The 57,671-nt window shown below is 64.0% G+C and carries 47 protein-coding genes (2 of these 47 only partly in view); 11 read left to right on the forward strand and 36 right to left on the reverse strand.

Annotated features, from left to right (window positions below):
- The 9 genes from HALKA_RS0116050 to HALKA_RS0116090 form a co-directional block, all read right to left on the reverse strand.
- On the reverse strand, positions 1 to 179 hold the 5' portion of the coding sequence (locus HALKA_RS0116050; protein ID WP_015762997.1) for a hypothetical protein. It extends 82 nt beyond the left edge of the window; the window shows 179 of its 261 coding nt (coding positions 1-179); its start codon is at positions 177 to 179; the stop codon falls past the left edge of the window.
- A 379-nt stretch (positions 180 to 558) separates the two neighbouring features.
- Positions 559 to 1,542 (reverse strand): glycosyltransferase family 2 protein, encoded by a 984-nt coding sequence (locus tag HALKA_RS0116055; RefSeq protein WP_018258958.1) that lies wholly within the window; start codon positions 1,540 to 1,542, stop codon positions 559 to 561.
- A 69-nt stretch (positions 1,543 to 1,611) separates the two neighbouring features.
- Positions 1,612 to 2,562 carry an NAD-dependent epimerase/dehydratase family protein gene (locus tag HALKA_RS0116060; RefSeq protein WP_044956819.1) on the reverse strand — a complete coding sequence of 317 codons (951 nt, stop codon included), beginning with the start codon at positions 2,560 to 2,562 and terminating at the stop codon, positions 1,612 to 1,614.
- Positions 2,563 to 2,619: 57 nt separating this feature from the next.
- Positions 2,620 to 3,549 (reverse strand): polysaccharide deacetylase family protein, encoded by a 930-nt coding sequence (locus HALKA_RS0116065; protein WP_018258960.1) that lies wholly within the window; start codon positions 3,547 to 3,549, stop codon positions 2,620 to 2,622.
- Positions 3,550 to 3,630: 81 nt separating this feature from the next.
- Positions 3,631 to 4,614, reverse strand: coding sequence for a Gfo/Idh/MocA family protein (locus HALKA_RS0116070; protein ID WP_018258961.1), 984 nt, complete (start codon positions 4,612 to 4,614; stop codon positions 3,631 to 3,633).
- A complete protein-coding gene (locus HALKA_RS0116075) occupies positions 4,607 to 5,722 on the reverse strand; it encodes a DegT/DnrJ/EryC1/StrS family aminotransferase (protein WP_018258962.1) in 1,116 nt (371 codons plus the stop codon). Before HALKA_RS0116075 ends, HALKA_RS0116070 begins: the two co-directional genes overlap by 8 nt.
- Entirely contained in the window at positions 5,719 to 6,300 is a 582-nt protein-coding gene (locus HALKA_RS0116080) for an acyltransferase (RefSeq protein WP_026190367.1), read from the reverse strand. The genes HALKA_RS0116075 and HALKA_RS0116080 overlap by 4 nt, the downstream gene beginning before the upstream one ends.
- A 291-nt stretch (positions 6,301 to 6,591) precedes the next feature.
- The gene (locus HALKA_RS0116085; RefSeq protein WP_018258964.1) at positions 6,592 to 7,005 is read right to left on the reverse strand and encodes a DUF7344 domain-containing protein; all 414 of its coding nucleotides are present in this window, start codon (positions 7,003 to 7,005) and stop codon (positions 6,592 to 6,594) included.
- Between the two features lie 96 nt (positions 7,006 to 7,101).
- Complete coding sequence (locus HALKA_RS0116090) at positions 7,102 to 7,653, reverse strand: metal-dependent hydrolase (RefSeq protein ID WP_018258965.1); 552 nt, start codon at positions 7,651 to 7,653, stop codon at positions 7,102 to 7,104.
- A 380-nt stretch (positions 7,654 to 8,033) separates the two neighbouring features.
- Here HALKA_RS0116090 and HALKA_RS0116095 point away from each other — a divergent pair, with 380 nt between their 5' ends.
- On the forward strand, positions 8,034 to 8,312 hold the full coding sequence (locus HALKA_RS0116095) for a winged helix-turn-helix domain-containing protein (RefSeq protein ID WP_026190368.1): 279 nt from the start codon (positions 8,034 to 8,036) through the stop codon (positions 8,310 to 8,312).
- A 589-nt stretch (positions 8,313 to 8,901) separates the two neighbouring features.
- Here the strand turns inward: HALKA_RS0116095 and HALKA_RS0116105 are convergent.
- Positions 8,902 to 9,411, reverse strand: a complete 510-nt coding sequence (locus HALKA_RS0116105; protein WP_018258968.1) for a DUF7344 domain-containing protein — start codon at positions 9,409 to 9,411, stop codon at positions 8,902 to 8,904.
- A gap of 404 nt (positions 9,412 to 9,815) precedes the next feature.
- Between HALKA_RS0116105 and HALKA_RS0116115 the strand changes: the two genes are divergently transcribed.
- Positions 9,816 to 11,183 carry a nucleotide sugar dehydrogenase gene (locus HALKA_RS0116115; RefSeq protein WP_018258970.1) on the forward strand — a complete coding sequence of 456 codons (1,368 nt, stop codon included), beginning with the start codon at positions 9,816 to 9,818 and terminating at the stop codon, positions 11,181 to 11,183.
- Between the two features lie 506 nt (positions 11,184 to 11,689).
- Positions 11,690 to 12,310, forward strand: a complete 621-nt coding sequence (locus HALKA_RS0116120; RefSeq protein ID WP_018258971.1) for a DUF7344 domain-containing protein — start codon at positions 11,690 to 11,692, stop codon at positions 12,308 to 12,310.
- Between the two features lie 111 nt (positions 12,311 to 12,421).
- Here the strand turns inward: HALKA_RS0116120 and HALKA_RS21515 are convergent, their stop codons facing one another.
- The 4 genes from HALKA_RS21515 to HALKA_RS0116140 form a co-directional block, all read right to left on the reverse strand.
- Positions 12,422 to 12,592 carry a DUF7511 domain-containing protein gene (locus HALKA_RS21515; RefSeq protein ID WP_169333110.1) on the reverse strand — a complete coding sequence of 57 codons (171 nt, stop codon included), beginning with the start codon at positions 12,590 to 12,592 and terminating at the stop codon, positions 12,422 to 12,424.
- A gap of 75 nt (positions 12,593 to 12,667) precedes the next feature.
- The gene (locus HALKA_RS0116130; protein ID WP_245545429.1) at positions 12,668 to 13,399 is read right to left on the reverse strand and encodes a TrmB family transcriptional regulator; all 732 of its coding nucleotides are present in this window, start codon (positions 13,397 to 13,399) and stop codon (positions 12,668 to 12,670) included.
- A 180-nt stretch (positions 13,400 to 13,579) separates the two neighbouring features.
- Positions 13,580 to 13,882: a HalOD1 output domain-containing protein gene (locus HALKA_RS19745; RefSeq protein ID WP_015762980.1), complete on the reverse strand. Its 303-nt coding sequence runs from the start codon at positions 13,880 to 13,882 to the stop codon at positions 13,580 to 13,582.
- A gap of 268 nt (positions 13,883 to 14,150) precedes the next feature.
- Positions 14,151 to 14,477, reverse strand: coding sequence for a DUF7344 domain-containing protein (locus HALKA_RS0116140; protein WP_018258975.1), 327 nt, complete (start codon positions 14,475 to 14,477; stop codon positions 14,151 to 14,153).
- Between the two features lie 487 nt (positions 14,478 to 14,964).
- Between HALKA_RS0116140 and HALKA_RS0116145 the strand changes: the two genes are divergently transcribed.
- From HALKA_RS0116145 to HALKA_RS0116165, 5 genes are read left to right on the forward strand one after another with little or no spacing between them, the layout of a single operon-like run.
- Positions 14,965 to 16,104, forward strand: a complete 1,140-nt coding sequence (locus HALKA_RS0116145; protein ID WP_018258976.1) for a DUF354 domain-containing protein — start codon at positions 14,965 to 14,967, stop codon at positions 16,102 to 16,104.
- On the forward strand, positions 16,101 to 17,159 hold the full coding sequence (gene wecB / locus HALKA_RS0116150; protein ID WP_018258977.1) for a non-hydrolyzing UDP-N-acetylglucosamine 2-epimerase: 1,059 nt from the start codon (positions 16,101 to 16,103) through the stop codon (positions 17,157 to 17,159). The genes HALKA_RS0116145 and wecB overlap by 4 nt, the downstream gene beginning before the upstream one ends.
- On the forward strand, positions 17,152 to 18,090 hold the full coding sequence (locus tag HALKA_RS0116155; protein ID WP_018258978.1) for a glycosyltransferase: 939 nt from the start codon (positions 17,152 to 17,154) through the stop codon (positions 18,088 to 18,090). The genes wecB and HALKA_RS0116155 overlap by 8 nt, the downstream gene beginning before the upstream one ends.
- Positions 18,083 to 20,008 carry a glycosyltransferase family protein gene (locus tag HALKA_RS0116160; protein ID WP_018258979.1) on the forward strand — a complete coding sequence of 642 codons (1,926 nt, stop codon included), beginning with the start codon at positions 18,083 to 18,085 and terminating at the stop codon, positions 20,006 to 20,008. Before HALKA_RS0116155 ends, HALKA_RS0116160 begins: the two co-directional genes overlap by 8 nt.
- 29 nt (positions 20,009 to 20,037) lie before the next feature.
- On the forward strand, positions 20,038 to 20,976 hold the full coding sequence (locus tag HALKA_RS0116165; protein ID WP_018258980.1) for a DUF1616 domain-containing protein: 939 nt from the start codon (positions 20,038 to 20,040) through the stop codon (positions 20,974 to 20,976).
- A 90-nt stretch (positions 20,977 to 21,066) separates the two neighbouring features.
- On the opposite strand, the gene HALKA_RS0116170 is transcribed toward HALKA_RS0116165, so the two are convergent.
- Both HALKA_RS0116170 and HALKA_RS0116175 read right to left on the reverse strand, forming a co-directional pair.
- Entirely contained in the window at positions 21,067 to 22,476 is a 1,410-nt protein-coding gene (locus HALKA_RS0116170; RefSeq protein ID WP_018258981.1) for a right-handed parallel beta-helix repeat-containing protein, read from the reverse strand.
- Positions 22,477 to 22,608: 132 nt separating this feature from the next.
- The gene (locus HALKA_RS0116175; protein WP_018258982.1) at positions 22,609 to 24,561 is read right to left on the reverse strand and encodes a hypothetical protein; all 1,953 of its coding nucleotides are present in this window, start codon (positions 24,559 to 24,561) and stop codon (positions 22,609 to 22,611) included.
- A gap of 319 nt (positions 24,562 to 24,880) precedes the next feature.
- On the opposite strand from HALKA_RS0116175, the gene HALKA_RS0116180 reads away from it, so the two are divergent.
- Together HALKA_RS0116180 and HALKA_RS0116185 are read left to right on the forward strand one after the other, a co-directional pair.
- Entirely contained in the window at positions 24,881 to 26,164 is a 1,284-nt protein-coding gene (locus HALKA_RS0116180) for a carboxylate--amine ligase (protein WP_018258983.1), read from the forward strand.
- Between the two features lie 112 nt (positions 26,165 to 26,276).
- The gene (locus tag HALKA_RS0116185) at positions 26,277 to 27,320 is read left to right on the forward strand and encodes an NAD(P)/FAD-dependent oxidoreductase (protein WP_018258984.1); all 1,044 of its coding nucleotides are present in this window, start codon (positions 26,277 to 26,279) and stop codon (positions 27,318 to 27,320) included.
- 27 nt (positions 27,321 to 27,347) lie between these two features.
- Here HALKA_RS0116185 and HALKA_RS0116190 read toward each other — a convergent pair whose 3' ends face one another.
- The 10 genes from HALKA_RS0116190 to HALKA_RS0116235 all read right to left on the reverse strand — a co-directional run bounded on the left by HALKA_RS0116190 (position 27,348) and on the right by HALKA_RS0116235 (position 36,388).
- Positions 27,348 to 28,235, reverse strand: a complete 888-nt coding sequence (locus HALKA_RS0116190; protein ID WP_026190371.1) for a universal stress protein — start codon at positions 28,233 to 28,235, stop codon at positions 27,348 to 27,350.
- Between the two features lie 78 nt (positions 28,236 to 28,313).
- Positions 28,314 to 29,024: an endonuclease III domain-containing protein gene (locus tag HALKA_RS0116195; protein WP_018258986.1), complete on the reverse strand. Its 711-nt coding sequence runs from the start codon at positions 29,022 to 29,024 to the stop codon at positions 28,314 to 28,316.
- Between the two features lie 94 nt (positions 29,025 to 29,118).
- Complete coding sequence (locus HALKA_RS0116200) at positions 29,119 to 29,499, reverse strand: putative zinc-binding protein (protein ID WP_018258987.1); 381 nt, start codon at positions 29,497 to 29,499, stop codon at positions 29,119 to 29,121.
- 174 nt (positions 29,500 to 29,673) lie between these two features.
- Positions 29,674 to 29,823 carry a DUF2249 domain-containing protein gene (locus HALKA_RS21130; RefSeq protein WP_155119445.1) on the reverse strand — a complete coding sequence of 50 codons (150 nt, stop codon included), beginning with the start codon at positions 29,821 to 29,823 and terminating at the stop codon, positions 29,674 to 29,676.
- Positions 29,824 to 30,087: 264 nt separating this feature from the next.
- A complete protein-coding gene (locus tag HALKA_RS0116210; protein WP_018258989.1) occupies positions 30,088 to 30,363 on the reverse strand; it encodes a DUF7521 family protein in 276 nt (91 codons plus the stop codon).
- 195 nt (positions 30,364 to 30,558) lie between these two features.
- Positions 30,559 to 31,467, reverse strand: a complete 909-nt coding sequence (locus HALKA_RS0116215; protein WP_018258990.1) for a DUF7551 domain-containing protein — start codon at positions 31,465 to 31,467, stop codon at positions 30,559 to 30,561.
- A gap of 214 nt (positions 31,468 to 31,681) precedes the next feature.
- Entirely contained in the window at positions 31,682 to 32,599 is a 918-nt protein-coding gene (locus HALKA_RS0116220) for an NAD(P)/FAD-dependent oxidoreductase (protein WP_018258991.1), read from the reverse strand.
- A 2-nt stretch (positions 32,600 to 32,601) separates the two neighbouring features.
- Entirely contained in the window at positions 32,602 to 33,792 is a 1,191-nt protein-coding gene (locus HALKA_RS0116225) for an ABC transporter substrate-binding protein (protein ID WP_018258992.1), read from the reverse strand.
- Positions 33,793 to 33,848: 56 nt separating this feature from the next.
- A complete protein-coding gene (locus tag HALKA_RS0116230; RefSeq protein WP_026190374.1) occupies positions 33,849 to 34,859 on the reverse strand; it encodes a zinc ribbon domain-containing protein in 1,011 nt (336 codons plus the stop codon).
- Positions 34,860 to 35,182: 323 nt separating this feature from the next.
- Positions 35,183 to 36,388 (reverse strand): Fic family protein, encoded by a 1,206-nt coding sequence (locus HALKA_RS0116235; RefSeq protein ID WP_026190375.1) that lies wholly within the window; start codon positions 36,386 to 36,388, stop codon positions 35,183 to 35,185.
- Positions 36,389 to 36,919: 531 nt separating this feature from the next.
- On the opposite strand from HALKA_RS0116235, the gene HALKA_RS0116240 reads away from it, so the two are divergent.
- Positions 36,920 to 39,157: a CDC48 family AAA ATPase gene (locus HALKA_RS0116240; RefSeq protein ID WP_018258995.1), complete on the forward strand. Its 2,238-nt coding sequence runs from the start codon at positions 36,920 to 36,922 to the stop codon at positions 39,155 to 39,157.
- Positions 39,158 to 39,228: 71 nt separating this feature from the next.
- On the opposite strand, the gene HALKA_RS0116245 is transcribed toward HALKA_RS0116240, so the two are convergent.
- The 10 genes from HALKA_RS0116245 to HALKA_RS0116295 all read right to left on the reverse strand — a co-directional run.
- Positions 39,229 to 41,361: a CIS12 family contractile injection system protein gene (locus HALKA_RS0116245; protein WP_026190376.1), complete on the reverse strand. Its 2,133-nt coding sequence runs from the start codon at positions 41,359 to 41,361 to the stop codon at positions 39,229 to 39,231.
- A gap of 2 nt (positions 41,362 to 41,363) precedes the next feature.
- Positions 41,364 to 43,289: a putative baseplate assembly protein gene (locus tag HALKA_RS0116250; RefSeq protein ID WP_018258997.1), complete on the reverse strand. Its 1,926-nt coding sequence runs from the start codon at positions 43,287 to 43,289 to the stop codon at positions 41,364 to 41,366.
- Between the two features lie 2 nt (positions 43,290 to 43,291).
- The gene (locus HALKA_RS0116255) at positions 43,292 to 46,438 is read right to left on the reverse strand and encodes a putative baseplate assembly protein (RefSeq protein WP_018258998.1); all 3,147 of its coding nucleotides are present in this window, start codon (positions 46,436 to 46,438) and stop codon (positions 43,292 to 43,294) included.
- A gap of 18 nt (positions 46,439 to 46,456) precedes the next feature.
- On the reverse strand, positions 46,457 to 46,855 hold the full coding sequence (locus HALKA_RS0116260) for a gp25 family contractile injection system sheath assembly initiator (RefSeq protein ID WP_018258999.1): 399 nt from the start codon (positions 46,853 to 46,855) through the stop codon (positions 46,457 to 46,459).
- Position 46,856: 1 nt separating this feature from the next.
- Positions 46,857 to 47,147 carry a PAAR domain-containing contractile injection system baseplate protein gene (locus HALKA_RS22405; RefSeq protein ID WP_044956823.1) on the reverse strand — a complete coding sequence of 97 codons (291 nt, stop codon included), beginning with the start codon at positions 47,145 to 47,147 and terminating at the stop codon, positions 46,857 to 46,859.
- A gap of 6 nt (positions 47,148 to 47,153) precedes the next feature.
- On the reverse strand, positions 47,154 to 47,900 hold the full coding sequence (locus HALKA_RS0116265) for a phage baseplate assembly protein V (RefSeq protein ID WP_018259000.1): 747 nt from the start codon (positions 47,898 to 47,900) through the stop codon (positions 47,154 to 47,156).
- Entirely contained in the window at positions 47,897 to 48,919 is a 1,023-nt protein-coding gene (locus HALKA_RS0116270; RefSeq protein WP_018259001.1) for a phage late control D family protein, read from the reverse strand. Before HALKA_RS0116270 ends, HALKA_RS0116265 begins: the two co-directional genes overlap by 4 nt.
- A gap of 1 nt (position 48,920) precedes the next feature.
- Positions 48,921 to 49,595 carry a CIS tube protein gene (locus HALKA_RS0116275; RefSeq protein ID WP_018259002.1) on the reverse strand — a complete coding sequence of 225 codons (675 nt, stop codon included), beginning with the start codon at positions 49,593 to 49,595 and terminating at the stop codon, positions 48,921 to 48,923.
- Positions 49,596 to 55,348: 5,753 nt separating this feature from the next.
- Positions 55,349 to 56,503, reverse strand: a complete 1,155-nt coding sequence (locus tag HALKA_RS0116290; protein ID WP_018259004.1) for a hypothetical protein — start codon at positions 56,501 to 56,503, stop codon at positions 55,349 to 55,351.
- 304 nt (positions 56,504 to 56,807) lie between these two features.
- Positions 56,808 to 57,671 carry the 3' portion of an ATP-binding protein gene (locus tag HALKA_RS0116295; protein WP_018259005.1) on the reverse strand. 1,950 nt of this gene lie beyond the right edge of the window, so the window shows 864 of its 2,814 coding nt (coding positions 1,951-2,814); the start codon falls outside the window, past its right edge; it ends in the stop codon at positions 56,808 to 56,810.

A 57,671-nucleotide genomic window follows, 5' to 3' on the forward strand; every position in this document is an offset into this window, starting at 1 on the left:
GGGAGGAACACCTGCTTGTCGTCGCGAGCGTTGGGCACGACCTCCCAGTCGACCAGCTCGTACCCCAGATCGCTGTGCAGGTCCGGATCGACCGGCCGGCCCTCCCAGGGCGTCCCCGCGAACGTCGTGGCGGCGTCGGCGAGCGGATCACTGTCGGTGTTGTCCGTCTCGTTGGTCATCGTCTGGTCCCCCATCGGCGTCGTTCAGACGGTCGGCTGTCACGTCGCGAAGCCGTCCGCCACCCCGAGGTGGCGAGATCGGTCACAGACGGACAGCCGACAGTAGCAGACGTACTGTCCACGTCGCGGAGGGCCAGGTAGGTGGGTGTCGGAGCCATCAACACCTGGTAATCCGTACATACCGACAAAACGGTTCCGTCGAAGTGGACTGACTTGCCTACCAGTCGGTAGCGGCGTGGTTGCGCCTTCCGAGGGGACGCCGAAAGGAGCGGTTACCGACGCTCCCGAGCGGTAGGGCTCATACTACCGGCTGTACATCTGTCACGGATTTCGCCACTCCGAAGTGGCGAATATCTGAACGAGGGGACAGCCGGCAGTATCAGTTATCGACGACGACGGCCAGCTCTTCGTTGTGCCTGCGGTCGAGCGCGACGCCGGCCGCGAGCGCCACGGTCGCGACGAGGAGAACCACCGACGAGAGAGCGAGTAGGCCGCTGTTACCCGCCAGCAACGCGAACAGGACGCCAGCCAGGCCGGGGACGGAAAGCGCGATCCCGCCGAGATAGCCGGCCGGGATCGCCGGACTGACGTCGCTGGCGTATCGGCGGAGCCGCCAGAAGAAGTTCCGCGCCAGCATACCGGAGACGCGGGGCACGTACGTCCGGAGGTCGATGTGGCTGGTCTCGTCGCCGTACTCGGCGGGCATCGGCACGTCGGCGACCCGGCAGTCCGCGACGTTGAGCTTGACCAGCAGGTCGTTGCAGTAGCCGTAGAACTCGTACATCTCGTCGACCCCGCTGCGTTCGAGCGCCGCCGTGGAGGCGGCGGTGTACCCGTTCTGTGGGTCGCCGATCCCCCAGTACCCCGACGCGAGTCGCGTCAGCGTCGAGAGCATGCGGTTGCCCGCCTGACGGACGGTCGGCATCGACGAGCGGTCCGACGGCGAACACAGCCGATTCCCCTTCGCGTAGGCGGCCCGCCCGTCGGCCACCGGCGCGACGATGTCGGGCAGCAGGTCCGGGTCCATCTGCCCGTCGCCGCCCATCACGGCGACGATGTCCGTGCCGTCCCGGCTCGCCGCGAGGTAGCCGGTCTTGATCGCGCCACCGACACCGCGATTTCGCTCGTGGCGAATCGGGACGACCGTCTGTGCCGCCTCGCCGCCGTCCGCGCGTGCCCGCGACCGAGAGCGTTCGCGGGCGGGAACGTGTGACTGGATGACCGACCAGGTGTCGTCGGTCGAGCAGTCGTCGACGACGTACGCCCGGTCGACACAGTCAGGGAGCGTGTCGATGACTTCGCCGACGTGTGCTTCCTCGTTGTATGCCGGTACGACGACGCTGAGAGAGTGTCCGTTGAACATGTCTGCTGAAAGTCCGTGCAGCAATCGGTGACTCTCTCTTCCCGGCGGGACGGGTTTGTTATGGACGCGCTACGACGAGGAAGGGGGATCCGCGGGGGTGGCCACGTCGACGAGCCGGTCGATGCCCGAGCGGAGATCGACCGTCGGCTCGTAGCCGAGTCGTTCGCGTGCGCGAGATATGTCTGCCTCGCTGTCGCTGATGTCGCCCGACCGCTCGTCGGCGTGTGTAATCGGCGAGTCGCTGTCCGTCGCCGCCCGGATCAGCTCGGCGAGCTCCGCGATCGAGATCGACGAACCGGTGCCGACGTTGTAGGCCACGCCGACCTCGTCGGTGGTCGCGGCCCGGAGGTTCGCCTGGACCACGTCGTCGACGTGGACGAAGTCGCGGGTCTGCTCGCCGGTCCCGTGGACCGTGATCGGCTCGCCGCTTCGAGCCTGTTCGAGGAACACGTCGGCCACGGCACTGTAGGGGTTGGGGCCAGTCCGCGGCCCGTAGATGTTGAAGTAGCGCAGCGGGACGACCGGGAGATCGTACTGCTGGGCGAACACGCGGGCGTAGTGATCGACCGCGAGCTTGTCGACGCCGTACGGTGAGGTCGGTTCGAGGGGGTGGTCCTCCTCGATGGGAACCGACTCGGGCTCGCCGTAGATCGCGGCGCTGGAGGCGAGGACGACCCGCGTGTCGTACTGGCGAGCGTAGTCGAGCAACTGGACGGTCGCGCCGGTGTTGACGTGGTTGCTCCGGGGCGGATCCCGCAGCGAAGCCGGGACGCCGACGACGGCCGCCTCGTGGAAGACGACGTCTGCCGCCTCGATCTCCTGCTTGAGCTTGCGCTGGTCGCGTACGTCGCCGTGGACGAAGGTCACGTCGTCGGGAACGCGGTCGCGGTCGCCCGTCGAGAGGTCGTCGATGACGGTCACCTCGTTGTCCGGGGCGAGCGTCTGGACGAGCTGGCCGCCGACGAAGCCGGCACCGCCCGTGACCAGCACCGATCTGTCGCTGAGGTTGGGTTCAGACATGGAAAGGAACTCCACTCGTGTCGGGTTTGTTATGCCCGCCCTATAGTGTTTTCTGAATTAAACGCCATCGGGAGAGTGGCCCGCCGTCGGCGGATCCGCGCGGCCGACTCGGGCAGCGACCTCGCCCATCGTCTCGATAGCGAGGTCGGCGCGGCGCTCGTCGAGGTAGTCGAAGATCGCTCGCATGCGTGCGATCTCCGGGCGGCCGACGAGGTTGTTCGGATGGAGCCACATGTGGAAGACACCGTCCCGGCGGGCCGCGGCGTCGATCCCGCGACGGGCGTACTGGACGATCGGATCCTCGAAGACCGTCGTCAGGAGTCGCCGGGGTCGGCCCTCGAAGGAGAAGAGGTACAGCGACGCCGGGATGTCGACCAGACCGTGCTCGTCGACGGCGGGTGTGACGAGGCGTGGCTCGGGCTCGCCGACGGTCGCTTCGCGGAGTTTGTTCAGCGGCGTCCGTTCCGCCGGGGCGACACCGCGATAGCAGTCGAAGTCGTACTCCGCGAGCAGCTCCCGGTGACCCACGCTGTTGCGCGGAAAGACGAACGAGCGAAGCGAGTAGTCGGTCGCGCTGGTCGCGTCGAGACACGCCTCGATCTCGGCGCGAGCGGTCGCGGCCGTCGTGTCGTCCGCTCCGAAGAGGACGTGTGAGAACGTGTGGCAGCCGATCTCGTGGCCGACCGGGTCCGCCGCCACGTCGGCGACGAGGTGGGGGCCGTACCGCAGGCCCGGACGGTCGGCCCAGCGGTCGCGTTCACACCGGAACCACTCCGGACCGCGAGGGTGGTTCTCGTGGCGGCCGTCACAGTCGGTGAGCAACAGGTGACCGACGACCGCCCACGTCGCAGGAATCTCGTACTCCGAGCAGAGCCCGGCGAGTCGCTTCCAGCCGACGCGGGCGGCCGCCAGTCGCTCCGAGTGGCCCGACACGTCGTGAAAGCCCCAGCCGAGTTCTGCGTCGACGGAGATCACGACCGAGCCCATCCGCTCACCTCCGTGCGGGCCGCTCTCGGTGGGCCGGGACCGACGCGCTGGCGGGACAGTATCATAGCCGTCTCACACTCGTTAGCGGGGCTGCTGGGCAGTGGCGTCCAGTTCGGTCGACACCTGTGCGTCGATCCGGTCGACGAGTTCGAGGGCGCGCAGACCGTCCGTCCCGGAGACGACCGGTTCGCTGTCGGTCACGACCGCCTCGACGAACGCGTCCAGTTCCGTCACCAGCGGCTCGCCGTTGGCGACGGTCGGCTGTTCGATGACGCTCTCGTGGCGGTACCGAACGTCGCCGTCGTTCTCGACGTAGGCCGGCACGGAGTGGCGGTGGATTCGCACGTCCTGGTCGGCGTAGTCGACGGTGATCCGCGCGTCGCGGGTCGTCACCGCCAGCTGACGGACCTTCTGCTGGGTCACTCTGCTGGCACTGAACTGGGCGACCGTGTCGTCCTCGAAGGAGAGCTGTGCGGTGACGTGCTGGCCGTCGCAGGTGCCGGCCGCGTCGACGGTCCTGACGCCGCTGTCGAGCAGGGAGAGAGTCACGTCGAGGTCGTGGACCATCAGGTCCATCGTGACCGTGTCGGTCGTGTCCCGGTCGACCGGCGGACCGAGCCGCCGGGCCTCGACCGCGATCACCTCGTGGTCGGCCAGGACCTCCGTCAGGGTTCGGATGGCGGGGTTGAATCGCTCGATGTGGCCGACCTGGAGGACGAGGTTCTCGTCGGCGGCGCGTTCGACCAGCGCCTCGCCGTCGGCGAGGTCCTTCACGAACGGCTTCTCGACGAGGACGTGGACGCCAGCGTCCAGCGCCCGCTCGACGAGGTCGTCGTGGTACCGGGTCGGGACGGCGACGGTGACGGCGTCGACGGCGTCGAGCAGCTCGGCGGTCGGCATGACGGTCGTATCGTAGTCGTCGGCGACCTCGCGGGCCGTCGCCTCGTCGGCGTCGGCGACGCCGACCAGCGAGACGGCGCGGTTCTGTGCGTAGACGCGGGCGTGGTGGCGACCCATGTTGCCCACGCCGACGACGCCCGTCCTGAGGCTGCCGTTCTCACTCATCGTCGATCACCGTGTCGATCGCAGTCGCGATCGTTTCGACCGTCTCGTCCGCCAGCGAGGGGTGGACGGGCACGGAGAGGACCTCTCGTGTCAGCCGCTCCGCGACGGGGAACGACGACTCGATGTCGTCGTAGGCGGGCTGTTCGTGGATCGGCGTCGGGTAGTAGACGCCGGTGTCGATCCCGATTCGTTCGAGGCCGGACGCCAGCGCGTCTCGTTCGGGCGAGCGGACGGTGTACTGGTGGTACGAGTGGCGCTTGTACGCCGCCTCCGTCGGCGTCGTGATCGACGGGGCATCGATCCCCGCGGAGAGTCGCCGGGCGTTCGCACGCCGGGACTCGACGAAGTCGGGCAACCGCTCCAGCTGTGCCCGTCCGATGGCGGCCGCGATGTCGGTCATCCGGAAGTTGTGGCCGACCGAGCGGTGGACGGAGCCGTCCTCGGGGTCGCGCCCGTGGTTGATGAACGAGCGGAGCCGACGAGCGACCGCGTCGTCGTCGGTGACGACCATCCCGCCCTCGCCGGTCGTCATGTTCTTGGTCGGATAGAAGGAGAAACAGCCCGCGTCGCCCAGCGATCCGACCGGCTCGCCGCGGTAGGTGGCTCCGTGGGCCTGTGCGGCGTCCTCGATCAGGGTCGCGTCGCAGGCGTCGGCCAGCGCTCTGAACCGGTCCATCTCGGCGGGGAGCCCGTAGAGGTGGACCGGCATGATGGCGTCGACGCCGCCGTCGAGGGAGTCGACGCGCTCGCTGGCGGCCTCGGGATCGAGGTTGTACGTGTCGGGATCCACGTCGGCGAAGACCGGCTCTGCGCCGACCAGCCGGATCGCGTTGGCCGTCGCCACGAAGGACAGGGGCGTGGTGAGTACGCGGTCGCCCTCGCCGATGTCGAGCGCCGCCAGCGCCGCGTGGAGCGCGGTCGTCCCGTTGCTGGTGGCGACGGCGTGGTCGGTCCCACAGTAGTCCGCGAAGGCCGCTTCGAAGGCCGCGACCTCGCTGCCGGCCGCGAGGTGCCCGCTTTCGAGGACCGACCGGACGCGGCGCTGTTCGCGGTCCTCGACGACCGGGTCGGCCAGCGAGATCCCGTCGAGGTCGATCTGAGAGCTCATTCGATCCGGTTCCCTCCCTGGAGCGAGGCGGGCAGTTCCTCGTGTCGGCCGGGCGCACCGACGACGAGCGTCTCGGGCGGAACGTCGGCCGTGACGACGGTCCCGGCGGCGACGAACGACCGCTCACCGATCGTCACGCCGGGCAGGAGGGTCGCGTTGGCTCCGATCGAGACGTGCTCTTCGATCGTGACGCCGTCGAGTTCGCTCGCCGAGCGGATCGGGTAGTTGTCGTTCGTGACCGTGGCGTGGGGCCCCAGGAAGACCTCGTCTCCGATCGTCGTCTCCGGCGGGACGTACACGCCGGTCTGGAGGCTGACGTGCGAGCCGATCGTCACGTCGCCGTCGACGACCGTGTTGGTCCCGACGAGCACGTCGTCGCCCGCGACGGTCCCGTCTCGGACGAGGGCGTTGTGCCCGGTCGAGAAGTCGTCGCCGATCGTCACGTCGCCGTATATCACGGTCCCCGATCGAATCGTTGCGTTCTCGCCGAGTCGTGGGGTCGTCTCCGCGTCCTCGTCGCGACCCACGACGGCCTCCGGTGCTACGTAACTCCCGTCACCGATTCTCGCGTTTGTCATAGTATCCACACTGAGAGCCAGTGTTCGTCAGGTCACTCCGCGACAGACGCCTTTGTTATGGAGATGATAGGAGTGGTGCGGTCTGGTTAGCCGGGTGATGAATCCGTAAGGGAGCGCCTGTCTCGGAGAGACCGTCGTCGTCGGCCCCGAGACGCCCCGCCGCTCGTGTCGTCGGCGATCACTGTTGGGAGGCGGCCGCGATCGCGTCGCCGCCGGGGTCCGCACGGACAGTCCCGTGCGAACGGTCGCACCGGTCCAGGTCGACCGGAAAAACGGGGACAGCGATCCGTATCAGTCGTCGTGGCTTTGCTGCTGGGCGAGTGCAAAGCGGAGGTACGGTAGCGCGGCCGTCGTCTCGTCGGTCTCGGAGATTCGTTGTCGGCGACCGTCGAACTCGATCAGTCCCACGTCTTCGAGCTTGGGCAGCGAGACGTGGAGCAGTCGCGAGTCGATCTGGCCACGGTACTCCTGTTCCGAGAGGCCCTCGGGCGGATCGGTCTCTTCGATGATGTATTCGACCAGTTCGTGTGCGTAGACCGACCCCTCGTCCCGCAGGAGATACGTCAAGACGTATCGGTTCGCGGGGCGTGCGAGGACATCGAAGAGGTCGTCGATGGAGACCGTCGTCACGGTCACCGACGACGACGACAGCTCGTCGTCGAACTCCACGGCAGCTAACTGGTCGTCGTGATGCTCGGCACCCATGCTATACAGTACCTCCCGTGCGCTTTTGTGGGTTCTTTCGGTGTACTGGCCAGTTCGCGTCGAACGACACCGACGACACTCGTCGGTTGACCGCTGCTACCGGGCGTCGGGTGCGAGGGGCGTCCCGTCCAGCACCCACGCGAGGAGCGCCCCGCCCACCAGGAGGAGTTCGAGGACGACGTACACTCGTCCCGCGGGCGTGGCCAGCAGGGCGACGAACTGGGCGAGGAGTGTCCAGACGTGGCCGGTGATCGAGACCGGCGCGGACGCGGCGGTCTCCGTGAGCGGCCACAACAGGAAGGCCAGCCGGGGCGGTCCGCCCAGTGCCATCGGATAGACGACGTCGCCGGGCAGGTGAGCGAGGTAGCCGATCGCGAACGCCCAGCCGACCCGTCCGTGGCCGGTCTCGCGCGCGACGGCGACGACGGCGGCCGACACCGGGACGGCGACCAGCAGCGAGTGGGCCAACGAGATGCCGGAAGGCAGCAGCGTCGTCCCCCAGCCCAGCGGTTTGTCGACCAGGTCCGGGAACTGCGTCCCGACCGCGACGGCGACGGTCTGTGGACCCGTAGGCCGATCGCCGTCGCGGAGACGAGACAGCACCGAGAGGGCGACGTAGCCACAGGCGAGGTGCTCCCAGGGCCACATCAGGTGGCGTCGGTCGTTGGTCGCGTCGCTCGTACTCCGGCCTCGATACGCCCCGCGCGGTCGATAACGCTCTCTGAACGGGTTCGAACACGTCTGAAAGTCACGACTGGTGGTCGGAAACCGAGTGGTATTGTTATGGACGCCATATGCGAAGGCGCTCGTTGGCCGACCGACCACTGCATACGGACCGCCTGCTGACCGTCGGCAGAGGAGAGCACGGGAGAAAGACCCGCTTACTGAGTGTGAACGGGATTAACGACCGACTGTCTTTATGTCCGACTCGACTCGCTTATAGCGACAGTGATACTCCACAGTACTACCGGACGCTGTCGCGTGCCGTCACCCAGTGGCGCGACGGACCGATCGGGGGCGAGACGGTCATGACCGACCCCGACTGGGACGACGTGAGCTTCGTCATCAGTTCGCGCTACAGGGTCGCCGCGATGCGTCGCCTCGACGAGGGACCGTCGACGCCGTCGAACATCGCCGACGACGCCAGCGTGGGCCTGGCCCACGTCTCGCGGGCGCTCCAGGAGCTCCGAGAGAACGAACTGGTCGATCTGCTCGTCTCCGACGAGCGCAAGAAAGGGCGCGTCTACGGCCTCACAGAGGAAGGCGACCGGGTCTGGCAGACGATCGAAGCCGAGAACATGGTGTAGCGCCGCCGGCGCTCGCGGACGAACCACGGACAGCAGCGCCACCGTGTGGACCGGGCTATCCGCGACCCCAACGTTGTACAGACGGACGGCCAGCGCTGCCAGATCCATCTCGGAGATGCCGGTCGGTCCCGACAGCCCGAGAACGCTGTGGCTTCCGTGCGGTAACTCGCCGCTTCCGTGGGCCGGGAACTCGCTACGGACACAATTACTATAGGATCGTACGACCCAGACACTGGCGATGGTTCAGCACATCTCGGAACGCGAAATGGAACGGATCACAGAGTTCGCAGAGACGCCGGTTTACGAACGGACACCGGAACAGCTGCTACCAGACTCGGGCACCGACGACTGACCACCTCATACTGCCGGCTGTAAGTCTGTACAGAATTTCGCGACCCGTGGTCGCGAATATCTTGAAACAGTTACAGCCGGCAGTATCATTCTCATACCGCATTCCACCGACCATCAGCCGTGGCGTCGAGCCGGTGGCACTGTCGGCTATCGATCGGTGAGCGTCGGCACATCGGGCCGGCGAGCCGCGACGAGAGGCCGACAGTGCGACGCGCCACGGACAGTCCCAGACGGCGGGTCAGAGGCGGCGCTGCCACGCGAGGAGAAACTGCGCACCCGCGAGGAGAACGAACGCGAGAACGAGAATCTGGCCCAGCAGCGCTCCCGAGACGAACGGGAGCGCGCCGAACGACGTGGCCAGAAACGCCAGCCCACCGACGACCGCCACGACCAGGTAATACCGGTGCCACCGTCTGGACTGTTCGGGGTTGTGCAGGTACGGCTCGATCGCACCGGCCTGGGACGTGAGCCACACTTCGCCCGTGTCGGCGTCGTGTTCGACGATCCCGACGTCGACGAGCTTCGGCACGTGAGTCTGGTAGAGGGAGACGTACACGCGCTTGCGGTCCTGCGAGGAGAGCTCCTCGACGGTCGTGTCGTTCTCTCGGGCGGCCACGATCTCCGCCAGGGTCGTCAGTTCGATCGGAGTCTCCTCCTCCCGTAAGATCGCGATCGTTTCCCGCCGCCGCGCGCTGCTAAGCACGTCGAACACCGTGTCTTGTGAGAGTTCATCGTTGTTGCTGAACATCGAACGTTTTCGGATTGTCCCGCAGCGTCCGGCATATACAATCGATACAGCACATATGACCCTCGCCCATAGTTTAGTAACAGTGAGGTTACCCGGTTACCTCGCCGTCCAGACAGTCGCTACGATCGGATTACCGATCGGCGACGCGGTGGTGTCGCAGTCCCAGACGGCCGACACGACGGGCGCGGAGTCGCCACCGGGCGACGAACCGCGCCGGAAATGGTCCCAGATGCGTCACGTTCGCGCGAGCCACGCCACCGCGACGAGAGGGGCGATCACGCGAGCCATAACGCCGTCGTACGTCCGGGCAATGGTGTTCGTAACAATGTCGCTCTCGTCGGACGGGCAAACCAGATGATGACGACAGATCACGGACCGGCCACGCCGGACGGAGGGATCGACGGATGAGCACGACACTGCGTCGGCTGTACGGCAGTGACCGTCCGGCCGACGAGCAGCGACGGGCCTTCAGGGACGGCAGCGTTCCGGTCGCGGTCTACGGCCTCGGCAAGATGGGGTTGCCCCTCGCGGCGGTGTTCGCCGACCGGTCGGGGAACGTGACCGGCGTCGACATCGACAGCGCCGTCGTGAACGCGGTCAACGACGGTCAGTCCCCGGTCGAAGACGAGCCGGGACTGGACACCGCCGTCGAGACGGCCGTCGAGACGGAGTCGCTGCGTGCCACCACTGACGGGGTCGACGCCGCCGAGTCGGCGGCGCTACACGTCGTCATCGTCCCGACGCTGCTCGACGACGCGGACAGTCCAGACCTGTCCGCAGTGGAGTCGGTCGTCGACGACGTGGCTGCCGGACTGGCACCGGGCGACGCGGTGTTCCTCGAATCGACGCTCCCCCCGCGCACGTGCGTCGACGTGCTACGGCCACGGCTCGTCGAGAAGAGCGGGCTGGCCCCCGACGAGTTCGCGCTCGCGTTCTGTCCGGAGCGGACGGCCAGCGGGCGCGCGCTCGAAGACATCACCGGCAGCTACCCGAAGATCGTCGGCGGCGTCGACGAAGAGAGCACGCGCGTCGCGAAGCTGGTGTACGGCGAACTCACGAGCAACGAGGTCATTCCCGTGAGCGATCCGACGACCGCCGAGTGCGTCAAACTGTTCGAAGGGCTCTACCGGGACGTCAACATCGCGCTGGCCAACGAGCTGGGGCGGCTGGCCGACGAGCTCGCGATCGACGTGCGCGAAGCGATCGAGGCGGCCAACACCCAGCCGTACTGCGAGCTCCACGATCCCGGTGCCGGCGTCGGCGGGCACTGTATCCCCTACTACCCCCACTTCGTCATCGACACCGTCGAGACGTCGACACCGCTGCTGGAGACGGCCCGCCGGGTCAACGAGCGGATGGAGGAGTTCACTGTCCACAAGACCGTCGAGCAGCTCGTCGACGCCGGGACGGAGATCGGAGACGCGAGCGTCGCCGTCCTCGGTGTCACCTACCGTCCGGGCATCGACGAGACGCGGGCGTCGCCGGCCTGGACGATTACCGCCGCGCTGTCGGCGGCCGGTGCCGACGTGTACACCGTCGATCCGGTGTGCAGCGACCTCGCGGCCTTCCCGGGACACCCGGCGACGCTGTCGGAGCTCCCTGCGATCGACCCGGACGCGCTCGTACTGGTGACGGCCCACGACGCGTTCGACGACGTGCCCTGGGACCGACTCGCCGATCCGGTCGTGGTCGACGGTCGAGACGCACTGACGGACCCGCCGACGGCCGGCGAGGTGTACACGATCGGGAGCGGGCCCGCGACCTCCGACTGATACGGTTTATTGTAGTTGCTTACCGGTGATCGTCTACTCCGTGGCGACGATCACCGGTAAATCGCTACAATAATCCGTATGATACGGAACGTTGTCGTTGCGTACCGGTGAGCGTTGGGACGGTAGCGGCCAACAGCGCGATGCGGAGAGTGAAATTAGTAATTTTTCCGAAAATAATAATTTACTTTTAGATATTCGTTTTTCGGCCGAAAGAACGGATTATACGTTCGATCAGCCGGAGTAACTACCGACTGTCTCCTATAATACTCTGTTTGACAAATGTTACAGATATAGTAACGTTCAGAATAGAAGTTAAGTATAGGAAACAATTAAAAGTCTCCCGGTGGTGTGAGTATACGTCCACTGGACCGAGGCCAGGATCCATGGTGGGTGCTGGCGTCGCGTCACCGGTACGGGGTCACCGAGGAAACAGACACAGACACAAGCCGGTAATGGACGATCAACGGAGGTCACGAACATGAATCAGCGAACACTGGGAGACTACTATGAGCGCAACGCGCGATGAGTCAACACAGACGGAGGGTGGATCGGTCGGCGACACGAACAAGATGAGGGAGTCAGCCCAGCAGGAAGGGGCTGAGGTGACGGCGGACGAGCCGGCACCCTTACCGGTCGATCGGGTGTTCGAGTTACTGAAAAACCAGCGTCGCCGCGAAGTGTTGCGGTACCTCGAAGCGGCCGACGGCGAGACGGTCTCGCTGAGCGATCTCGCCGAACACATCGCCGCCATCGAGAACGACACGACCGTCCAGGCGATCTCGTCGAGCGAGCGCAAGCGCGTCTACGTCGGCCTCTATCAGTGCCATCTGCCCAAGATGGACGACATGAACGTCGTGGCGTTCGATCAGAACCGGGGGACGATCAGTCTCGGACCGAACGCCGACCAGCTCGAAGAGTTCCTCGACATCGGCGACGACGAGGACCGTCCCTGGCCCCGGTACTACGCGGGGCTCGCTGCCGGCGGGACCGCACTGTACGGACTCGCACTGATCGTCCCGGCCGTCAGCGTCGGCGTCGTCGTCCCGGTCGTACTCGTCGCGTTCGCCTGCTGTGCGATCGCCAACGAGTACGTCGACCGACAGACCGACGAGCAGAGCACGGTCTAGGACGGTCTGCGGGACCGGGTCCGGTTTTCTGCGCGAGCAACTGTGACAGTCGACAGGACGAACGCCGAACGCACGGCGCTTGGGTACGGCGACGGTCCGCGAGAAGGCGCGCTACCGAACCAGGGCCAGATCGACGTAGGTCGCTTCGTCGGCCGAGATCCAGGCGACCGCGTGCTCGTCTGTCGCCCGGAAGATCGTACACCGGTTCGGCCGCGCGTCGTATCGCTCGACGATCGCCCTGTACTCCGTCCCCGCAGTCGTCCGATCGGTCACTGACGGCATGGTTCGTTCACGCTGTCCGTGAGAAGGGGTTTGGTTATTGTGGGCCTTCGAGGAGTAAGCCGGCGACTGCCCTCGCTACTCGATCCCCAGCAACGCCCGCAGGAGGACGAGCAGATTGTTCGACTCGCCGCGGCTCCAGAACGCCAGCGGCTCCTCGGACTGGAACGTCACCACGGCGTCCTCGTCGTCGGCGAGCAGTACCGTCGAGAGGGGCAACACCGCCGGGTTCCACGGTCGGTCGTCGTCCACGACGGTGACCGGGCTCTCGTCGAACCGGTCGTCGACGCCGATCGCACGGACCTCGACGCCGCGCTTTGCGGCTGTGACGAGGGCGTCCGCGACTGGCTCGGCCCCCCGGTCGTCGGTCGTCGCCAGCAACACCGACTCCTGGGCGTCGGCAACGACCGCGCTCGTTCGCTCCGTGATCGCCGCCGGATCGCTCGACAGCCAGAGGTCGTCCCGCGACAGCGACGACTCCGTCGAGCCGACCGCCTCCAGTGCCGCCGTCACGTCGTCGATCCGATCGGTGTACTCGGTCCCCAGCACGAACAGCGCGTGCTCGATCGAGACCGCGTGAAATTGGCGCGGCGTCACCGACTCGATCTCGACGAGCCCCCTCTCGGACAGTTCGTCGGCGGCGTCGTACACTCGCGTGCGCGGGACATTCACCGTATCGCTGATCGACTTCGCCGTGCCGCTCTCGAGTTCGACGAGCGCGACGAACGTGCGCGCGGCGTACGCACTCAGCCCGAGACTTTCGAGCTTGTCGATCGCCTGCCGCCTGGCGTCGTCAGTGTTCGCTGTCATGCCTCGTCGTCCCATCACGGTACCCACCGGTACGGGCAGTATCGGCCGACACGCCCCGGCCGTCAGTTGAAGAGAACCGCATCTGATACGCACAGATTGTAGCCGTCGACCCCGTAAGTACTCTTCGTGATTTGGCGAGTGACACACACGAGCGAGCCCGTTTCGGGAATCTCGGACAGATCAGGACCGGGGCTCGGTGATCGTCAGGCGACCGTGGCTGTACACCGTCACCTCGTAGCCCTCGTACTCGAAGGAGATGTGGGCGTCTCCGCGACCGTCGTCGGGACATCTATCGAAGATGGTGTCCAGCGCGTCCGGATCGATCACCGTCCCCAGCGGTCGCAGTGCCGTCGGTTCTTCACCCGACACCTCCGACATCGCGTAGACGACCATCTCGCTGGTCGACCAATCGTCGTCGGCGTCGAACTCGACGACGTGGCGGTCGAACTCCGCATCGTACTCGACGACGAGATCGTCGTTCATCTGTTTCGTCTCACCGTCCTCGAACCGTCGACGGTGGCGGTCGCTGCTCCAGCGGTCGGGACGCGGCCAGGGGCGCGGTGTCGCACCAGGACGCCGTCGTACGCTGCACGGGCGCTCGAACTGGAGGGCGATGTCGAGTCCGGACGACACAGACGGGCGGGCGCAGAGGCGAGAGCAAACTGCATAGGTGACAGAAAGTTGGATTGTACAGACGTAACTCTTGTGGACCCGCTCGTAACAGGCGATTTCGCTCTCGATGGCCGAGCGATCACTCCTCTAGCAGCGAGAGCACGGCTTCGACCGTCTCGTCGCCGACGTAGTCGACCCGCGACTCGTCGGGATCGTACCGACAGACGCCGGCCGTTTCGAGGCGAGGAAGGTGACAGTGATGGAGGCGGCGAGAGAGTCGCTCCGTGGACTCGACCGAGACTTCCCCGCTGTCGGCGACGGCGTCCGCGAGGGCGTCGAGCGATCGAGACGGCTCCGAGCGGAGTTCCCGTAGCGTTGCACGCCGCGTCTCCGAGGCGAGCAGTCGGAGCACGTGGTCTGGCTTGTCGTCCGAGGCGTCAGTCGGCAGCGACCCATGTTCGGTCATCGGTGAGAGGTGACGGCCGGATACGGAAGGTTATGTATTATGTTACTGTCACCATTTTGCACGGAGGAGCGTTTCGTCGATCTTACCGCGAGTAGTCGACGCTCCCACGTCGACGCCAGAGCGGTACGAATCGACTAACAATACCCCTGGGCCGATACGTGGTATCTGGGGAGCGAATCCCCCCACACAGTGGCTGTCTCCGTCCCCCCGACTCGTCGCCACTTGCCCNCCCCCCNCCCCCACCCCACTCCCCTTTCCCGCTTCCATTTTCCCCGCTCGTCGACGGCGAGTCACGACGGACGACGACGGGACTCTTCCTGCCTCGTCGCGCGCCCGCGCTCCCATCGAGTGAGAGGCAACCGGAGGCGACCGGAGGCGAGAACGCCGGAGAACTCGCCGAGGCCCCTGCGACGCCGTGGCCGCCGGCTGCCGTGTGCGAGGGCGTAGGTCGGCCATAACAAAACACTCACCCGGTCACCACCGAGTGATGCGTCGGAGACACGCCTCGGCCGTAACAGCCACAGACACGCCACGGAACGCTACCGTCCCCCCCGATCAAAACGGAGTCGGGACGCCACCAGCGGAACAGACCGAGCGGCTTCGGGTTCTGATCACGATTCAGCACCCCGCCCACGTCCACTTCTATCGCCCCGTCATCGAGGAGCTGACCGCCGACGGGCACGAGGTGCGCGTCTGTACGCGCGAGAAGGACGTGGCCACCGAGCTGCTGACCGCCTTCGACATCGAACACAGCGTGCTCGCCGGTTCGGGCCAGTCGACGCTAGAGCGGATCGGCGTGCAGGCGCTGTACGAGCTGCGCTTGCTGGCGGCGGCGCGGCGCTTCCGGCCCGACGTGGTCACCGCGATCGGCGGGGTCGCGGCGGCCCACGTCGCGACCGCCCTCGGAGCCAGGAGCGTCGTCCTGACCGACAGCGAGCCGGCGGCGCTGACCAACCGCCTCGCCTTCCCCTTCGCCGACGTGGTGTGTACGCCGGCGTGGTACGACGGGGAGATCGACGCGCGCCACGTGCGCTACGAGGGGCTCCACGAACTGGCCTACCTCCATCCCGACCGGTTCGAACCAGATCGGGAGGTGGTCAGGGCGGCCGGGGTGGACCCGTCGGCCGACTACTCGCTGGTCCGGTTCGTCTCCTGGGGTGCCCAGCACGACGTGGGCGAGGGGGGCCTCTCGCGGGCCGGCAAGGAGGCGATCGTCGAGACGCTCGCCGAGGCCGGCGAGGTGTACATCACGTCCGAGGAGCCACTCGACGCACCCCTCGACCAGTACCGACTCCCGGTCGCGCCGGCCGACCTCCACCACCTGCTGGCGTTCGCGCAGTTGTACGTCGGCGACTCCCAGACGATGGCGACGGAGGCGGCGTTGCTCGGGACGCCGGCCGTGCGCTGTAACTCCTTTGCGGGCGGCGACGACATGGCGAACTTCCGGCGACTCGCAGAGTACGGGCTCGTGTTCTCGACCGACGACGAGGCGGAGGCCCACGACCGAATCGAGACGCTGCTCGCGGACGACGACGGCGACTGGGACCGCCGCCGCGGCGAGTTCGTCGCAGAGACCATCGACGTGGCCTCGTTCGTCCGGGACGTGCTCGTGGCGGTGGGAACATGAGGGTCCTCACCGTCGTCGGGGCGCGTCCACAGTTCGTCAAGTCGTTCCCCGTCTCGCGTGCGCTGGCACCCGACCACGAGGAGGTGCTCGTACACACCGGCCAGCACTACGACGAAGAGCTGTCGGCGGTGTTCTTCGACGACCTGGATCTGGACGAACCCGCCTACAACCTCGGGGTGGGCTCGCACACCCACGCGGTCCAGACCGCACAGATCATGGAGCGACTGGACCCGATCGTCGCCAGGGAAGCGCCCGACGTAGTCCTCCTGTACGGGGACACGAATTCGACGGTTGCCGGAGCGCTCGTCGGGGCCAACCGCGACGTGACGGTCGCCCACGTCGAGGCCGGACTGCGGAGCGGGACGCGATCGATGCCCGAAGAGACCAACCGCATCGTCACGGATCACGTCGCCGACGTGCTCTGTACGCCCTGCCGGGCGGCGACCGAGACGCTCGAACGGGAGGGGCTGGGCCATCGGGTCCACGAGACCGGCGACGTGATGTACGACGCGCTCCGCTGGGCCGAGCGGATCGCGCGCGACGAGTCGGCCGTCCTCGATCGGCTCGGGCTCGACGAGTCGTTCGTCCTCGCGACGGTACACCGGCCCCGCAACACCGACGATCCCGACCGCCTCGCCGCCATCGTGGAGGCGCTGGTGACCCACCCCGCGCCGGTCGTCTTCCCGGTCCACCCGCGCACGGCGGCCGCGCTCCGAGATCAGGGGCTGTTCGAGACGGTCCGGTCCGAGCTGCACTGTATCGACCCGGTCGGCTACCTCGATTTCGTCCGCCTGCTCGACGCCGCCGATCGGGTGGTCACCGACTCCGGGGGCGTCCAGAAGGAGGCGTTCTTCCTCGAAACGCCCTGCGTGACGTTGCGCGAGGAGACCGAGTGGGACGAGACGGTCGCCGAGGGGTGGAACAGGCTCGTCGGCGCACGGACGACGGCGATCCGCGACGCGCTGGCGACGCCGGTCGACGCCACCGACAGGGGCCACCCCTACGGCGACGGCGACGCGGCCGAGCGGGTCGTCGAGGTGATCGCCGATGGGTGACGTGCTCATGCTGGTGACCAACGAAGACGCGTCGTTCTACAGACAACAGGTCGACGCCCTCGAAGACCTGGGGCTGAACTGTGAGACGGTGGCAGTCCCCAACAGCGAGGGCGGAACCCGGCGGTTGCGCCACTACGCGCGCTTCTACGGGACGACGCTGCGCAAGTCGCTGTCGGAGTACGACGTCGTCCACGCCAACTACGGGCTGACAGCCCCGGCCGCCCTCGCCCAGCGGCGTCGCCCGGTCGTCCTCTCGCTGTGGGGATCGGACCTGCTGGGGTCGTACGGACGGCTGTCGACGTGGTGTGCCAATCGGTGTGACGAAGTGATCGTCATGTCCGACGCGATGGCGACCGAACTCGACCGAGAGGCCCACGTCATTCCCCACGGCGTCGACATGGAGCGGTTCAGTCCCACCGCACAGGCGAGCGCTCGCGACGAACTCGGATGGGATCAGAACGCCCGGATCGTCCTGTTTCCCTACGATCCCGAGCGCCCGATCAAGGACTTCCCACGGGCCCGCGCGGTCGTCGACGACGCGGCGTCGCGCCTCGATGGACACGTCGCGCTCCGGACGGTGAGCGGCGTCGACCACGGAGAGATACCACGATACATGAACGCAACAGACGTGATGCTCCTGACCTCTCGACGCGAGGGGTCACCGAACACGGTGAAAGAAGCACTGGCGTGTAACTGCCCCGTCGTCTCGACCGACGTGGGAGACGTGGCCAACTACGTCGAAGCCCTCGACTACTCGGGGGTCTGTGCCGACGACGACGAACTCGTCGAGCGACTCGTCGCGACGCTCCGGGCCGCACCGGTCTCTGAGGGCCGCGAACAGGTCGCGGCGCTCGGGTTGTCGGAGATGGCCCGCAACATCGCGTCGGTGTATCGACGAGCCGGCGCACGGGGGGTGACCGTCGATGGCTAGCGCGACGCCCCGCGAGCGACTCCCGGCGGAGCCGGACCTCCTCGTGGGGCTCGCCGGCCTCGCGGTCGCGGTCGTCCTCTTCCCGCTTCGATTCCTCTCCGGACAGCTGTTCATCCAGGTGCTCCCGCCGGTGCTGGGCCTCGGAAGCCTGGTGTATCTCGTCGGACGCGTCCGTGCTGGCGAGTACGAGCGGGCGATCGAGCGCCGACGCGTCGGCGTCGACGGGCGTGTCGTCGCGGGCCTCACGGCACTGGGGATCGGCGGGCTCGCGCTGTTTGGCGCGAGTGCCGGCGGTCGGACGACGACGTTCCTGCTGGCCAGCGGGCTCGTCGGGACCGCGATCCTCGTGCAGATCCTGTTCCTCGACGACGACGCGCTCGGTCCCGGACTCGTGCTGGGCCAGTTGCTCGCGCTGGCGCTCGTCGTCAGGTTCACCGCGTTGCTCTCGACGCCCGGACTGATCGGCGTCGACAGCTGGACGCACCTCACGGACTACGCGGCGGCCATCCAGTCGACGGACTCGCTGTCGGCGATCGCCGACGTGAAGTACCGGACTGCGCCGCTCTTTCACGTCCTGGTGGTGATCGCGGCCGACGCCATCGGTGTCGGCCTGCGGGCGGCCACCTACGTCTCGATGGGGCTCGCGCTCCCGCTGTCGACGCTGCTGGTGTACGCGATCGGGACGCTGCTGTTCGACCGCCGCTGGGCGCTGCTGGCAGCGGGCCTGTTCGCGATGGCCGATCACGTGATCCGGTGGGGCGTCCACATCATCCCGACCAGCATGGGGCTGGTCTTCTTCCTCGGAGCGCTGGCCGGGACGACGCGGCTCCTCGCTGGCGACACCAGACGCGCCACGTACGCGATCGTCGTGGCGTTCGGGATCGCGACCGCGCTGACCCACCAGATCTCGGCGTTCATCCTGCTGGTGGTGCTGGGCGTCGGTGCCGTGGTGGGGTCGCTCGGATCGGTGCTGCCCGGCGACTTCGACCGCGCGGGGTCGCTGTGGCCCGTCTTCGCGCTCGTCACCGCCTTCGTGGCAGCGCTCTGGTCGATCACGCCGTACCGAGACAGCGTGTTCGCCCTGGAACTGCTCGACACCGTCGACCGGGCGATCGCGACCTCCGTCGGCTTCCTCAACCTCTCCGGTCCGGATCCGGGCGGCGCGGGCGGTGCCAGCAGCGCTGCGGGCGTCCGGATCGGCGTCGCCTTCGCGGACGCGCTCGGCTTCTTCGCGCTGTTGTTCGCGGTCGTGATCGGGACCGTCGCCGTCTTCCGTCGACGCAACGCCACTCCGGCGACGGTGACCGTCGCCGCGGCCGCGGTGGTGCTGGCGACGTTTACCTTCGGACTCCCGCTGTTTGGCTTCACGACCTTCCTGCCCGGCCGCTGGTACGCGTTCATGTACGCCCCGATGGCGCTGCTCGCGGCGCTCGGCTGCCGGTTCGCGGTGCGTCGGCTCTCGCCACGGATGGCGATGACCGGCCTGCTCGTGTTCGCGCTGGTGGTCCCCGGTGCGATGGCGATCAACCACAAGGGGACCCCGGAGAGCCCGGTCTTCGACCAGGAGTACTCGACCTACGCCTACGACGAGACTGAGCTGTCGGCCGTCGAGACGGTCGGAGCGACGCGGCCCGAAGCGGCCGATCCGGTCTACACCGACCACCCCTATCGGACGGTGTTCGAGCGCAGCGGCGCGACGCCGGCCAACATGCTGGCCGTCGAGGACGGGGAGATCTACCACGACACCGTCGTCTACCGGCAGTACCAGTCGACCGGCGCACCGGTGGTCCTCGTCGACAACGAGTCGCGGACGCGCAGGGTCGCCCCCTCGGAGGTGTGTCGCGAGGACATGCACCGCCTCTACGCGAACAGCAACGTCACCGTCTGTACCGGTATCGACGAGATAGACGGAGCATAACTATGCGCGGAGATTCGGAATCCAGCCCAATGTCAGACAGAACTGTCCAGTCGTCGGTCGCGCTGCCGCGACTGGCGTCGTCGATCGACGTCGCAGCGGTCGTCTTGCTGGCCCTCGTGGGGGCGATCCTGTTCTCGCTCCCGCTCGGGCTCCCAGTCGCCGCGAGGGCCGTCCTCGCGGTCCCGCTCTTGCTGTTCGTGCCGGGGTACGCCGTCGTCGCGGCCCTCTATCCGGCGGCCCGCCGAGAGACCGAGACGACCGTGGACGGCCCGACGGCGATCGAGCGCGCCGCGCTCGCGGTCGGACTGAGCCTGTTTGTCGTCCCGCTGGTCGGAGTCGCCGTCGAGGCCGTCTGGTCGCTGACGCTCGTCCCCGTCCTCGACACCGTCGCCGCGGTGACGATCGCCGCGGGCGTGATCGCGCTCGTCCGACGCGAGCGGTTGCCGGTCGGAGAGCGGTTCGAGGTGACGACGCCGCTGCGCCGGGCGCTGGCGGGGACGACCGAACGGCCGAAGACGCAGGTGTTCCTGATCGTCGCCGTCCTGTTGAGCGTCGCCGCCGTGGGTGCCGGGGGCGTCGTCGCGACGGCCGACAGCGGTCAGGGAGTCACGGAGTTCTACCTCACCACCGACGGACCCGACGGCGAGCGGGTGATGGCGACCGGCGAGACGATCGGCAACGAGTCGGTCCACGAGCTGGTCGTCGAGAGCCCGGAGCGTCCCGGTGCGAACTACACCGTCGTCGCCCGGACCGGCATCGCCACCGACCGCGGCGTCGTCGAGGAGCGGACCCTCGGTCGCACGTCGCTCACGCTCGGCGACGGCGGGACCGGGACGGCGACGTACGCACTCGACCTCGAACGCGGCGACCGCCCGCTCGAACTGACCTACCTCCTCTACGAGGGGGAACCACCGGCGGAGCCGTCCCGAGAGAGCGCAGTTCGCTGGCTGCGCGTCCGGATCAGGTAACACGGCTACTCTCTTTTCGGCGATCGAAGATCGCGACGACAGCCGCCGCTCTCGGTCGTGTCGTCCTCGGAGAAGTGCCGCCGGGTCGCGCTACTCGGATCTCTTTTCCGGCGGGTCGTGCGAGACGTTCTGGCGCACGATCTCGGAGTCGATCGCGGTGATCGGATCGCCGGTCACGTCGAAGTTCGTATCGGCGACGAGACAGTCACGCGACTGTTCGAACCGGATTCCGGAGCGGCGTGGCCCCGTCTGTTCGATCCGCGATCCGCGGATGCGGGTGCCGTTTCGCCTGGTGATGTCGATCGCGTGTTCCGTCGCCGCGCGGCCGCTGATGGTGACGTTCTCGACGACCGGCCCCCGCTGGCTGTCGGCGGGACGGAGGGCGTTGATCGCCGGGACGCCGTCGGTGTCGACGGTCACCGTCGAGTCTCTGATCGTCGCCCGGCCCGCCTCCGAGTGGAGCACGATCCCGCCGGAGCTCGTCGGGATCTGTCCCTCGATGCGGACCTCGCAGTCCTCGACGACCTGTCCTTCGCGGGCCCGCATCCTGATCCCGCGGGGATCGAGCCCGTTGGTGTGACGCGGCGGGACCTCGTCGACGACGACGGTCGCGCGCTTGACCGACGAACCGGTGGATCCGAGCCTGACGTTGGCGATGTTGTTGTTCCGGTAGCGCCCGCCCCGGACGTGGACGGGGCCGTTCGATCCCGAGAGGCCGTCCTGGCGGCCCGGCGACGACGCGTAGATCCCGTTGTTCGGGAAGTTCTCCACCACGCAGTCCCGGACGGTCAGGGTCCCGGCGTGGTTGTGGCCGACGTAGATCCCGACGGAGTCCGAATCGTCGGTCGAGCCACCGGAGAGGCGGACGTTCTCGACGAGGGCGGTGCTGTCTGGCGTGACCGCCTCGAACCGGAACCCGGACACGTCGGGCGGGTACTGGCCCCTGACCGTGACATCGCGGACGGCGAAGTCGTCGGTTCCCAGTACGTACATCATGCCGCCGTCCCCCTCGGCCCGGAAGTCGAGGTCGATCTCCTCGAAGAGGAACCGCTTGAGGTCGACCAGTCGCAGGAGGGTCGTGCCCAGCTCGCTGGCGGGAGCGGTCGGAACGAACGACACGTCGGCCCCGTCGACGGCACGGAGCCCGACGTTGCGGAGCCCGCTCAGCGAGAGGTGATCGACCGCGTAGGTCCCGGCCGGGAACTCGATCAGCGTATCGTCGGCCGCGTGTTCGGCCAGCAGATCGGTGATCGGTTCCGAGCCGTCGGCCGCACCGCCGACCTCGGTGATGTCGATCACCTCGTCGAACCGGGACTGTCTCTCGGTCGTCTGGACCGGCGTCTCCGTCGTCTCCCCCGGCGTCCGGGTCCCGTCGTCTGGCGGCACCGGCGTCTCAGTCTCCGGACCACCACCCGGACAGCCGGCGAGCGAGCCGACGGCTGCCGCTGTGAGCGCGAGGAAGGCACGGCGAGAGCGGCGGGGCTGCGAATCTCGTGACACAGGCGAAGCGTGACCCCCCGTCGTCATTGTAATGGCAGCTCTTACGAACGGGTAAGTGGCGGGTACCGGTTCGACTGGGTATCCCCCACCTGCCCCCGAGACGAGAACCGCCAGCGCGAAACGAACCCCTCGCTACCGCGGACAGCCGATGTCCGGTGCCGGCTCGTCGCTGCCGTAGTGGTTGTTCCGGAACTCGACGTTCTGCCAGCGACTGGTGTGGACCTGCGTGATCGCGCTGCCGTCCCAGCCCTCCGGCGTCGACTTGGGCTCGTTGGGGTTGTAGAACCAGTTGCCGTGGATGTCGGCCACGTCGCTTGGCGTCCCCCGGATCGCGACGGCCTCCGTGCGACCGCTGTCCTGAACGTGCGTGACCGCCTCGACGGTGTTGTGGTGGATCTCGACGGTCGTGCCGCCGGGCCGGTGCATGTCCATCACGTGGTCGACGGCCGCGGAGCCGAAGTAGTTGTATCGGGCGACGTAGCCGTTGCCGCCGCCGCTGGCGATGCTGTGGCGGTTGTAGTTGAACTCGTTGTACTCGACGAGCGGCTGTCCCGACGTGGTGCTGACCCCGTAACCCAGGCCGTCCATCGGGTTGTGATGGATGTGGTTGTGGTGGACGTGCGTGTCGCCGGCCGGTCGGACCGCCGCGTGGGTGAACCCCCAGATCTCGTTGTTGTCGATCTCGACGCCGCTGCCAGTGACCCGCAGTCCCATGTCGACCGCGTCGGCGTCGTACTCGCGGTAGGAGTAGCTCGGGCCGCTGACGCGCAGTCCGGTGACGCGAGCGCCCCCGGAGACGTAGACCAGCGGCCACATGACCGACGTGGTGTAGAGGTGGCCACCGGCGGCCCCGTCGACGCCCCGGTCACTCGCCAGCGTGACGCCGGCCGGGACGGTGATGTCCCGCGAACCGAGGTCGAGTTCGGCGCTCCCGTCGACGTAGACCACGTCGCCGCTGGTGGCACTGCCCAGCGCGTCGACCAGCTCGGACACCGAGTCGACGGTGACGGTCGCCTGCGCCGGCTCGACGGCGTCCGCGTAGCCGTCGCCGCCGCCGATCACCGGACTCGTCGATTCCGTCGAGTCGTCCGAGTCGCCGTCCTCGGTCGAGTCCGTCGATTCGTCCGTCGACTCCTGGCCGGTCAGCTCCGAGAGCGCGATCTGGTCGCCGTCCAGGTACAGCGTGTAGTCGCCCTCGACCGGGGCGAAGTCGCTGACCTCGCCCGTGATCTCGTAGGAGTCGCCGTAGCCGTTGCCCGTGTAGCCCGCGACGGCGTACGTGCCGTCGTCGTTCTCGGCGATCACGTCGTTCTCGGTCTCGGCGGAGTTCCGGCCGGCGTCGAGGACCTTCTCGACGGAGCCGTCGACGGTGAACTCGTAGGAAACCTCCGTCTGTGAGACGACCGCCAGCGTCTGGCTGGGCTCGGCCTCGCCGACGAGGTCGTACGGGGAGATCGAGTCCCCGTCGAGCGTGACGTTCGCGTCGGCGTCTTTCGGTGAGAAGGCGACGACGCTGCCCAGGAACTCGTAGGAGTCGCCGTAGCCGTTGCCCGTGTAGCCTTCGACGGTGTACGTCCCGTCGTCGTTCTGGGAGATCACGTCGTTCTCGGTCTCGGCGGACAGTTTACCCACGTCCGTGAGCTTCGTGATCTCGCCGGTGGTCGTCAGCTCGTAGGCGACTTCCGTCGGCGAGGAGATCGCGATCTCGTGGCGCTCCTTGAGCTGGCCCCCGGCGTCGGGCCCGAAGGAGAACGTCGACGGGCCGTCCATCGTCAGCGCCGTCACGTCGCCCGTCAGCTCGTAGGCGGCGAGGCCCGAGGAGACGGTGCCCTGGATCGTCCCGTCGGAGACGCTGTCGTCGACGTCGCCGTCGGTCGGGACGCGCGTCACGTCGCCGGTCGTCTCGATGACGTAGCTCCACGTCGCCTCGCTGGCGTCGATGACGAACGACTCGGTCTCGCTCTGGCCGGTCGCGGACCCGACGCCCATCCCGACGAGCGCGGTGCCCCCGAGCACTTTCAGCGCGTCGCGACGGCCCAGTAGCGTCGTCTTACTGTCGGTACGGTCAGACTGTTCATCAGCCATGTACGAGTAGCGAGTGATTACACACCTAAGCGTTCTGACGGTCTGGGGCACCGATAACCGCCAGATACGACCGGGATAGCGGCGGTTGGGTACGGGTTGGTTGCGACTATCGGTGAGAGCGACCGTTTCGAAGGCGGCGCAACGCTCGCACGCGGACCCGCCGGTGACCGCGTACGACGAGCTTACGGCTGCCGTAGGACGGAGTTACTCGCCGCTGCTGGCGTGTCCCGCCGGCCGTCGCCGCCGTCGCTCGTCGCCCCGGTTCGGACGCGTCGACAGGACCTCCGTAACAAAACCGCAGTCCGCCCATGGAAGGGGTATGGCAGGTACGCGAGACGGTCGCCGGGAGGGCGTGGTCGTCCCCGGAATCGATACGGCGAGCAGCACCGCGGCGGTCCGGTCGCTCGGTCGCCGATCGATCCCGGCGATCGTCGCCTCCGAGCACGACACACCACCGGCAGCCGAGTCGGCGTACTGCGAGGAATCGGTCAGCGTCCCCGATCCTGGGGAGGACTTTCCGGGCTACGAGACGGCGCTGCTGGAACTGGCCCGGCGCGACGACGTGGCGACGATCCTCCCCTTTCGCGAACCGGACGTGTACGCCCTGGCGCGCAACCGCGACCAGTTTCGCGAGCACGTCGGAACGCCGTGGCCGACGCTTGCGACCCTGCAACGGGTGCAAGATCGGGTGGCGCTGTTCGAGGCCGCCGACCGGGCCGGCGTCGCCACGCCCCGGACCCGGACGCTCTCGGAGTGGACCGACTGGGAGGCAGAGTGCATCGTCAAGCCCCGCTACACCTTCCGCGCACCGGAGTACGCCGACCGCTTTGCGGACCCCGAGACCCAGTGGAGTTCGACCGCGTACCTCGAACCGGGCGAGCGACCCGACAGTGAGGCGATCGTCGAGGAGATGGGGCACGTGCCCCTCGTCCAGGAGTACGTCCCGACGATCGAGGAGTACGGCTTCTTCGCCCAGTACGACCACGGCAGTCCCGTAGCGACGTTTCAGCACCGCCAGCGTCGCGGCTGGAAGTACTGTGGCGGCCCGAGCGCGTTCCGCGAGTCCGTCGACATCCCGACCCTGGAGCGGGCCGGGCGGGCGCTGCTGGACGAACTCGACTGGCACGGCGTCGCCATGGTGGAGTTCCTGCGAGACCCGCGCACGGGGGCGTTCAAGCTGATGGAGATCAACCCCCGGTTCTGGTCGTCGCTGCCCTTCACGGTCCAGGCCGGCGTCGACTTCCCACTGCTCGCCTGGGCGCAGGCGACGGATCACCCCATCGACGGCGCACCCGACTACGAGGTCGGGATCGGGGGGCACCTCCTCCGTGGCGAAGCGCTGCACCTCCACAGCGTCCTGACCGAGGAGTACCCGCTGGTCGAACGCCCCTCGTTCCCGGTCCGTGCCGGCGAGATCGCGGCGTCGCTGCTCGGGCATCCCCGCTTCGACTACCTCTCGACCGACGATCCCGGCCCGTTCGTCCGCGACGTTCGCAACACGGTCGAGCAGGTGACGGGGGCCGCGAGCGCGGACGGCCTCGGCGACTCTGGCCCCGCCGCCCGGCTCGTCACCGCCGTACAGCGGCTGTTCGTGCGCGAGTAAGCCGTTCCTACCACCGGTTTCGGCCGGATCGGGCGTCGCGACGCCGCCGCGAACGCGACCGATCCAACTGTGTTGGTCGCCGTTTTATCTGCCTGGTGGCCCTTCTACCCGTATGGTCGACGTTGGCGTGGTCGGCGCGGGCGCTGGCGCAGCGGCACTCAGCTACGTGGTCGACGGCTCCCACCCGTCGGCAGATCTGACGGTCCTCGAAAAGTCCGGCGGCGTCTGCGGGCGGGCCGCGACCCGGCGGCACGGCTCGCTGACCTACGACTACGGCGCGAACTACCTGAAGTCCGACGACGAGCGCGTCGCGGACCTCGTCCGCGAGACGCTGGGCGAGGCGGGACGGGTCGACGTGACCGAGCCGATCTACACCTTCGACGGGGACGGAACGGTCTCCGAGGGACGAGACACCGACGAGCACAGGTGGAGTTACGAGTCGGGCCTCACCCAGATCGCGAAGCGGCTGTTTTCCGAGACCGACGCGACCGTCCACCGCCGGACGCGGGTCGAGGCCGTTCGCCGGCTCCCGGAGACCGACCAGTGGGAGCTGACCGATACCGACGGCCGGCAGTGGGGTCCCTTCGACGCGCTGGCACTGAATCCGCCGGCACCCCAGACCGCGGCGCTGCTCGACGACGCGGAGTGGGAGCATCCCGTGCGTGAACGGCTGGCCGCGGCCGCGACGGACGTGCCCTACCGGACGATCTGGACGGCCGTGCTCCACTACGAGTTCGAACTCGACCGCCGCTACTACGCGCTCATCAACACCGACGACGACCACGACGTGGGCTGGATCGCTCGCGAGGAGTGCAAGCGCGGCCACGTCCCAGACGGGGAGAGTCTGCTCGTCGTCCAGGCGAGCCCGGAGTGGTCGGTCGACAACTACGACGGCGATCCGGCAGACAACGTCGCCGAGCTGGCCGAACTGACCGCGGCCGTCGTCGGCGACGACCGGCTCACCGAGCCTGACTGGACCGACCACCAGGGGTGGCGCTACGCGCTCCCGGACGCGGGCGTCCAGTCCGGCCCGGTCGCCTCGGCCAACGAGCACGGACTCTATCCGGTCGGCGACTGGGTCGCCGGAGAGGCCCGCCTCCACGCGGCGCTTCGCAACGGCCTCGACGTGGGCGAACGGCTCGCCTACGCCCTGTGATCGAGTCCCGGGCGAGCCGGCCGGTGCTCACTCCGCGTCCCGAGCGTTGACCGCACAGACCGGTACCGGGGAGTGGCGGATGACGCGCTCGGTGGTGCTGCCAAGGAGGAAGCGGTTCAGGCCGCTTCGCCCCGCCGTCCCCATCGCGACCAGATCGGCGTCGTTCGCTTCGACGTAGTCGAGGATGTCTCGGGCCGGGAATCCCTCGCGGACCGTCGTCGTGGCGTCGAGCCCGCGATCGGCCGCGGCCGTCGCGATCTCTTCGGTAGCACGCTCGCCGCGGGCAGTGAACTCCGCTAGCAGCTCCGTGGGCGCGGTCTGGTCCGGGCCCGAAGACAGCGTCGCGACGTTGACGACGTTGATCGCGTGGACTCGGGCGTCGGCCCGCTCGGCGATGGCGAGGCCGTGCTCGACCGCCGCCGTCGACGGCTCGCTCCCGTCGGTCGGGATCACGATCTCGTCGTAGCCGTCGTCGACGGTGCTCGTCTCGACCGCCCGAGTCGTCAGGACCGGGACAGTCGCGTGACGAACGACGTGTTCGACGACGCTCCCGGCGATGTACCGTTCGAGACCAGTCCGGCCGTGGGTCCCCATCGCCAGCAGATCCGCGTCGTGTTCCGCGGCGTAGTCGAGGATCGTCTCGCTGGGCCGTCCCCGGACGACGGCCGTCTCGACCGAGACATCCTCGAAGATCGGTTCGAGCGCCCCGATCGTCGCTTCGCCTTCCGATTCGAGGCGCTCGACGTAGGCCTCGTCGACGCCACCGGCGTTGATCGGGCCGGCCGCCGCCTGGAGGTCGACGACGTTGAGGAGGTGGATCGACGCGTCGAACGCCCGCGCGAGGAACGCGGCGTGGGCTCCGGCCTGTTCCGCGTGGTCGCTGCCGTCGGTCGGAACCAGAACGGTGTCGTACATGGTGTTTCCACTCGGACAGACTCGCCCCTGGATCATAAACGGCGACCACTGTTCCCGTCGGTCAGAAGCTCCCAGCCGTCAGTCGCTCCCACAGCCCTCACAGTCGCAGTAGCGCTCACAGAGCGGGTTGTCACAGTTCGGGTTCCGCGCCGAGCAGTGCGTGCGCCCGTGGCGGATGAGCAGGACGTGGAGCGGATACGTGAGTTCGTCCGGCACGACCGCGTCGAGGGCGTCGTGGGCGCGCTCGTTGCTCGCGTCCTCGGGGACGAGTCCGAATCGCTTGGACACGCGCTCGACGTGCGTGTCGACGGCCATCGTCGGCTTCCCGAAGTGGAAGTTCAGCACGACGCTCGCGGTCTTGGGACCCACGCCCTTGATGTCGGTGAGCCACGCCTTCGCCTCCGCTGTCGGCAGCGCGTCGAGGAAGGCCAGCGAGTAGGCCCCGCCGGTCTCCTCGCGGATCGCGGTCAGCGCACGCTGGATGCGGGCCGCCTTCTGGTCCGGGAGGCCGGCGACGCGGATCGTCTCGGCCAGCTCGTCGTGGTCGGCCGCCTCGATTGCCGCGAAGTCCTCGTAGGTTTCGAACAGCGACTCCGAGGCCCGGCGCGTGTTCTCGTCGGCGACGTTCTGGGAGAGGATCGTCGTCACGAGCTGTCGGACGCCCTCGCCCGGCTCCGCGTCGGCGTCGGCCCCGTGTGCCTCGGTCTGTGCGACCGGTTCGTACAGCGAGACGAGGTCGTCGTGCAACTCGCGTACGTCCGCCGCCGTCCACTCTTCGGGACTCTGCATATCGGGACTCGGGACTGCGACGGCTTCAACGCACCGGGATCGAGGCGGATCTCCGGCCGGGCTCGACACACACACCACACTGCCGGCCGGGAGATCAGGCCGTCGCGGTGAGGTCTTCGACCGTCGCGCGGCGGTCTTCGAACAGGCGCTCGGCCTGCTCGTCGTCGTAGTCCGTGTGATACTCCTTCGCCACGCCGCGTTTGGCGAGGTTGACGTGACGGTCCGGGGCCACGTCGTGGCGTTCGAGGCTGTTGCGCGCACACTCCGGGGGGCACCCGTCGATCACGACCATCGGTCGCCCGGCAGTCGCCGTCTCCACGAGCGGGTCGACGTCTGCACCCACGCCCGCGATACAGGACATCTCCGCCACGCGCTCGCGGTCGAGTCGCACGGCGAGGTCGTTGGCCATCTGGGCCGCACTCGAACACCCAGAGCACGAGTACACCAGCGGCAGGTCGTCGTAGTCTTCGGTCATCGGGCAGACGTTTCGCGCCGTTCGAGGAAGTAGTTGTCCCGAACGGCTTCGTCTCCGAGGCAGGTCGACGACAGCGAAGCGAATGAACTGCCAGTCGAGGTAAAAAGTGAGTGTGAAATGCGATGTATGAATATAGATAGAGAGATCTGCAAGTCTTGAGATATATAGATGTACTTATCCATATTTTATCTCCATCTCCCACATATCTGGTGACAGATTGTGTGATGTGTACTCGAACCCGTGTTCTTCGAGGACGCCATACAGCGGCGAGGGTTCGAAACTGTTCACGAGCACCAGCGTCTCGTCGGCTGGTATAGTAGCCATTGAAAGTCAATGCACACCCGATCGCACGACTACAGTGCGATCGGTGTGTAAATCGTTTCAATTGTTACTATAGCGATCCGAGCGCACTCATGATGTCGTCGAACGGTTCACCGCCGATCTTGCGGGCGTCGAGGCGTCTGTCGGCGTCAGTCTGGGACTCGTGGGCCATAGGTGGCTGTCGGGTGTGAACGGGGCTATAGCGTCACCCGATGGCGTTCGTTCGTGTCGCCGGAGATCGGTAGTTGCCAGCGACGGGCGACGGCATCAGACCCCGACGTTCGGGCGGCGCATGTAGATCGACCGAAGGAGGACGCCGAGGCCGACGAGGACGAACACGCCCTGAATCAGCAGTCCCTCCTTCGCGTCGAGGCGAAAGAGCACTGCGAGCACCCCGCTGGTAGCCAGGCCGGCCGTCAGAATGGCGAACCCGACGCTGAACAGTTGCATCGGTCGGGAGTGTAATCGGCGGGCAGCGCGGTGCGCGAGAGACGCGATGAGCCCGCCGAAGGTGACCGTGCTGATCACGAGGACGATGACCATGACCGTGGTAGTGATATTCGGTAACATTGGTGTGGGGTTGGCTGTTGCGTTTCTGCGTCCAGTGGGCACGACGGGGACGCCGATCGATCTACGTGTAACTACCGTGTGAGACTGCTTCAAGCGAGAGTGGCGTTCCTATCGACTGAGAACGACGACCGATCGCAGTCGATGCGGAGTGGATGGCCGTCCGGGGCGCTACGGCGACTGGACTGGCACAGTCGAGAGCGACATCGGCTCGCTGCCACCGAGTTCGACGACGAGACGCCAGCCGCGGTCCGCGTCGACGACGCGGAACCCCGATAGAGACCACTCGGGCTGGTGGCGAGACAGTTCGACCGCCACCGGGAGCACCGGCAGTCGGCCGTCTCGGACCGACAGTGCGTACGCAGAGAGCGTCGCCTGGACGGTCCGTCGTCGGTTCTCCCGGTCGATCGAGGTCGAGCGACAGCTGAACTCTCCGACGAGGCCGCGACGCTGGAGCGCCGCCAGTGCCGTGGCGACCGGCTGCCGGGTCCGATCGACGGGCGTCAGCTGCGACGCCGCATCAGTCAGCAGTGCTGCCTGCTGGTCGGGGCGCAGTCGCGCGTCGAACTCGGTGGCGAGACACTCCAGCAAGCACAGACAGAGGTCGTCCGGGTCGTCGACTGTCTCTGCGAGTTCGAAGTACGCGTCCACGACGGCGGTCTCCAGGTCGTCGTACGGGCCGTCGGACAGCGCCTCGAAGACGGCGGCGGCGACCCGGTGACAGAACTCGATGCGCCGTTGCGTCCCCTCGTCCGAATCGCCGGCGTCAGCCACCGACGGCACCGCGGCGTCGGTGTCCGGACGGGACCCAGCAGAGAGCGCCCGGTCGCCGAACGGGTCCGACTCCTCGCAGACGATCAGGTCGTATCGCGGCGTCCGGGGATCGTACGTGCGAAGCGTGCTCCGGTACTGTTCGGTCGCACGGACCGCGAGGCGTGCCGTCGAGCGACTGTCGAAGCGCAGTGTCGCGACGGGGACCGGTCGCTCGCCAGTCCGACCACAGACGACGCGGTACGAACCGTCGTCCGTGGCGAGCCGTTCCACGCGTTCCCGAAGCTCTGCGAGTGTCGTCCCGATCATCTGTCTCTCACCGTAGTTGTCGCCGTCACCGGCGTCTGCGACTATATTTTAGGTTTACCTAAAAACATATAACCGCTACGGTCTCCGCTCCGGCGACGCCGACGAGATCGCCGGCACTCAGAGCGAGACGGCAGTCGGACGACTTCCCGTCAGTCCCGTCGTGAGATGGTCGCTCGTTCGGGGTGGCGGGTACGTCACAGACGGACGATCGGCGTCAGTCGTCGGCACGCTCTGGCGCGGTTCGGTCCTCGATGGCACGGGCCCGTTCGACGATCAGATCGTCGTCGACGTGATCGAGGAGCCGTTCCTGGCCGCGTTCGCGCCGTCGCTCGATCTCGTCGTCGTCGACGTAGCTCTCGAACACCCGATCGATCTCGGACTCGCGAACGGACGCCAGTGCCGGCGATTCGGGGTCGAGATCGTCCGGAAGCCGCTGGGCGAACCACTCGCGCCACCGGTCCCGATCGTCCCACTCCTCGTCGAGTTCCGCGCGCCGACGGACCCAGTCGTAGTGATCGGCGACCGGCTCGGGAACGCCGCGGTCGCGGCGAACGTCTTCGACGACGCTCAGGGCCGTCCGCGCGCCCCGCCCGGCAGCGACGATCGCCTGCCGAGACGCCCCGGAGGGCGAGGCGACGTACAGCCCGTCGATCGGTGTCGTCCCGTCCGCCGCGGGATAGGAGTCGTCGAAGGTCTCGTGTACCTCGCCGTCGTGCTCGCGGGTCGTCACCATCGCGGCCTCGTCCAGCGACAGGAGGTACTCCCCGCCGTATCGCGTCGCGGCGACGACTCGGTCGGTCGTGACCGGGTCGCCGGACTGAAGCTCCACGCGGAAGCCGCCGTCGTCACGGCGCTCGACGGACTCGACGAGGTCCGAACGGAGCTCACAGCCGGCCTCTCGGGCGTGGTCGTGGAACAGCTCGTAGAGCGTCTCGATGTCGATGCCCGCGGGGAAGCCGAGGTAGTTTTCGAGGTGAGCGCACCGCCGGAGCGACGAGCGCCCACGGTCGAACACGACCGTATCGAGGCCGTACCGGGCGGTAAACACGCCCGCAGAACAACCTGCTGGGCCGCCGCCGACGATCACGACTTCGCGGTCGGTAGCTCCGTTCGCGGGCGTCGTCTCGCCCATCGTCAGAGCTCTCCGGTGACGATATCCGCGACCCGCTGGCGGTCGAAGAGTTCCGCATCGTCGGTGACGCGCCCGAACGTCTCTGGGTACAGTTGCTTGGCGGCCCGCTCGGTGAGGAACAGATTCTGAATCGGACCCTGTCGGAGCGGCCCACCTCGGTAGACGCGACCGTTCTCGACCGCCGTCAGTTGCCCGCCGACGGGATGTTCGCGGAGGAAGCCGAGGACGGTCTCGCGGAACTCGGTCGCCGACTTCTCCTCGTGGCCGCGAAGCAACAACACGTCCGGGTCGATCGTGAGCAGGTTCTCGTAGTCGAGTTCCCCCCGGTTCTCAGTGCTCAGGTTCTCGACGCCCGTTCCGGCGAGTGCGTCGCTGACACCGAGGTCGTTCCACTGCTTCTTGCTCGTCCCGTCGTCGTTGAGTCGGTACGGGGAGAACGTCTCCGGCTCGTCCGTTCCCTCGTAGGTGAGAAAGACGCTCGGACGATCGTCTGCCGGCGGCAGCTGGGACTGGAGCTCGGCCAGGAACTCCTCGTGGAGCGTCTCGAAGGCCTCGAAACGGGCCCGCTCCCGGAACATCGCGGCCATCTTCTCGAATGCCTGGTAGAGCGTGTAGTACCGGTAGTCGTGCCACTCGTCGGACCGCCGAAAGATCATGTTTCCGAAGAACGGGCCGACGTTCTCCCGGATCTCGGCGATGTCGTCGTCGCTCCAGTCGAACCAGTTTCGCAGCATGCCCGTGTCGACGACGTGGACGTCGCTGTCGAGTTCGTAGAACAGTTCCCTGGACATGTCTGCCTCGACGAGATCGTTGGCGGCTATCCGCTCGAAGTCGACACTGACGCCCGGGAGCTCGTCGTAGACGCCAGTGTGATACTCGCCGGACTGGCCGATCCCGACCATCCCGTCGGCCTGGCCCAGCGCGACGCCCATGTCGGCGAAGTCCCCGCCGTAGGGCACCCACGTCTCCGGGACGGCGTCGAAGGTCACGTCGCTAACGGGGGCCATCGAGACGGAGTACGCATCCCCGTCGCTCGACTCGGTTTGTGCGTCCGTCTGGGTGGCTGTCTCGGTCGAAGAGTCGCTGCTGGTACCGCTACAGCCTGCGATCAGACCGGCGAGCGCCAGAGAACCACCGGACAACACGTACTCTCGTCGGGTCGCTCCGTTCGCGTCGTTCGAGTTGCGCGCCATAGGATTTGGCTCGCCTAAACGATATATATGCGTTGTGGATTTTAGGCGAGCCGAAACTACCGCGGCGCGCCACACTGGAGACACATCGGCGGCCCCGACTCGGGCAGTGCAGTCCCGCAGTGGGGACAGTCGTCGACGGCGTCGGCGGTCGTCAGCGCCTCGATCACCGAACCGGTCGTCCGGCGAAGCGACGCGATCGTTCCGAGATCGCCGTCGTCCGAGCGCCGTTCCGCTGATCGGCCTCGCTCCGCCGTGAGCGCGAACGCTCCACGCTCTGTGACGAACGACTCGTCGTCGTCAGTCAGCGCCCGCAGTCGGGCGGTCGGATACTCTTCGAACACGTCGGCCCCGACGGTACCGAACGCTTCCGCCGCGCGACCCCGGACGTACGGATTCGGGTCGTCCAGGCGCGCAGCGAGCGCCCCCCGAACGTCGGCCAGGCGCTCCGGGTGCTCGCAGCCGGTCGCGACCAGCGCCGTACAGACGTGGTACCTGACGAGTTCGCTCTCGGCGTCGAGGTGGTCCCCGAGGTGTTCGACGAGGTGCCGGAGTCGGTCGGGATCGCCGAGCGCGACGAACGCCAGCGCCTTGGCGAGTTTCGCCGTGACCTCGGGCTCGTCGAACGCGAGGCCGACGCGCAGATCGGCGAGCACGTCGGGCGCTGCGACAGCGTCGGGGTGGTCGAGAGCGACGTACCCCAGCGCTTCGGCCGAGCGAGCACGGACGTAGTAAAACTCGTCCTCGTCGGCGAGGCGAGCACCGAGATCGTCGACGGCCGCGAGGACGGCGTCGGGTTCGGCCTCGGCGACGGCGACGAACAGCTTCGCGGTCGTGAGCCGTATCGCGCGTTCCTCGTCGGTGAGAAACGAGGCGACCGCGGGAGCCAGACCGTCGAAGCGCGAGGGAGCGTCGTCCGCGAGGTCGCCCAGCGCCCGTACCGCGTCCTTCCGAACGGACGGGGACGCGGCGGCGAGTGCCGTCAGTGCGTCCCGCACCCGTTCGACCGGTTCCGTTTCGACGATCTCGACGAGCCGTGCCGGCTCCGGTGGTTCAGTTCGATCCACCATCTGAATGGTCGTGGGAGCGACATCACGGGACCGACTGAAAGCGCTTGCGTTCGATCCGGTCGAGAGGAGATGTATCACGAAGAGATAGCCGACAGTATCAGAGCGGTGCCCGACCTCCTCGGCTCCGCTCGTCGCAAAGTCACGAGCGCCGAGACCGTTCGTTCGAGCGTCGAACGATCTACAGTAGAGCAACGCCACGAGGATCTATACGCGTCTCAAAGACCGCCAGACAGCGAAAGAAGTCCCGCTGGGAGAACGTAATGGGGAAAACGACCGATCGAGTAGATCCATCCCGGCCGAACGCGTTCTGATCGAACGACAGTTTACTCAGCCATTAGTTCACCGGGAGCGGGAATCTCAGCCTGACCTCTGTTCAGAACCCCGAGTACTTCGTTCGCCCGAAACTCACGATATCGTTCTTGACCAGTGAGTTCCTCGACGACACCGTCTGCTTCGAGTCGGTCGACTGCTTTGTTCGCTGCCTGGTACGACATATCGATCAGTTCGGCGGCCCGAGAGACGGTGAGGATCGGTTCGGTGAACAGAGCTTCAATCAGGGCCTTTACCGAGGGAGCGGCGTCACTGTATTCCTGACGATACCCCTCCCGTAACTGAAGCAGTAATTTCGCACGGCCGAATGCCTCGTCTGCCTGTTCCCGGATGCCGGTCAAGAAGAATTCGAGCCATGCGTTCCACTCGCCCGCTTCGTTGACTGCGAGCAAGCGATCCGTATACTCGTCGCGATTACGGCGAATATAGGAGCTGAGGTAGAACAGCGGGTGGACGAGAATGTCGTCAGCGATCAGCATCAGGACGATCAACAGCCGCCCGACACGACCGTTGCCGTCGACGAACGGATGAACCGTTTCGAGCTGGTAATGGAGCAGCCCGATATCGACGAGCGTCGGGTACTCTCCGTGCTGCATATACTCCTCGAAGTTATCCATCTTCGACACAGCGATCTCCGGTTTCGGGGGAGCGAATCGGACAGCGGTACCGTAGCCACGCTGTTGCTCTTCCTCGATCCAGACGTACCGGTCCCGGAACTCGCCCGGTCGTGGATCCTCGTCGTCCGTTCGTCCGGTTTCCATCAGCGACTCGTGCAGTGATTGCAGGAGAGCGAGAGAGAGTTGTTGCCGACTCCGGCCCTGATTGGTCAGCGTCTCGGTCGCATCCCGGAGCGCCGTAGCGTAGTTCCGAGCTTCTTGAACGTCCTTCGAATGGCTCCCTCTCTGAAGCATATCTGAGACGGTCACCTGCGTCCCTTCGACCTGCGAGGACTGTTCTGCCTCCTTGTACACGAACAGGCCAAAGGCAGTCTCTGGGTCGTCGATCTCACTCCAGAAACCGTCGAGGCGACCGAGTGAATGCATCGCTCGCCCGTGTGCATCGATGACCTCGGCAGAGAGTTCCAACGACGGTGGAAGGTCGTCTGGGAGATAGAATTTCGATGCGGGAAGTGGTGCTGTCGAATTGGCGGACAGGTACTTCCCCGGCGCTGGTGTATCGATCAGATACCCGTCTTTCATTACTCTCGATAGCGCTCCGTTGAGTAAATGATTTTCGGAGATCGTTTAGTTAGAGAGAGGTGGTCAACGCTGAGTAAGCGAAGTCCGGTACTGCTTGAAAATAGCTCTGAAATCCACAGTTGTTCCCGAACCAGTGGCTCGCGTGTCTGCAAGCCGCAGAGAAGCGAGCGCTGTGGGATTTGAACCGCGTCGAGACTCGCTTCGCTCGTCTCGTCTGCTCGAATCACCGGTACGCTCCGCTCTTTCGCTCACGTTCGTTCGCGAAAAGCCACGAGCGCTGAGGGCGTTCGTTGGCTTATCGAACGATCTTCCTTAGAGAGTGGGTACGGCGATCTAAACGCGTCTCAGAGACTGCGAAATATATCGACCGTGCGCTGTTGCGCGGTCGGTGCGGTAAACGGCTACAATAATCCGTATCAGTCTCTCCGTGATCTTCTCCGAAATATAGCGATCCGTGTATTCGACATGTGAGTCGATATCACGGAATATGGAAATTGTAAAGCCATTGCTTAATCACAACTACACTGGAGAATGAATCTAAGAGTCAAGCCGCTAAAACAGAAGGATGCAGGCCGAGGCCTCGCGACCCTCGATCAGTCGGCTATGGACGAGCTCGGTGTCGAGAATGGAGATTACATTCTTATCGAAGGTGAAGCAGGCAAAACGGTAGCCCGCATCTGGCCCGGGTACCCGGAGGATGATGGCCGTGAGGTCATACGCATCGACGGCAAACACCGAACGAAGATCGGTGCCGGGATCGACGACACGGTCCAGATCAAGCAGGCAGATGTCTACACTGCAGACGAAGTGAGGATCACCCTGCCGGACGACCTGCGCGTGACGGGTGATTTGAGTCCGATGATCCAGAAGAATCTCAAGGGCCAGGCCGTCACGACGGGGCAGACGATTCGAGTCTCGTTCGGGCTGGGGCCAGACTCGGTGGTGTCGAAACAGAAGGTGCCGTTAACTGTATCGGAGACGAAACCAGACGGAACTGTCGTCGTTACAGAATCGACCACGATCTCGATCGGCGAGCGACCGGCAGATGATTTCGTCGAAGATGACGATGTCGAAGACGAAGATGTAACACTCGATATCACGTACGAGGACATCGGGGGGTTGGACGACGAGCTCGAGCAGGTTCGAGAGATGATAGAGCTCCCGATGCGACATCCAGAGCTGTTTCAGCAACTCGGTATCGAACCACCCAAAGGAGTGTTACTGCACGGCCCACCGGGCACTGGTAAAACGCTCATGGCGAGAGCCGTCGCCAACGAGATCGATGCCCACTTTACAGACATTTCGGGCCCGGAGATCATGTCGAAACACTACGGCGAATCAGAGGAACAACTCCGGGAAGTATTCGAGGAAGCGTCGGAAGAAGCACCGGCAGTGATCTTTGTCGACGAAATAGATTCGATCGCGCCGGAGCGGAGCGAAACCTCCGGCGACGTCGAGCGCCGTATCGTCGCGCAGCTCCTCTCACTGATGGACGGACTCGAAGACCGTGGGGAAGTGACTGTCATCGGTGCAACGAACCGCGTCGATGCGCTCGACCCTGCACTCCGGCGGGGTGGGCGATTCGACCGTGAGATCGAAGTCGGCATTCCAGACAAGAGTGGGCGAAAAGAGATTTTGCAGGTACACACTCGTGGGATGCCCCTCTCCGAGGACATTGATCTCGACACATACGCAACTGACACGCACGGGTTCGTCGGGGCAGACATCGAGCAGCTAGCAAAAGAGGCTGCGATGAACGCACTCCGTCGGATCAGGCCCGACATCGACCTCGAGACGGACGAAATCGATGCGGATACGCTCGAGTCTCTCCAGGTCACGACAGATGATTTCAGAGACGCAAGATCTGGAATCGAGCCGTCCGCGCTCCGTGAAGTATTCGTCGAAGTCCCAGATGTCTCGTGGGACGATGTTGGTGGGCTCAATAACACGAAGAAGAGTCTGCAGGAGACGATTCAGTGGCCGCTCGACCATCCCGATGTGTTCGAGCGACTTGATCTGGAAGCGGCGAAGGGGGTTCTACTTTATGGACCACCCGGTACGGGAAAGACCTTGCTTGCAAAGGCTATCGCCAACGAGTCTGAAAGTAACTTCATTTCCATTAAGGGACCGGAGTTACTCAACAAGTACGTCGGAGAGAGCGAGAAGGGAGTCCGTGAAGTATTCGAAAAGGCCCGCTCGAATGCACCTGCAGTCGTGTTTTTCGACGAGATCGATTCGATCGCGACAGAACGCGGCCAGAGTGCGAGCGGCACTGGTGTCGGCGAGCGTGTCGTCTCGCAACTACTTACCGAACTCGATGGTCTCGAGAAGTTAGAAGACGTCGTTGTTATCGCCACGAGCAATCGACCCGACCTTATCGACAACGCACTGTTGCGGCCAGGGAGGCTCGATCGCCACATCCACGTGCCTGTCCCCGATGTCGCCGGTCGCCGAAAGATATTCGAAGTCCACACCGACAGCAAGCCGCTGGACAGCGAGGTCGACTTGGACGATCTTGCCGAGAGAACCGACGGGTACGTCGGTGCAGACATCGAAGCAGTCTGTCGCGAGGCATCGATGCAGACTGCACGTGGCTTTCTCGACGACGAAAGAGACGATCAAGATAACTCGGTGGACGAGATCAAGCTGCTACAGTCGGATTTCGACGATGCAATACAGGAGATCAGTCCGAGCGTCGATGCCGAGACAAAACGCCATTACGAACAACTGCAGTCACAGTTCGGTTCCGGACAGCCAGGCATCGAGTGAGGGATCGACATCGGCTGAGGTACCATCCGACGGGATGTAGAGGCGCCACCCTCCTGCTTTGGATCGAATCGTCAACCGTTTGCCTCGAACTCGGAATCGCTAAGATACGTGTCTCGCCCGAGCGTCGCATCGCCCAAGGAGAACGACTCGGTGTCGAGTTCGGTGTTGAGTCCCAGAAACGAACTGGTACCGAGGGTGAACGCGTTGTCGAGCGTCCGTATCGACGCATCGACGTGGGCCGGTTTCTCGGTCTCGACGATCGTCGCAATTGCGTCTCGATGTGATTCAGACTCGAACGGGCCACACAACACCACCAGCGACTGGTCTTTGGGGAGCAGTGACTCGTAGGCTTCCTGGTTGGTATCTTGCTCTACCGCGTCGAAGTCACTTCGATCGAGGATGATCAGCCGATGACCGGTGACCGTATCCGCGGATGTCGCTGGCTCCGGGCCGCCATCTGTTGCGTGGCGCAGGTACAGTTCGATGATCTCCTCCAGACCAGCACGCGTCCCTCGCTTTTTGTATAGTTCAGGCGCTCGAGAAAGGTATTCTCTCCTGGCACTCTCTGGCCAGTCGCGGTACTCGTTAGCTGCGAGCCAGCTTTCCAACCACGCAAGCGAATTCGTCGGAGTACCCGACGGGTCGAAATACTGTGTAATCTGCTCGATCTCTGATTGAATATCCGTGAACGACGTCTCGAATACCGAGAGGAATCGTTCGAGGAACGCGGCCGATCGATCGTCTTCTTTGTACAGTTCCGGCATGTACCGGAGGTACGACTTACGAGGGCAATACACCGTGACAGTATCGACGTGTGGTGAAGTAGTGGGAGTTCCGATGAGTTCGAACGCGACGTTGAGGTACCGACCGCTCGCTTCCCGCAACAGTAGATCTCGTGTCTCAGGCTCTGTAACAAGTTTCCAGTGGTTCTTGATATGAGACTCGAACGCATCAAGTGCGGTGCCTTGCCATCCTTCAATCTCAGCCGGCGTGACGCTCTCGCTCCGACTGGCGAGTTCAGCCGCGTCTGCTGATGTGAGTTCTTGTACAGTATCGACACCGAGAGACGACAGTGAATCTCGGATCTGATCGGAGAACGTCTCTTCGAGCAGCGTCGTCGGTTCTGATTGCTTCACTGTCGCCCCCGATCCACCATCAGGTTCGGTCTGTTCGATTAGCTTCAATTCCGGCTGATCTGTTGCGTGATAGAAGATACGCACCTGGGTGTTAACAGACGACCCGGTGCGTTCGAACGTCAGTCGATGCCAGTCGAGGTCACGCACACCTGAGTCGAACTGTGTTGCAGCGAAACCGACGTACTTCTCGCGGCTCGGATGAGTGAGATTCTGCGTGGTTTCGGTAAACATCTGGCAGCGTCTGTCTTCACCGACAATTGCATACAGCGTTCGCATGCCGTTCGTTCGAACGCGGCTGGTCAGTGTGTGACAGGCACCATCGAGCTCGATCAGTCGAGTGAACGACTGTGCTTCGGCGTCCCACTCGAACAGCCAATGCTCGCTTCGATCAGAAATCGACCCAGCAACGACGATCGCATCATCAAGCACCGTGAGCACCGACAGAGTGAACTGATCACCAGCGGCGGTGAACGATCCGGGGTCAGGGAGAGTGGGGTCGATATCCGACCCCAGCGTCCGGATAATACGACGTTGACGCTTCTTTTCGAGGGCGTAGACCTCGTCACCCGTCACCGCAATGTCCAGCAGATTCTCGAAAGTGTGGCGCTCTTCATCGGGCGATAATAGCGTGCCGTAATTGTCTATCACGTAGACACCACGATCCTGATAGGTGAGGCCTGTCGGGTGACGAACATCGGTCTCGAGTGGTTCCCGTTCGCGCCGTCGTTCCTGCGATATCCGTGTAATCGTGCTGTCGTCTGCTATGAAGAGTTGGCTCGAACTTGCGGCGATTGCACTCGCTTGCGGTACTCTGTCGGCCCCCCCAACGTTGATTTCTTGGCGTGTATCGGTCTTGGGATTGTATTGGTCCAGCGTGCCCGAATGGGAGAGCATGTACAGGAGCCCCGTTTCGTCGACAGCGATGTCACGCACCTGCTCTCCGACTGTCGACGTTCGGATCCCGGTCGTTTGAGAAAGTAGAATACCGCCGTTCGAGACGTCGATGTTTCGGCGTACCCAATTTTGCCACCCTGTCGTGCTTGTCGTCGTCGTGTAGGAAAACTCCACGGTCACTCCCTCCTCGCTGGTGTCATGTTGATCGTGATGTCGGCGATTGAAAACAGCGCCGTTTCGTCCACGAGTACTTCAGTCCCGTCGACGACGGTGCCACCGTGTGCAGTAATATCGAGGTTCGAGAGGTGATCGACAGCGTCGACAGTTGTTATCTGCTCTTTCAGTTCCTCGACGATAAGCTTCCGGCCAAACGGCCAGCCGTTTCCGTCGAAGCCAGTCAGTGGGTGCAGGTGCGAAGTGATGGCATCAGTGACAGCGGATTCGTACCCGCTTCGAGCGAACTCCGGTCTGATCGTGCCAGTGACTGTGAGTTCGAGTCTAACGTACCGCGGTCCGGAAACTGTCACCTGGTCGGCCAACAGCGTCCGTTCGAGGAGGTGATCACGAACAGCGTCGAGGAATGCATCGCTCGGTTCCGGACTGTTGACATCGGGTGGGGCGTACGGAACGACGATGACCGTCGTATGGCCATCGTTGTGCCAGACACCTGTCCGACCGATCCTGAGTCCAGGTGTGTTCGCTGTGATATATCGATAGTCGTCCATCGTCACTGCTCGATAGGGTTTTTGTAGGTCTCTCCGCGCGCGCCGTAAGGCGGCTTCGATGCTTTCAGCATCGCGACCACCTGTCGCCGACTCCAGTGGGAAGACATCGAGTTCACCGTCGGACTCGTCGACCTTCCCTTTCAGATCGGTAAATCTCCACGCGGAGTTCGCCGAGACGTTTCCTTGCTCACCACCGCCGTAGACGTAATCTGCCGTGATCGTCGCATCCGGAGCCGGAACGCGCCCGTGGGTCCCATCTCCGAACGTGACCTGACCGAGTTCTCTGTCGAGAACGTAGTGAGGGTCTTCTGGACTCGAGGCGTCGAAGTTTTCTACTCCCCTGAACAGTTCTCCGTCGACGTACACCTCCGCCGAGAGGATCGGTTGGTTCTCGAAGGCGTAGGTTTGATCGTTGAGAACGGGCGTGGTGCGGTAGTCGGTGGCATCCCCGGCCGGTACGAGCCGCTCTGTCGTCACCGAGGCTGCGTGACTCGCAGTGACGACGTTTGTTCTGATGGCATCGACCTGCGGTGGGATTTCGTGACCGGGAGTCCGAATGCGACATCGAATCCAGTGACGGTCAGGAGAGAGCCTATCCGGAAGTCTGCCGTCGTGGATCCGGCTGTCCACCAATTCGAGTTCGAGGAGGCCACTCTCGTAGAACTGGTTCGTGCCGTCACGAACGACCTCGAGTGTGCACCATCGGTCGTCACTGGCGTCGTTGTACTCCCAGGCCAGTTCGACAGACGGATCGAATGTCAGTTCACCGTCGGTCGCTGGCGCTGGCTCCGGGAGGTTATCGTCGTGGTACGCGACGTGGAGTGTCAGCCGGTCGCTCTCCAGAAACGGGTCCGTATCGAAGCCGATATACAGGCTATTTCCTCGAGAGCTGTTCTTACCGAAGGGCAGATAGTGCATCTCGTCGTTCCCGTTGGCATCCGTATGGACACTACTACCAAACTCGTCAACGGTCACGATCTCATCCAGAGACTCGGGTACAAGAACGAGATCTCGATCGGTTTCGAACTGATAGAGTGTGTCAGTCCCCTCGGTCACTGCCAATCTGCTACCGGCCGCGATTCGCTTCCCAATCATCGATCGCGGCGGGTCCACTCGGATCGAAGCCGTCGCGGGTTCGGGGGGATGAGGTCGATGGCCGACCAGCTGAAGGTATTTTTTGCGGTGTTCGTCGGTGATCTGGTCTAACTGGTACGTATGTGTCTCAGTTAGCCACGCGAGCACTTCGAGGATCGTTATTCCGGGATCGTGTGGGTTGAAATCCGTCCAGTTTTCAGAGTAGGCCGGAATCAATTTCTTTGCCTGCTCGAGAAGCTCTTCGTGTTCTCTGTCGTCGAGCTCCGGTAGATCCAGTCCCATTGTCAGTCCCCACTCAGTGTTACTGTGATTCGGTGTGATCCACTACAAATGAGCGTGTCCTCGGGTAGTGCCTGGTATCCCAGTTGGTCGACCAGCGAGTGTCGTTCCCCACCCACCTCGAAGGTCGCTTCGAAACTCGACACGTCTGTGACCGACTCGACATCCGCGAGCAGTTCTGTCAGTTCCCCATTTGTCGGTAGTTCGCCGAACATCCAGCCGTCACCACCGTTCCCCTCGAGAGGGTGCAGATGGCTGTCGAGCGCTTGTTCCGCCCGCGTTTTCAGCAGCGACACACTCTTTACGTTCGTCGCTCTGACCGTCGCCTGAATAGAGAGCTCTGTGTATCCCGGCCCACGGACGGCAATATCCGTATTGTCGTCTGCTGTGACTGCGGCTGGCGCATTTGCAGACAGTGTTTCCCGAACTCGGTGTTTCAGCTCGATCGACGGGACGGGCTTCTCTCGTTTTGTCTCCGGGACGATGAGTATCTTCACACGTGTCTGGTCACCACTGTGTTCGGGATCACAACTGACTCTGGCGAGTTCGGGAAACTCCGCTTTCGCCACGTTCTCGTAATCCCGTGCCGTCACGGCACGATTCCGGTGTTTGATCGCGTTGGTCGAACGTGTGACGAGCGTCTCGGTGGATTCGATATCAGCACCACCGTCGGCAGGTAATGGGTTCGTCACACCGTCGACGAGTGCGATCGAACTCTTGAGTTCTGTCACCGTCTTCGCAGCAACGTTCCCGTCCCGCCCGCCACCCGTCGTGTAGGTTGTTTTGATATTGTCCTGTCCGCTCGGGGGGATCATCCCGTTGTCGCCGTCACCGAAATCGACCGTGCCGAGGGTTCGGTTGACCACGCAGTGGCGGTCCTGCGGGCCAGAGTCGAGGAAGTCGTCGGTCGGAGTCCACTGGATCCAAAAAGCGGTCAGTTCACCCCGAGAATCGTACTCTGCCTGTGTCGTTTCCGGACGATTCTCACCCAACCGTCGACATTCACTCTCCGATAGGGTGGAAAATTCGTCGACCCACACGTCGATATCGATGACCGGTGCGTGTGCGCAGGCAAACGACTGATCGTGGGAACCGTCGCTGGAACCGAGTTTCTCGTCTTCGACGGTCACTTTGTTGTACGCGAGTTGCGTGTTCGGGTAAACACCCTCCAGTACTGGTGGTGACCGGGAACGTTCCGCCGCCCGACGCTCAATCGAGTTGTCCGTGGACTGTTCTGTTGTGGTAGCGGACTCCGGTTTGGCGGCTTGCTTCGGGCTGTCGACGTCGAACTCGTCGCCGGTGAGACGAGTTCGAATCCAGTGGCACTCCCGGTCGAACAGTTCGAAAGCAGTCGTCGGCGTCGGAAAAGTAAGCATGACGATCCCACGCTCTGTCAGGCCATCGGTCTGGTCTTTGACATCGAGTTTCTCCCACTCGAACTGTCCTGGGTGAGTGCAATACTCCCACTGCACGCCTGTGTCAAACGACGGTGGATACGTTGCGTCTTCGACAGGAATGAACAGCGTCAACGGTCCGTTCTCCAGTGTATCGTCAAACCCGAAGTAGACGCACTGTTCCGGATTGGGGGGCGGATCGAACGGTGTGAACGGCTTGTCGTCGAGGACCAGGTTCTCGCTATATGAAGCGTTGTTGTAACCGTAGACCGTCTGAAATTCCTGGTCTAGCTGTTCGTACTGGATCACCACGTCGTCATAGACAGGCTCGTCCGGTTCGCCGACGAGTCCGCCCGCTGCATCGTCGTCAGGCTGCTTGAACGTCGGTTGTCCGTAATTGCCACTGACCAACCGACCTCGAATCCAGACGTTTTCGTGACCGGCAACACTTGTCGAACCGATGTCGTCCGGTACCTCGAAGACGACACTTCCCTCTTTTTGCAGCGAATCCGTCCGGTCGGTCACCGACTCGAGACGCATCCATCCCTCGCCGTTCCAGTATTCCCACGTTATCTGTGGCGGTCCGGCAAGAATGCCTGTTCCACGCTCTGTGCGCTCACTGTCATCGCCACTATCGGGATCCGTCTGGTCGTCTTCTCCAGACGAGAGGAACGAAATTTCGACCGTCGCCCCGGGTTTCGTGAGGGCCTCTGCACAGGCGATCGAAAACATCACTGGCGGATGAGGATTCCGCCCGAAAGGGCGGATAACATCGTCATCGGCACTCAGTTGCATATCGTTCGACAGCATCATATCAGGCCGGACACCATCTTCCCTGTCGGAACTCGACAGGTGTACTGACATCGAGACGATTGCTCGTGGGATTTCGTCGGACTGTTCCTGCCTGTTACACCGGATCCAGCGGCTCTCCGTCCCGTTGACCTCGTGTATCGTGATCTTTCCAGGGACACGGAAGGCCTGTTCGGCGACTTCGTCGCCTTCCGGTTCCTCACGGGCGACGTTCTCACGCAACTGTGCCTGGAGGGCCTCGACTCCCGCATCGTCACCGACTTCTTCGGCCTCGACGACCTCAAGTTGGTGCCATCCGACATCGCCAGCAGGGTTTTCGCCATAGTACTCCCAGATCGTATTATCGAAGACCGCTTGTGCCTCTCCATTCGCCTCGATTCGGCAGGTAAACGACGACCCCTCGTCGAGGTTGAACGCTGACTCGTTTTCCATGTACAGCGTATGTGACTGAATGTTGTCGCCCGTAAACAGCTCTATGTGGTCAGCCTCGAGGCCGGTGTGATGGTCGACGATGGTGTCTGTATCAGGAGCGACTGTGATGATATCGGTGAGTTCCGCAGGCGTCGCCTCGAAACCACCGTCTCGTGTGAGTTCGAATTGTTGATTCTCCCCGTCGCTGGGCTCTGCGATTGCCGTTGTTCCGCCCGGGATCGGGACGTTCCGATCCAGATCCGGCGAGATGTCGAACGAAAGTGGTGCCCTCGCCGCTTGGGGACGTCGGCGATCGAAATCGAGTGCATCGAGAAACGCAAGCAACTGTTTGTCTGGAACCTCGTTGAGACGTTTGCGGACGGACCGCTCGAATGTCGAAAAGATGCGCATCAGTGTCCACCCGACGTCATTCGAGCGCGGTTCCCACGCAGTAGTGTATCCCTCTGCTCGGTCGAGGAGTGCTTCGAAAAGCTCCTCTTCACTACGCTCGTCGATTGTCGGTCTCTCTATCGTCATCTCAGTCGTTGCCCCTCACTATCCGTCCCCTTCAGTGATATGGAACGGATACACCATATTTGCGAGACTGTTCGTCGATCGGACATAGTACTCGATCTCGATGAGAATCCGATTCGGATCGTCATCGGCTGTGCGGGCCGAGATGCCTTCGACATCGATCCGGGGCTCCCATTTCACGAGGGCTTCACGGACACTCGTCTCGATCATGTTCAACGTCGCTGGGGAGGCCGACGAGTAGACGTGTTCGTGGATGTCACAGCCAAACTCCGGTCGCATCACTCGTTCGCCCTTCGCCGTCCCGAGAATGATCGAAATCGATTCACGGATATCAGCCTCGCTCTCAGAGGTTTCGATGTTGCCACGATGGTCCGTTGTGACAGGGAACTGCCAACCGGTACCGAGGAACTCGTCTGCCATACTATCCGATCAAAACGGTTGGGCAGCCGGCCGCGATCGTGTTCGGCGGGCCTGCCTCGACGATCGAGTCACCCAGCCTCGTTGCTGGGAAGTTATTTATCAGTACGCTAGTACTCCCAGCGACGACAGAACCGCCGACGTGAGGGGCCGGTCCACTCGACAGTGGACAACTGTGGAAGTCAGTGAGTGCGCGCCACGCTGGCTTGCCGCCGATGAGGACGTTCGGACTACCGACACCTGTGAGTGGTGTACCGTGCGCCGTCTGATCGCCGAGTCGTGCTGCTGGTTTCATGATGGATCAGTTGAGTCGGATGAGTGCACCTTTGATCGTGAGTGGGCCGGTGGCGTTGATACCCATCAGCCCGTTGCTCTTGACGTCGACCTTCGATTTCCCCGAGAGGGTCGCAGTGTTCTTACTGGAGATGTCTACTTTCGTACCACCCTTTACCTTGACGCTCTTGTCGCCCTCGATCGTGATGTTCTGTGCGGAGAGATTCAGATCTTTGCTCGCCTCGATATCGATCGTGTCGGAGTTGCCGTCCAACAGTATCTTGTTTTTCTTGTCTTTGTCGCGAATCAGTATCGTCTCCTTGTTTTTCGAGTCGTCGACGATGATTTCGTGGCCACCACTCGTTTGTATGGTAATCGACCCCTCGTCGTTCTTACTATCGTCTTCGAAAGTGAGTCGATGTTCGCTTCGTGAACGGATCTCGCGAGTTTTGTTCTTGCCCTCGTTTTTCTGCGGCGGTTTTTGCTTACCGTTCCAGAGACTCCCAACGACGTAGGGCTTGTGGATATCTCCGTTCTCGAAGGCCACGAGTACTTCGTCGTCAACTTCGGGGAGGAAGTACGTTCCGTACTGATCACCACTCATGGGCGTCGCGATCCGTGCCCAGTAACTCTCGTCATCTGCGTCACGCCAGGGGTACCTGAGTTTGACCCGACCCATGTCTTTGGGGTCTTCGTTGTTGGTGACGATAGCGACGACAACACCCTGGATACCCCCGGCCGAGGTCTCACCGTCGAAAAAGCCTGGTTCGCTCACTGTGCCACCTCCGTCGCCTCGAAGGTGGTCCGGTAGCCGGATGCACCCATCCGGTGTGTGGCTTTCGTCACGTGGTACGTTCCCGAGAACCGGTTGCCAAGCTCAGCGATTTCGACCGTCTTACCGGCCCGGAGATCCGGAATCCCGTCTGCCTCACCGTGACATTGGACCACTCCGTCTGCGAACTGTCCGTGTTTCGTCTCTGCGATCTTTTCGGCTTCGTCTCGTGACATTGCTGGTATTCTGTATACTTCTTTATGTTTCGCGTTCGAGCTAGACGCCGTCACGACGATCTCTTTCTTTTCGTCGATATTCCACGATCGAACCTCGACCTCGTGGGTCTCACTACGTTGTGTTATCTCACCGAAGAAATCGTGCAGTTCCTCGCCGTACCAGAGTTCTCCGATAGGATCGTTTTTATTTGCCGAAGACCGAGGTACGAACTTGACTGTATCTCGCTCCGCGTAGAACTCGAAGCCGTACGTGCGAGCGAGGTCGTCGACGAACTCGTAATCGCTGCAGTCATCCTGAATCAGGATCTCCCGCTGAATCCCGGCACCCTCGATATCGACCTTCGAGAACGCATATTTTGACAACACGTCGTCCACTGCATCGCCAATAGTGGTCTCCGTCCACGAATCCGCGTTGGCTCCTTGCATGGTCTGCCACAGGAGTCCGTATCCCGTGACTTGCACCGACGGTCCCTGGTCGACCGTGAAGTCGGAGGAGATGGATTGAATTTTTCCTGACAGCAAGGGAGTGAGTTCTCCCTCGTTTCCGTACCCCATCGAGATGTCGACCTCGGTTCCGATCGCGAAGTCGTCCCAGGAGAGACCTGCGAACTCGTCGAGCTCTTCGTCGAAGGGGTAATTGAGGGCAAACGTGAAGCGATCGGCACCTTCAAAAGAGGTCTCGACCACGAGATCTGCGATACGGCCACCCGGTTCCTGGAACTTCTGATCACCCACTGTCACCTTGAATCGCGGCGAATACCGTGGGTGGTTGTCGATTTGACTCATGTTAGTGGAGTGGGGGCAGTTCCAACTTATCGCCCGGTTCTATCGCACGCGGGTTGTCGATCCCGTTCTTGTCTGCAATTGTCCGCCAATGTGATACGTCACTGTACTCCTCGGAAGCGATCTGCCAGAGCGTGTCACCCTCCGATACCGTCCACACTTTGGTTTTGTCCGTCGACTCAGGAGACACCTCGGACTTATGATAGTCGGCGGTTTTGAACTCTTTGAACACGATTCCGACTCGAGCACGGACCGGAACACCACTGGGCAGGAACTTCGTGAACTGCTTGTTTGCACTCTCTACGAGGGCTGTGAACTCGATTCCATCCCCCCAGACGAATTGGCAGACCGGTGGGGCGTGTAGTTCTCCGTCCACCGAGAGAAGCAGATCGATGTATTTCGTGTACTGTTCGCGGACATCGACCTCTTTCGATGAAACGTTGTCCGTGTCCAGTTTATCCGTGGTGTCGAAAAATAGTTCCATCGACAACGTTTCTGCGTTGCCGTCCACGAACTGCATTACGGAAGCACCGGACCCTGTCGCCTTCATCTCGCCGTAATTGACGCTCTTTTCCAGAGTGTACGAGTTCGGGTTGAATTTGCACTCGACCTCTTCACCCTGTTTCTTTCCGTTCAAGATTGTTATCTTGGCTTTCTCTAGTTTTCCACTCGTTGTCATCGTCGACCCTTCCGTTCGCGTTCGATCCGTTCTTTCCGCTCCAGTCTACGGTACAACCGTTCGACGATACGGTCCACGTCGGCTTCGTATCGTCGTGAGTCGTCGGGAAGTGGAACATCGCCGCGTCTACTCCGAGTATCGTTGTCCGCCCGACGACCCTGTCTCCCGGGCTCAGTGTTGCCGTCGGTGAACTGTGGGTGTGTTCCTGTGTTGTGCACACCGGGCTGTCCAGGCTCGTTGCGCTGGGCCGTTCTGTCGGGACCTTCGAGTTTGTCAGCCGGCTCGGTGGCCTGCTGGATTCCCGACCCTCCTCCTTTCGGTGAACGCCTGGTCTGGGCAGTCGGTGAACGACCCTCACTTCCGCTGTTGCTGTACCCTGGACTGGGGTCGGTACTGAGATGCCGTTCCGTTTGTGACGGTCGAGATATCTCGGTCCGGCCGTCAGCGGGCCGTCTGTCCTGTGATGCACCGTTCTCTGCCGAACGCTGGGCTGTCTGTTCCGACTGTTCCATATCGGTGAAGCCCGTTCGCATCGGGGTACGGTAGACGAGCGACGGACGATCGTCGCCGTTGACATCCAGACCGTCAGATTCTGTTACGCCCATAGGGCCCTGTTTTTTCGATTCGTCTCCTTGTATTAAGTTTTTATTCATTTCAGCAATCACGTCACCGTTTTGATCCCTGGATGTCGATCGGTGACCGTTCGACCTGTCCTCCGGTACTGCCGTCTCTATTGCCTGTCGCCCGTTCGACTGTGGCTCCGCGGTCCCGAGTGTCCCGATCGATGACGATGTGGCTGTCTCAGGACCATCGCCGGGTTCGGTAGTCGTTGACGGTGTTGCTCCAGTCGCATCGCGTGTGCGTGTCTTTGCGTCGACATCCCGCGCCTTTGGAGCGGACACCGTCTGGCCCGGTTTGGGTTCGTCCTGGGCAGTATCCTCCGACAGCGTACGCGCAGTAGTTACGGGTCGGTCGACACCGGTCGTTCGACCGATACTGTCCGTCTGGTCGTCGTTCGCCATCTGCTGGTGTCGACTCGTCTGGACCCAGTCCCGCTGGGTCACTGTTTCAGCCAGTGTCGTCACCGACATCGTGTTGAGACGAGTCGCTGCCGTCTCCGATCGTTCGATACGTGACGTATATCCCGTCGTACCAGTCGCGTTCCCGGCGGGATCCGCTCGTTGTGCGGATTGTGCACCCCGCGATTCGACGGTCGGCCCGTGTTGGCTGTGACCGCCAACGGCGGATTGATCTACGAGTTCGAACGCTGAGTGTGCCACCTCCGTCTCGGTCGGCTGGGCGGTACCGCCGTTGCTATACTGTCGGCGCATAGCAACGTGCCCAGGTCCTCGATCGATCTGGGATCGTTCGCTTTCACTGTTTTGCTCCAGTCGGCTGTGGAGCGAGTCCGGTGTCTCGGAGTCCGTCAGTTGATTGTGGCGGCGACTACCTGTCGTCGACGGCGATGCGCCCATCTGGACGGACTGGTGTGGTACCGATCCGGCCCTCTGGCTGGCCTGCGATTCCAGTTGCTGTTGTTCTGTCGACGGCGTTCGTATCAGCGAATCGACTTCTGTCTCCGTTTCGAAATCAGTCTGAGAGCCGGCCACTGTACCTGTTCGACTGAACGACAGTCCTCGGGTCACGGTCAGATGCTCCTCGCTTGCTGTGAACTCCTGGTAGCTGCTCCAGCGAGTGTTCGTCACGGTCCCCGAACGGTCACCGAGAGTCGATCGTTCGGTCCCCATGCTCGGTACAGCTGGGGGTTCACTCGTGACGGCCCCGCCGGCCCGTTGCACTGGCAGTGTCTCGTGTTGCGCAGTCCGACCATCGCTTTCGGTGCGCCCTTGGTGCTGTATTCCGACGATATTAGACTTCACGCCGTTCTCGTCGATCTCGTCGTTCGATGGAACACGTTCCGATAGGGAGGACGGCTCGCTGTTGTCGCGAACGACACCGGTCGCCGACGGAGCAGCCCTTTTGCTGTTGGCATCCGAGCGACCGATCGACGAGGGGGCCGCCGCGTGTACCGAACGACCTGCTCGAGCTTCTGTCCTGTCCTGCCCGGCCGTTCGCTCAGGACTCACCACACCCCAAGTCACAATCTCTGAGGGACGGTCGTGCCCCGGACGAAGAGTGCTGTCGAGGGTGGCGATCGTAGGATTCGCGACCGTCAGGCGAATCGGACCGGACGAGTCCGAACGAACGACGGCTGATTCAGTTCGCTGTTCCGGAGATCTGATTTCGGGGACTGTGTCTGTTCCAGTTGACGTCGAATCCGGTGAATGTGTCGAGCGCCGCCCACTGGAGACAGGTCGAGGAGACAATGGCGATTCGTGCATTGAGTTCGCACCGGCTCGTTCGGAGTGGCGCCGGCCTGCACTTGTCGTCGTGTGCCCTCGGTCGTCTAGCTGTGGTGAGCGAGCGTTGGTGTTGGCCGGGCCCGTTGGCTGTCTCTCCCGCCGTCGGTCCGGATCGGCCACTCGCTGTTGGACAACCCCTGGTTCCGTGTCTGAGGTGGGAGCCGATCCGGTCGGAACTGATCGAGCGCTCGGCGCATGAGGGTCGGTAGGTCGCCGATCTACGCTGCCCTGATCTGTTCGTTTCCGTTCCGTGGCGACCACTGTACCGACGTTCTGTGTCAGGTGTTCCGTGGTTCCTCGCTGGCCACTTTCCGCACCACCGGCGGAACCCGACTCACGCGAGGGTGTCAGTAGCGTGTGCTGGCCAGTGGCGACCAGTCGAGTTCTGGTCGACGCGCGCACGTCGAGTCGCGTCCAGAGAGCAGGCTTCTTTGACCGTGAACTCACACTGGCACTCTCTCGGTGAGGCCGCCCACTGCCCTCGTGGTCGATGCCACCTGTCCTCGCTGTTCTCTCGTGGTCGATGCCGCTTGTCCTCGCTGTCCCGGCGACCGCTCGACGCGAGTACTGATGCTCTGTGTCCGCAAGCTTCTGGGAAGCAGGAGCTGTCGTTCTCGTCCTGCGACGATGAGGGCCAGCGCTGTCTGTCACACCTGGCGCGGATGGCTCGCCGCTCGTTGCGGGCACCGGTGCCGACCGTATCGCGTCGGAGTGGCCGGGTGCCCCCGGAGAAGCGTCCGGGTGACGGCCCTGTTGGTCGGTTGGGAGTGCCTGTGCACTGTTCTCACGACCGTCGATATCCAGTGGCTCCCTGTCTGCTGACACTCGATCAGCCTGGTGGACGTGATATGATCCGTTCCTGGGCGGTACTGTCGGCGCCGCAGGTGGTCCGGCTGTACTGTCACTCCTCTGTACCGGTTCTCGTGTTCCCACCGTGTTCGTCTCTGGTACGGTCGCCTGGTGGCGCTGTCCTGCTGTCACTCTCTCCGCAAATGATCGCTGCCTAGTCCGTCCCCGCCGGTGGCGGACGGACGCTGCGGACATCTCAAGTATCGTCGCCGTGCTCCCATAGCTCCGGGACAACGACGCAGGAGTCTGTCCACGGACCCCCACAGTCAGCTTCGGTGTCGTCGGCGCCTCGGTGCGGGTGGCGTCCGCGTGGGTTGGGATATCAGCGGCCCCGCTTGCTGGCGAGGGTCCATCAATGGGCGTAGGCGGTGCAGCCGGCGTGGGAGTCTCGGAAGGCTCAGCAGTCGACGGTCGGGTACGCGCGCTGATCCAGCGCTGCACTGCCGGTCGCTCCGACTCTGGTCGAAGGTCGGTCGCAGTCGCCCGATCGGGAGTCGCCTCGGGCCGTCCAGTCAACGTGCCAACTCGGCTTGGCTCGGACAGGTGCCGACTCCCTGTTGTTCGCTCCGGACTCGGACTAGACTCGGATGGTGACACCCAGGACTGCGAGGCTCCAGCGGCACGCAGTCCGTCGCTGGCCTGATCGGTACCGCGGGTCTCGGCCTCAATGGCTTGGGCCTCCCGTCGCCTCCGGACAGTCGTCTCCACGTCACCCGCAAACTCGCTCCCCCCACCAGCCACAGCGTCGGGTCCCGTCGAGTCTCGATGCGACGACGTGGCGGGCTGCTCCGAGCGCTGCGAATCAGATCGTGCGGGAGACACCGTCGGGGTGTCCCTCGTTGCGGACGTGGCTTCGACAGTGTTGCTCGTGGTCGTCGTCAATCGGTTGCTCGACGCAGGCGGCGTCGACGACGGTATGGTGTCCGACCCACCAGTCGACAAGACCGAATGTGAGGGGGCACCACGACTGTCCGGTCGAGTGTCCCGTCCGATGGTCTCACGGCTGCCTGTCATCGGTTCGTCCCGATCTGTCGCCACTCCTGGCCGCGAACCGACTGTCGATGGAGCCGTCACGAGTCGTGCCATCGGTGCCTCGTGAATCGACTCACGACCGCCGGCACTGTGGGGGACTGACGCAGTCGACACAGATCGCGTGGATCGTCCGTGGGGCATGTCACGCTGGGTCGACTCCACTCCGGTCTGAGTTCCAGATTGGACTTCTCTCACTGCCGATCGTTCCTTCTCGACAGATCGTCGTGTCGTCGGAGTATCGGTATACTCGACAGGAGAAGCGGTGCCCGATGGAACACTGTGACTGTCCGGGCCCGTGTCACTCACTGGCTGTCGTGACACGCTACTGTTGTCGGCTCCGGCGAGCAATCGATTGCCGGGTCGGTTCGTACGTTCCGCTCCGGCCTGCTGGCGGCGTAGTGCTTCCTCCGTCGTGTCCCTCGTCGCTGCACGAGCGTCTGACTCGGTCCGGACGTTCGTCGTGGGAGCTCTATCGGCACCCCGCCGCGCTTGAAAGTGGTTCTCCCCGCTTGGACCCGGTCTCGATCGATCAGTCGCCGCTTCGGTCGACGGCACCTCTGTAACGGACCCTGCCACAGTCGGCGTCGTCACAGTCATACGACGGGGTTGCCAGGGTGAGGTGACCGATTGGGTCGACGGCGTCGGTTGCTCGTTCCCTGCGTTGTAAGACGAGTCGCGAGCCTCCGACGTGGTCGGAGTTACAGTCGTCTGGGACGCTCGCTCTCTCTCCGTCTCGATGAACGTTTCGCCGGCCGTATCACCGGGGTTTTGACTGTGGTCTGCGGTTGCGGTTCCCCACCCGCTTTGTCCTGACCGCGTCGGCGACGGCCCGTCTACTGTTCGGACGGGCGACGATGGTGACTGGGGCCCGTCTGCTGTTCGGACGGGCGACGATGGTGACTGGGGCTCGTCTACTGTCCCGTCCCTAGAGTCCGCAACTGCTGGGGTGGGCTGTGGACTGTGCCCCGCAGTCTTCGCAGCCAAGTGCTGTTGGTCGGGAGAGTCGAACGCACCTCTGGTCCCCGTGAGATACGAGAGGTGGTCATCGGCCAGCCAGCTGATCGGATCGTCCTGCTGCTCGAGTTCGTCCGTTGGCAACAACGACTCCTGGGGTTCGTCGCCGTCGGCTGTGTCACGCGGTTTGTTGCGCTGGAACACCATGGTAGCAGCGCCGTATCTGTCGATGATACGGAGAGCAAAGCCACCGATCAGCCGATCGGGGTCCAGTCGCGCGATGCTCCCGTCCTGGTGGGCCACGCTCCCGATGGTGTCCCCGTTCGCAAGGCCCCCAGCCGCTGTCCTGATCGCTGGCTGGTCACCAAGAGAGCTGGGGTCGTCGTCGCTCGCTGCTCCGTGTCGGTCGCTGCTGACAGTTATGTCACGAAGTGGCGAGTCCGCGTGGTTGGTGTCGGGAGGCGTGTGTCGTCTCATCTGCGTTCTGTGATCGGGAGATTTGTTCGGAAGATCGATCTCGCATCGGCTCGAATCGTCAACATCGAAACCCGGGGCCTAATCCTGTGGTGTCGGGTCGACACCGGACTCCGACAGCGGTTTCGTACGGGCTGTCGCTGTCGTCCTATCAGTGTCGGTGACCTCGTCGACGTGTTTTGTGCTCTCTCTGTCGATGACTGCGGCAGCCTCCTCCGTCCACTGGAGGTGATGGACTTCGTTGTTGGGGGTGTAGATCGCTGGCGTCTCACCACCCTGTTTCAGATCGTATCCCAGTGGCAGTTCGATCGCCTCGTCGTTGGGTTCCAGGGAAAACTCGTCGGCGATCTCCAGGGAACCGTACTGGCCGGGTTTCAACTGATAGTCGAAGTCCGGCCGATAGAGCGAGAGATCGGTGTCCTGGATGAGTGACTCTGCGAGCGGGACCGTCCGTCCCGACGTGTTCTTGAGGACCAGTTCGCGCCCATCCCGTGACTCCGGACTGTTCAGGTCGATGATGGTCAGATTCGCGCGTTCGACGGTCGTCTTTTCGTACCGGTTGTAGGTGAACAGTGTCACGACGATCCAGAGGAGGCTCGCACAGAGCACCGACGGCCAGAGCGGCCAGCCCTCCGTGTACAGTGAGCCGAGGACGTCGACGATCAGACCGCCGCCGACAGCGACGAGGAGACCGATAATTATCGAGAGCGTTCGGCTCTCGAGCCCTTTGGTCAGCACGTAGGCAGTGGCCAGTGATTCCTTGAGCGAGTCGGAACGCGAACTCCGACGGTACGCCAGCAGTACCGCGCCCACCACAGTGGGCCAGGTGAGAGCGGCACCGAGGACGACAACCGGAAACTCGAGCATGTTCGCAGCGTACCCGATCGCGAGTACTCCGGTGACGACGATCGCCGAAGCAGTCCCGAGCAGTGTCGATTTCGCCCACGTAGAGTATCGCCCCCAGTGATCGTGGGCCCGTTCTTTGTTGATGCGATACAGGTAGTAACTCCCGGCGACGACGAGTCCGACGAGGAACGATACGCCGAACACGACACGAGACGGTGCTACCGCCCCAACCACAGGAGCCTCGTAGCTCGGAACCCAGTCCAGCAGTCCGGTCAGTGAGTAAATACCGACCATGAGGAGTCCCAGCAGCAGAGCGATCACCATGACCGGAAGGAGTGGCTTGAGGACCCCTTTGATCGCCTTTTTGAGTCGTTTCTTCATCCGGCTCATCCGTCCGCCTCCACTCGCTGCGTAGGTGTGTCTCCGATCATCGTACGTATCCTCCCGTGGTCGCTCGTCACTGCCTCGCTGTTCCGATCTCCGCACGGCCCGGGAAACAGCGTGTGACTCCCAAGCACCGTGCGCATAGTTTTCGTTATCGCATTGTAAGATGAGGACTATAAACACTTTGATTATACCGTCCTTTGCCATGTTCGAATCGTCGTCGTGTGTGCCCGGTCCGTCACGGATCACCTGTGTGCTCACCGCAGCTATCGGTGGGGACGCTCACCAGAAATCGCGACACGCGTCCGTATCAGTGGGCTTGCTTCGAGCCATCGACTTTGGTGATGTCGAAGATACGCCACCCGTCTCGCTCGGGCCGCAGTTCACACCTGACTGGGAGCGGTCGACCATCGATATCGTCCGGGACGTGGCTCCCGGCCAGCTGCTGGTGGAAACCGAGGACGACTCTGTCCTGATCGTTCGTGTGACGGTCGATCTCACCCTCGATCGAGAGGTCGCCGTGTTTCATCAGCCTGAGGCTCCGATGGGAGAACTCCTCGGCGACGGCGTCTGAGTGGTACAGCTCGTGTGCGCGTTCGTCTGCATCCGATAGCCGGGAGAAGAACTCCCGAACGACCGTCTCGGGTGAACGCCCGTCTCCGGGGTCGACGCGCTCGGCAGACCCCTTCTCTCTGGTCGTGCCATCGTCAGTGGCCGCCGGCGACGCCCCGTCGTCATCCACCGACGTCTGGGACTCGTCGTCAGTCCCCCGGAATCGTTCGAGTTCCGTCTCCCAGTCACGCTCGACGCCGTGGGTCTCGTACTCCCGAAGGCGATCCTCGTACTCACCGTAGTTCACCTGGAATCCGGCACCGCCTGCCTCCCGCGCGTACTGGAGCGCGCGCAGTACGTGATCGAAGGTGATCGTGACATCGTCCAGTTGTGCCGTCCCGTCGGCGAGCGGTCGCCCCTCGTGTGCCTCCGTCGCCGCGATGTAGGCGGCGTACTTGGCGACCTTGCGGATCAGTGCCGGCGTCGTCGTGATCCGGCCGAGGAACTCGTAATCGAACGTCTCCGTCGCGACGTCGGCGTCGTCCGGGAACACGTCGGTCCAGAACTGCCGTCTGATGAGTTCCTGTGGTTTCTCGAAGGCGATGGAGTGCTGGATCCGCCG

Source organism: Halomicrobium katesii DSM 19301, from assembly GCF_000379085.1.
Lineage (GTDB): Archaea > Halobacteriota > Halobacteria > Halobacteriales > Haloarculaceae > Halomicrobium > Halomicrobium katesii.

What these genes read in the sequence shown, in the direction of transcription:
- HALKA_RS0116055 (WP_018258958.1), bottom strand. Translation starts at nt 1,542, where the DNA reads ATGTTCAACGGACACTCTCTCAGCGTCGTCGTACCGGCATACAACGAG.
- HALKA_RS0116060 (WP_044956819.1), bottom strand. Translation starts at nt 2,562, where the DNA reads ATGTCTGAACCCAACCTCAGCGACAGATCGGTGCTGGTCACGGGCGGT.
- HALKA_RS0116065 (WP_018258960.1), bottom strand. Translation starts at nt 3,549, where the DNA reads ATGGGCTCGGTCGTGATCTCCGTCGACGCAGAACTCGGCTGGGGCTTT.
- HALKA_RS0116070 (WP_018258961.1), bottom strand. Translation starts at nt 4,614, where the DNA reads ATGAGTGAGAACGGCAGCCTCAGGACGGGCGTCGTCGGCGTGGGCAAC.
- HALKA_RS0116075 (WP_018258962.1), bottom strand. Translation starts at nt 5,722, where the DNA reads ATGAGCTCTCAGATCGACCTCGACGGGATCTCGCTGGCCGACCCGGTC.
- HALKA_RS0116080 (WP_026190367.1), bottom strand. Translation starts at nt 6,300, where the DNA reads ATGACAAACGCGAGAATCGGTGACGGGAGTTACGTAGCACCGGAGGCC.
- HALKA_RS0116085 (WP_018258964.1), bottom strand. Translation starts at nt 7,005, where the DNA reads ATGGGTGCCGAGCATCACGACGACCAGTTAGCTGCCGTGGAGTTCGAC.
- HALKA_RS0116090 (WP_018258965.1), bottom strand. Translation starts at nt 7,653, where the DNA reads ATGTGGCCCTGGGAGCACCTCGCCTGTGGCTACGTCGCCCTCTCGGTG.
- HALKA_RS0116095 (WP_026190368.1), top strand. Translation starts at nt 8,034, where the DNA reads ATGACCGACCCCGACTGGGACGACGTGAGCTTCGTCATCAGTTCGCGC.
- HALKA_RS0116105 (WP_018258968.1), bottom strand. Translation starts at nt 9,411, where the DNA reads ATGTTCAGCAACAACGATGAACTCTCACAAGACACGGTGTTCGACGTG.
- HALKA_RS0116115 (WP_018258970.1), top strand. Translation starts at nt 9,816, where the DNA reads ATGAGCACGACACTGCGTCGGCTGTACGGCAGTGACCGTCCGGCCGAC.
- HALKA_RS0116120 (WP_018258971.1), top strand. Translation starts at nt 11,690, where the DNA reads ATGAGCGCAACGCGCGATGAGTCAACACAGACGGAGGGTGGATCGGTC.
- HALKA_RS21515 (WP_169333110.1), bottom strand. Translation starts at nt 12,592, where the DNA reads ATGCCGTCAGTGACCGATCGGACGACTGCGGGGACGGAGTACAGGGCG.
- HALKA_RS0116130 (WP_245545429.1), bottom strand. Translation starts at nt 13,399, where the DNA reads ATGACAGCGAACACTGACGACGCCAGGCGGCAGGCGATCGACAAGCTC.
- HALKA_RS19745 (WP_015762980.1), bottom strand. Translation starts at nt 13,882, where the DNA reads ATGAACGACGATCTCGTCGTCGAGTACGATGCGGAGTTCGACCGCCAC.
- HALKA_RS0116140 (WP_018258975.1), bottom strand. Translation starts at nt 14,477, where the DNA reads ATGACCGAACATGGGTCGCTGCCGACTGACGCCTCGGACGACAAGCCA.
- HALKA_RS0116145 (WP_018258976.1), top strand. Translation starts at nt 14,965, where the DNA reads ATGCGTCGGAGACACGCCTCGGCCGTAACAGCCACAGACACGCCACGG.
- wecB (WP_018258977.1), top strand. Translation starts at nt 16,101, where the DNA reads ATGAGGGTCCTCACCGTCGTCGGGGCGCGTCCACAGTTCGTCAAGTCG.
- HALKA_RS0116155 (WP_018258978.1), top strand. Translation starts at nt 17,152, where the DNA reads ATGGGTGACGTGCTCATGCTGGTGACCAACGAAGACGCGTCGTTCTAC.
- HALKA_RS0116160 (WP_018258979.1), top strand. Translation starts at nt 18,083, where the DNA reads ATGGCTAGCGCGACGCCCCGCGAGCGACTCCCGGCGGAGCCGGACCTC.
- HALKA_RS0116165 (WP_018258980.1), top strand. Translation starts at nt 20,038, where the DNA reads ATGTCAGACAGAACTGTCCAGTCGTCGGTCGCGCTGCCGCGACTGGCG.
- HALKA_RS0116175 (WP_018258982.1), bottom strand. Translation starts at nt 24,561, where the DNA reads ATGGCTGATGAACAGTCTGACCGTACCGACAGTAAGACGACGCTACTG.
- HALKA_RS0116180 (WP_018258983.1), top strand. Translation starts at nt 24,881, where the DNA reads ATGGCAGGTACGCGAGACGGTCGCCGGGAGGGCGTGGTCGTCCCCGGA.
- HALKA_RS0116185 (WP_018258984.1), top strand. Translation starts at nt 26,277, where the DNA reads ATGGTCGACGTTGGCGTGGTCGGCGCGGGCGCTGGCGCAGCGGCACTC.
- HALKA_RS0116190 (WP_026190371.1), bottom strand. Translation starts at nt 28,235, where the DNA reads ATGTACGACACCGTTCTGGTTCCGACCGACGGCAGCGACCACGCGGAA.
- HALKA_RS0116195 (WP_018258986.1), bottom strand. Translation starts at nt 29,024, where the DNA reads ATGCAGAGTCCCGAAGAGTGGACGGCGGCGGACGTACGCGAGTTGCAC.
- HALKA_RS0116200 (WP_018258987.1), bottom strand. Translation starts at nt 29,499, where the DNA reads ATGACCGAAGACTACGACGACCTGCCGCTGGTGTACTCGTGCTCTGGG.
- HALKA_RS21130 (WP_155119445.1), bottom strand. Translation starts at nt 29,823, where the DNA reads ATGGCTACTATACCAGCCGACGAGACGCTGGTGCTCGTGAACAGTTTC.
- HALKA_RS0116210 (WP_018258989.1), bottom strand. Translation starts at nt 30,363, where the DNA reads ATGGTCATCGTCCTCGTGATCAGCACGGTCACCTTCGGCGGGCTCATC.
- HALKA_RS0116215 (WP_018258990.1), bottom strand. Translation starts at nt 31,467, where the DNA reads ATGATCGGGACGACACTCGCAGAGCTTCGGGAACGCGTGGAACGGCTC.
- HALKA_RS0116220 (WP_018258991.1), bottom strand. Translation starts at nt 32,599, where the DNA reads ATGGGCGAGACGACGCCCGCGAACGGAGCTACCGACCGCGAAGTCGTG.
- HALKA_RS0116225 (WP_018258992.1), bottom strand. Translation starts at nt 33,792, where the DNA reads ATGGCGCGCAACTCGAACGACGCGAACGGAGCGACCCGACGAGAGTAC.
- HALKA_RS0116230 (WP_026190374.1), bottom strand. Translation starts at nt 34,859, where the DNA reads ATGGTGGATCGAACTGAACCACCGGAGCCGGCACGGCTCGTCGAGATC.
- HALKA_RS0116235 (WP_026190375.1), bottom strand. Translation starts at nt 36,388, where the DNA reads ATGAAAGACGGGTATCTGATCGATACACCAGCGCCGGGGAAGTACCTG.
- HALKA_RS0116240 (WP_018258995.1), top strand. Translation starts at nt 36,920, where the DNA reads ATGAATCTAAGAGTCAAGCCGCTAAAACAGAAGGATGCAGGCCGAGGC.
- HALKA_RS0116250 (WP_018258997.1), bottom strand. Translation starts at nt 43,289, where the DNA reads ATGGGACTGGATCTACCGGAGCTCGACGACAGAGAACACGAAGAGCTT.
- HALKA_RS0116255 (WP_018258998.1), bottom strand. Translation starts at nt 46,438, where the DNA reads ATGACGATAGAGAGACCGACAATCGACGAGCGTAGTGAAGAGGAGCTT.
- HALKA_RS0116260 (WP_018258999.1), bottom strand. Translation starts at nt 46,855, where the DNA reads ATGGCAGACGAGTTCCTCGGTACCGGTTGGCAGTTCCCTGTCACAACG.
- HALKA_RS22405 (WP_044956823.1), bottom strand. Translation starts at nt 47,147, where the DNA reads ATGAAACCAGCAGCACGACTCGGCGATCAGACGGCGCACGGTACACCA.
- HALKA_RS0116270 (WP_018259001.1), bottom strand. Translation starts at nt 48,919, where the DNA reads ATGAGTCAAATCGACAACCACCCACGGTATTCGCCGCGATTCAAGGTG.
- HALKA_RS0116275 (WP_018259002.1), bottom strand. Translation starts at nt 49,595, where the DNA reads ATGACAACGAGTGGAAAACTAGAGAAAGCCAAGATAACAATCTTGAAC.
- HALKA_RS0116290 (WP_018259004.1), bottom strand. Translation starts at nt 56,503, where the DNA reads ATGAGCCGGATGAAGAAACGACTCAAAAAGGCGATCAAAGGGGTCCTC.